A 42595-nucleotide genomic window follows, 5' to 3' on the forward strand; every position below is an offset into this window, starting at 1 on the left:
AGGCTTTTGACCTGTTAAAATCTGATGTTAGTGCAAGAAAATAGGATTGGGACATTCAAAAACCTTGCATTATTCTCCTCGTAGTACATAAACTGGTACAAAAAAAGAGGGCAACAAAGCCTGAAACGACCGACTCCTGACGACAGACTCCTGACTCCTAACCCCACCAACAAACTTTTTGCCGCAAACCCTAAGTAGAGGCGATAAAATACCAGTGGTTGCTTTAATATCACCTGAATAGTCGGTTTCTTGTGTCTTTCCCCCGACTATCGGCTGCTACCACTGGTTTGCTGTTGTTTGTTGTTGTAATCTGAGGAAATATAGTTCTTGCGTTCCCAAGCGCCTGAACTGCATTTGTCTCTCTAGTAAAAATTGTAACAGACAATACCCATTTTGTGTAAAAAAAAGTAAACAATTTGGTAAAAAATTATTTTTTGCGGTAATCCTCAACCCTCTGAGGACAGCCCCAGATTACCGTTTCCTGTTTGTAAACCACCATACCGGGTTTGGCACCCTTGGGTTTATAGACGTATTTGGGACGGGTATAGACGACGGGAACCTGTTCACTATGGCGAGCGCGGCTATAATAAGCGGCGTAATCGGCGGCAAATTGCAGATCGGCGGCTTCTGGAACTGTACCAGGGCTTAAACGCAGTAAAACGTGACTACCGGCGATTTCTTGACTATGAAACCAAATATCGTAATCGCTGGCACTACGGAAAGTTAGCCGATCATTTTGACGGTTATTTCTGCCAATCCATAATTCTATTCCAGAGGGAGTAATAAAGCGCATAGGTTCCGATTCTTTATTATTCGTCCGATTACGCTGGTAATTGCTTTCTAGATACTTCTGTTGAATTAATTCTTCTTGTATCTCGTCTAGAGCCTGTAAATCTTCGCCGCTGCTATAATTTTCTAGTTGACTTACACTTGATCGCACTTGTTCGAGATAATTAATTTCACTGACCACTTCCTCTAATAAAGGTTCCACCGCTAACCGCGCCCTTTTTAATTTCTGATGTTGTTTATAAAAATATTGGGCATTCTGTACGGGATTTCTTTCGGGATCGAGAGGAATAATAACAGGTTTTCCTGTCTGAAAATCCGCCAAACTAATGCTAGTCATTCCCTGCTGTACTTGCTGGAGATTGGCCATTAATAAATCCCCTTGCTCTTTATAGCGATCAGCATGAGCGGATTCTGCTAGTCTTGTTTGAAATCCCGCCGCTTTGGTTTGCAGTTTAGTCAGTAAATAGATGACTTTTTGATTTAATTTTTGCTGTAGTTGTCGAAAGCTTTCTTGATTAATTTGGTCGCTATAATAACGGTTTAATAATTCTTGGACATTTTTAGCCGCTGCCAGCATCTCCCCACCGATCACTGTATAACCTTCGCTTGTCCATCCGGGTTGAAAGGTTTTATTTTCAAGGATTTTTAACCATTCTTGCCAGACTGAAAAAAGCTTTTCCCAATCATTAGTATCTAACTGATCGGTGTTTAATTTCGGGTTAATCTTGGCTTTTTGCAACAGCGATCGAGCGATAACTGGACTAACCCCACGATAGGTACTAACTAACTGTTTTTCGATAGTTTTAGGGATTAAACTAACTCTGGCTTGCCAACTGCTCAAGGATTCTTCTAAACTGGGATCTGTGGCCAATAAAACGGGGGGTAGTTGATAGATTTGTCCCGTTTGTACGGTGCGAACACTAGACTGGGTAGCATTGACTTGATGGGCAACGGTGACAATTTGATTGTCAGCCGCAGTTAAAATCACATTGCTATATTTGCCGATAATTTCTATATACAAATGCCACAGCGCCGGATCATCGGGACGTTTGGCAAATTGCAGATCGATGACTCTTTCCCACGGGGCCACAAATGCTAATTTCGTCAGCGCAAAACCATTGAGTTGATGACGCAATTGATCGCTAAAAGTGAAGGTATCGGGGATTTTCGGCGGCGGATCACCAATATGCAGCCGCGCCCCTTGGGGATGCCAAGAAATAATTAACCATCCCTTGCAATCAAAGGTTCGTAAATAGAGGGCGATCGTTTGGCGATCAATTTGATACACTTGTTCTAGTCTCGCCGGTAGCCAAGTGGCTGCAATTTCGGCACAAGTGGCGCTGAGGGTGGTAAAGTCTACGGATTGCATTTTCAGTTATCAGTTATCAGCTGTAGGGTGGGTTAGGCGACGGTAACTGCTACAGTTTAGTATTGATTTTGTGTTCGCCGTAACCCACCAAATTATTGCTCCTTTTTTCTCGGTGCTTTAGGTTGGTGCGTTAGCGCAGCGTAACGCACCCTACTGGACTGTTTCAGCTAAAATAGGGCAATAGATTTCGGCTTAAAGTCTTAGATTATAGAATTTATAGCATTTTTCTAATACACCAAATTAGCTGAAACAAACCACTACTTTTTACTTTTGTAAAAGGGTTTTTTAACGACGGTAGCGGGGTAGGTGGTGCCGCGGATTTCCACTTCGATCGCCTGTCCGATCGAGGCGAAAGGTGTGGGAAGATAGGCTAAAGCGATCGCTGTGTTTAAAGTTGGTGATAAAGTGCCACTGGTAACTTTACCCACCGCTTCCCCGGCAAATACTACCGGATAATCGTGACGAGCGATATGTTTGCCGGACATCTGCAATCCCACCAAGAGGCGATTGACACCATTAAGTTTTTGGTCTTCAAGGACATCACGACCGATAAAATCGCCTTTTTCTGGCAGATGAACCAACCAATTTAAGCCAGCCTCTAGGGGACTCGTGCTATCGTCGATATCCTGTCCATAAAGGGCTAAAGCTGCCTCTAAACGCAGGGTATCCCGGGCCCCTAAACCGCAGGGAGTCACCCCTAAATTTAAGAATTCTGTCCAAAGTTGCTGTCCGATTTCAGGGGAGGCCATAATTTCAAAGCCATCTTCTCCCGTGTAACCGGTCCTAGCGATAAAAACTTTTTCCCCGAAAAGCTGGCTTTCCCAGTGATTAAATAGGCCAAAATCGCTTAATTTTTCCCCGATCAAGGGCTGTAAAATTGTCGCCGCCTTGGGTCCTTGCAGGGCGATTAAGACCCTTTCTCGCGATAAATCTTTTAATTTGACCCCCGACCCCTCTAAATTGCCTAAAATCCATTCTCGATCTTTATCGGTGGTTGAGGCATTAACAATTAATACGCCTTGGTTTTCGCTTTGGTAGTAAAAGATAATATCATCGATTATGCCACCGTCCGGGTTGAGTAAAACGCTATATTGTGCTTTTCCTGCCCTTAAACGGGCTAAATTAGAGGGAACTAGGGTTTGGAGAGATTGAACCAGATTATCGCCAGTTAAGATAAATTTGCCCATGTGGGAAATGTCAAACATCCCGACACCACTGCGGACAGCATTATGTTCGGTTTTTAGGCCGCTAAACTGTATCGGCATCTCCCAACCCGCAAAAGGGGTAAATTTGCTGGTTTGTTGGGCAATTAGCTCGTATAAGGGGGTACGAATAGCGGGGGAAGTTGCTTCTTGGTTAGCCACGGTGTTCTCGATCAAATGGTTTTCTGCCTAGAGTAGCATAGCAGTTATCAGTTATCAGTGACCAGTTATCAGTTATCAGTTATCAGTGACCAGTAAACAGTTATCAGTAACCAGTAAACAGTAAATAAGTAGGTAGGCGTTAAAAATTATCAGACACCACCGTTATCAAGGGGGGACTAAGGGTAGGGTTGATTCATGAATCAACCCTACTATGAATCAACCCTACTATGAATCAACCCTAGGACTAAGGGGGGATCGAACCTAAAATCCATTTTTAATTTAATTATAACCAGCTACTTAAGTAGTCATGCAAAATAAATTTCCTAGTGAAGACAGGCAAGAGGCAATAGGCAAGAGGCAAAAGCTTTATCGAAATGTGTAATTAATTTTGCTTAGGTACTTAGTAAACAGTAAACAGTGATAAATCATACTAAATCCGTTGAGTACAGGCTAGTTATGCGGAGAGGCAGTCATGCAAGAGGCACTCATGCAAAGGGGAATAAATAATCAGTTTTTAATAACCGGATTTAGGATCACTATCCACTGATAACTAATAACAAAGGCCGAAACTAAAACCTAATTTGTTAATCTAAAAGCTTTGATGTACTTAGTTTATAACCTTCTTGTTAGGTAGGAGAATTGCCAGATTCTTTCTTTTGCCTCTTGCCTTCAGAAGCTGATTACTGATTACTGTTCACTGATAACTGAAAAAGTTCCCCACTCCCCAATTCATCATTCATAATTTATAATTTATAATTCATAATTCATAATTCATAATTCATAATTGCCACTCCCTTAACCTTTCTCGCACTCTGTCAATGGGAATCGCGAAACCGCAACCCAATCTAACGGCATTTTCTAGGGGTTTAGGAGTAGAGGGATTGGCACAAAATAAACTCGCTTGGGAAATCACTCCCACCACTTGATTTTTATCGTTTAAAACTGGACTTCCCGACTGTCCAGAAACGACAAACATGGATAAACTTAAGGATTTTTCGTTATTATCATTAACCGTGCCTTTGCTGACAGTCCAATCTTTTTGATTAAAAGGATTACCGATCGAGATTACTGGTTGATTAGCGGCAATTGGTAGGGGTGCTAAAGCTAAAGGTTTTAAATCTGGGGGGGGATTTTTTACCTCCAATACTGCTAAATCGAGCCAGTCGTCAGCGGGGGTAGTGTGGAGAATTTTAGCTTTTGAACGCTTGCGAATTTTTCCCTGGGGTGGTTGGCTATAATACTCCACAAAAATGCGGGACCCTGCATCGATTTCTTGACGGTAATTCGTCACCACATGGCGGTTAGTCACGATCCAAGCTGTATCTTGATCTCGTTTTAATAACCAACCAGTGCCGATACCATTTTTATTTTTGCCGCGCACGACAATTTTAACAATTGAGCGTTTTAAATTCACCAGAGGATCACTCTTAACACTGGGAATTATCTCTGGCATTTTTAATAATTCGGGATTGTCGTGAATTAATCGCCCCCGTTGAATTTCCTGTAAAATAAATCTAGCTTCTGATAAATTGGGATCAATTTCTACGGCCTGCCGACACCAATTTAGACCCTCATCGATCTGACCGCTATTGATATAGGTATAACAAAGATTTTCGTAAATATTAGCATTCTTGGGGCTAATTTGCCGCGCCTGTTGAAAAACTGCCATGGCTGCCCCTAGTTTTCCCTGTTCCGCTAAAGCTTTGCCCAGATAATTATAAATATCCCCATCTTTAGGAGCGTAAATTAAAGCCTGTCGATATATTTGCTCTGCTTCCTGCCATTTTCCCTGTTTTCCTAGGGCTTCTCCTAATTTTTTGTAGATTTCACCCTGACTAGGTATCAATTCTAGAGCTTGCTCATAGGCATAACTGGCCTCTTGCCAGAGTTGCTGTTCACTGTAGGCCTTTCCCAGATAAAAATAGGCTTTTCCCTGACTAGGATCGAGAAAAACCGCTGCTTGCAGAGCTTTCGCCGCCTCATCCCAACGTTGTAAACTATAAAGGGCTTTTCCTAGCTGAAATTGCGCTTTAAAAGTTGGTTTAATCATAATTGCTTTTTGGTAGGCATCGATCGCCTCTGACCATTTTTCCTCTTGGGCGAAGATATCCCCCAAAGCCACTAAATAATTACTTTGGGAGGGTTCCATCGGTGGTTTATCATTAACGATAAAGCCACGATTATATGCTTCTAAGGCTTCAGAATAGCGTTTTTGACTTTGCAAGACCTGAGCGATTTTTATATGGGCTTGAACTGAATTTTCGTGGAAAGATAAAACGGTTCGGTAAGCAGACAGAGCCGATTCCTTCTCCCCCGCGGCCAAAAGTCGATCGCCTTGCCAAAGATAAGCCAAGGCAATCAGATAAAAAATAGCAAAGGGAGCAGCGGCGACTGAGGCAATAATCACCAATATTTGCCAGGATTTGCCAAAATGGCGGCGACCGATTTTAACATCTTTTCTTTTCATTTCTTGGTTAGGATAGACAACAGGCTAGAGGTGTTTCGATAATCGACCTAGACCAATTTAGATGCGCGGGCCGCTTACACATATTTTTCCCTTTCCTGTTGCCCTTTCCACAGTTCTGGCCCTCCTTCTTTCTAGGGTATGAAGGTAATTTTGTCCAACTACTTACCGATTACTGCTGCAAGCGCTGGGTAGGATTAACATAGCGTCACCGAAGGAATAGAAACGGAAACGTTCTTGGATAGCTGCTTGATACAATGCCAGTAGTCTTTCCCGTCCGACTAAGGCACTAACTAACATCATCAAACTAGACTTGGGTAGGTGAAAATTAGTGATCATGCCGTCGATAACTCGCCATTGATAACCCGGATAGACAAATAAATTGGTTTTTCCCTGAAAAGCGGTTAATTTCTGGCTCTTAGTTTCTTTGATTGCCCCTTCCAAAGCGCGGGCCACCGTCGTCCCCACGGCAATAACCCGGCCACCTTTGGCCTTTGTTTGGGCGATTTTTTGGGCAGTTTCGGCGGAAATATGCAAAAATTCTTGGTGCATTATGTGTTCTGCAATATTTTCCACTTCCACGGGACGAAAGGTTCCCACCCCCACATGAAGGGTGATATAGGCGGTATCTATACCCTTCTGGGCGAGCTTATGGAATAATTCGGGAGTAAAATGTAGTCCGGCCGTGGGAGCGGCCACAGAACCCTGTTTATCAGCGTAAACTGTTTGATAACGGTCTTCTTCTGCTTCCGATTCGGTGACGTAGGGGGGGAAAGGAATATGACCGTACTCTTCCAACATATCCCAAAAACTGCGCCCGGGATGAGGTTCAAATTCCAGCAGACGACCACCGGTATTCAGATCTCGGTCGATTATTTTCGCTAACCATAATTTTGCTTCGTCTTCCGTTCGCCCTGTTTTCGGATAAAAAAGGACTTCTGAACCGACTTTAAAGCGTTTTCCCGGTTTGACTAGGGATAACCAACGATGGTCATCCTGTTCTTCTAGTAGTAATATTTCTACGGGGGCACCCGTGGTTTTACGGCCAAATAAACGGGCCGGAATCACCCGGGTATCGTTGAAAACCAGCAAATCCCCCGACTCTAACCAAGTGGGTAAATCCCGAAAAATAGCCAAATTATGACTATTGGGAGAATCTACCACCAAAAGACGGGAACTGTCTCGGGGTTCTGCGGGATTTTGGGCAATTAACTCCGGAGGAAGGTGATAATCGTAGCTAGAGAGTAGTTGGTCAGGGGTCATCGTCATTGTCATCATAAAGATCTTCGCAAAAGTTGGGTAATCCTACCCAGGCGAACTTCACTAAATCGGGGATTTCTCCCCTTGGTATCGAGAACGGTCTATCGTCAGACTAGAGATATAACACTAATTGTGACTATTAGCCAATAGCCCGGCGGCCACTATGGACTATCTCTATTTTCTTGCTAATGCTAGTTTAACGCTACGAGTCACCGAATACCTGCGATCGATGACTCATCTGCCCTCCTCCGTCATGACGGTTATTCATCAGATTAACGGTTGGGTGGTCAAGATAAAGTTTAATCAAATGCTCACCCCTTGCCAACACGGTGATTTTCGCGCCTACATGAATGAGTTAGGGATTCCCTATCAACCGGAAATGCGTCTCCAGATGGTTTTTTGGAGTTTGGAAACGGGACAATCCCCCATTGATGTCATGCGTCGTTACCAGGTGGCGATCGTGTCCCATGGTACCCCGGATCAGCAAGATATAGAGGCTTTTCGGCAACAATTTACTAAGGGTTTAGGATACTGTCCGGAAACTCTGGCCTAGGGTTTATTTTCTTTCGGGATGCTCTTCGAGAGCAACTACAGGACTCAAATCGTTGATGTGAGCAATTAACTGATACAAGCGTCCGTAACTCTTGCCGTTAAAGTAAAAAACTAGACGGGGTAAATGGTGGCTGGAATCCCGACTCTCTCGTTCTAGAATTTGACTAGGTTCGATTTTCCCCTTAACTACGATATCGCCGAAGTTTTGGTTAATTTGTTCGATCTGTTCCCCGCTTAGTTCGTGGTTAAGACGAATAACAAAGGATTCTCCCACAAAACGGCTGGAGTGATACACCCGATAGAAGTGGCGAATTGTTTGACAAGCGTAGTCTAGATCGTTGGTAATTGTATAAAAATTCCGATCTTCGGCGGATATCAGTCCTCTTTTTTGCAGATTTTCACTAATTTGTTCTTGCCAAGTTTGCCAGTAGTCCCCATCCGGCTCATCAATCAATACTAGGGGTGCAGGTCCGTATTTACCCGTTTGACAGAGGGTAAGCGTCTCAAAGGCCTCATCTTGGGTGCCGAAACCGCCGGGGAATAAAGCTACTGCGTCACTTTCCCGCAGAAAAAATAGTTTTCTGGTAAAGAAATATTTAAAATCGATTAATTTGGCATCATTTATGATATAGGGATTAGCCCCCTGTTCAAAGGGTAGCTGAATATTTAATCCGAAGGAATTTTCCCGTCCGGCGCCTTCATTCCCTGCCTGCATGATGCCACCCCCAGCGCCAGTTAACACCATAAAACCGTATTGACTGATACAGCGCGCGAATTCTACTGCCAGACGGTATTCACTGCTGTCAGGTTTGATGCGTGCCGAGCCAAAAATGGTCAGTTTACGAATGTGACGGTAGGGGTAAAATACCTGAAATCCCTTTTCTAGATCTTCGATCGCATAGGTTAAAATTTTCCAATCGAGGCGATCGATTTCCTCCCCGGCAATTCTGACTATTGCTTCCAGAGATCTTTGAATCCATTTACTATCTTTCGACTGTGGCAAGCGTTGCAGCAATTTCAGCAAGTCTTCCCTTAATTGAGAATAGGAGTTGTCCATTGGGGGTTGGGTTTTAGGGTGTTGTGGGTTGGGGTGTTGGGGTTTTAGGGTTTTAGGGTTTTAGTTGAAATTCCCCACTTCCCCATTTCCCTGTCCATCTGATAGTTAACTATTCAAATACTTAAAGATCACTATTCAGGATTATTTATTGCTTGATTAATTTGGGTGATTTGGGTTTGAAAATATTGTTCACGATAACGGATAGCTTGGGCTAATTCCGCACCTTTTTGGAAAGCGAGTAAAGCTTGGGGATAATTTTTTCTCTTTAGATAAATTTGACCGATTTGATCGTAGGTATTCATTAAACCGTAGTAATTATAGCCTAATTCATGGACTTTAATTGATTCTTGATAGATTTGTAAAGCATAATCTACCTGTTGATAACTTTTATAAAGTTCTGCCAACTTATTTAAAGCTTCTCCTGCCGTGCCGTACTGTTGTAAAGCCAAAGCGAGAGAATAGGCTTCTTGAAAGTTTTGGCTGGCTTTATTTGCATCTTTTAAAGCTTGGTAATCCAAACCAATTTGAATTTTTAGAGCGGGGATTAACTGTATTTGCTGATTTCTGATCTGGGTTTCAGCTATTTCTTCTTTAATTTTTACTGCGTTAGCTGGTTGTAGAGATTCTCGATAAATTTCTGCTAATCTTTGCAGATAAATTCCTTGCTTGAGCGAGTCATTCCGTGCTTTAGCTACTGCTAATAATTCCTCATAGACTGGGGCTGCTTTTTGATAATCAAAACGGGATAAATGAATTTGACCAAGTTGATTTAAATTTGCTTCTACTGCCAGATTATCCCCAGATTTTCTGGCAGTAGCTAGGATTTTATCATAGATAATTATCGCCTCATTAAAAGCTCGTACCTGTTGATAGGATGTACCTAATAATGCTAATAGTTCCTCCTCCATTGTCTGGTTAGTTTCTGCGGTTTGTTGCAAAGATTTTAAACGAGCAGTAATTAATTTAACATCCTCAGTTCGATCTCGATTCCAAGCTGCTAACCCCACTTTTCCCAAAGATTTTACTTCTTCTTTTGCTCCTAAATAACGATTTAATTTAATCACTTCATACCAGATGGGAAAAGCTTCCTCATTTAATCCCGCATCGTATTTAGCTTGAGCTTCAGCATCGCGTTGATCGATGTATAATAACAGTTGACGATGCTCCAAGGGAGTTAAAGGGCGATCAATTGCGGGTAATAAAGGACTTTTTAGGGGAGTTTCGAGGGGATTGGGTGCAGGGGTTTCTGTTTGTGCTAGGAGAGGAAGGGAAGTACCGATCAAACAGAGCCATAAACTGAGAGAAAAACGTAGCATAATAGATTGATAAGAGCGTAGTAGAGGGTTATATTTTGTGATCGATCGATTCTATAAGAGACTGACTGCCGAAAATTACCGTTTCCCAATTTTGGGTTTAATTGCTAGTTTGATTGTAACCTTTAGTCTGGCTGCCTGTGGTGTCTCCCCGCAAGTTTTGGCAGAACAACGAATGTTTCCACCTCTCTCGGTCGAGTTTCTGGGAGAATATCAATTACCAGAAGCAGATTATCAAGGGACAAGGGTGGGGGGATTATCGGCAATTACCTATGATCGCGCCAATAACCGCTTTTATCTCCTCAGTGATGATCGTTCTCAGAAAGCTCCGGCCCGCTTTTATACGGCTAGTTTGCAGATAAATGATGAAAAAATCGAAAAAGTGAATTTAGAGGCGGTTACGTTCCTAAAAGATGGCAAGGGAGAAACGTTTAAAAAGGGATCGATCGACCCGGAAGGTATCGCTTTTTCGCCCCGACAAACTTTGTTTATTTCCAGTGAAGGTGCGGTTAAACAGGGAATTGCTCCTTTTGTGGCTGAATTTGATTTGCAGGGACAATTAAAGGAGTCTTTGTTAATTCCTAATCGCTTTTTACCAGATGATAGCAATCAAAAAGGAATACAGGATAATTTAGGGTTTGAATCCTTAACTTTAGGGATTACCAGCACTCTTAAAGATGATCCTTTTCGTTTGTTTACTGCCACAGAAAGCGCTTTAATTCAAGATAGTCCCACGGGAAAAAGAGCAGAAAATCTCAGAGTGCGACTTCTTCATTATGTTATTGATCCGATTGGTGCGCCGGTGTTAGTATCAGAACAATTGTATGTGTTAGATGAGCCACCCAGTGGTGCGAGATACTACGGTTTAACGGAATTATTAGCTTTAGAAAAAGAGGGTTATTTTCTCAGTTTAGAGCGAACTTTTGGTTTAGAAGGTTTTGGAGCGAAACTCTTTCAGGTAGTTAACGCAAGCGCCACCGATACCTCGAAAATCGCCAGAATACCGGGGGAATTAGAAGCTTTACAGGTGCAACCCTTGCGGAAAAAATTATTACTAGATTTAGGGACTTTGGGGATTGATTTAGATAATTTGGAAGGAATGACTCTCGGTCCAAGATTACCAGATGGTAGTCGCTCTTTGATTTTAATCAGTGATAATAACTTTAATCCCAATCAGGTCAATCAGTTTTTACTATTTCGACTCAAGGAAAAATAAACAAGAGATGGTTAATTGCCTCACCTATCCCCTTCTGGGAGAGGGGTTGGGGTGAGGACTACCAATAAAGAAAAATAGGATAAATAGCTGGTTTAAAGACAAAACGGCCGGTTAATAATCACTTTTTTCGATATCTTTGCGAATATCATTCAGGTCAATATAGCGATCGGTGGCGTTGCGTAATTCCCTAGCGATCATCCCTTCCGTAGAAACTACGGTAATATGAGTATTTTTAGAGCGCAATAGTTCGATCGCTCGTTCAAAATCGCCATCACCGCTAAATAAAATCACTCGATCGTATTGATCGACAGTATTAAACATATCGACGACAATTTCGATGTCTAAATTAGCTTTCTGGGAAAAACGACCGGAACTATCATCATAATATTCTTTCAAAATTTTCGTTCTCACCGTATAACCCAAACTAATTAAAGCATCGCGAAAACCTCTTTGATCTTGGGAATCTTTTAAACCCGTGTACCAAAAGGCATTAATTAACATAATATTCGGGTCGTTGGTGAAGTAATTTAACACCTTGCGCGGGTCAAAAAACCAACCATTTTTTTGTTGAGCATAAAACATATTATTGCCATCCACAAAAATCGAAAGGCGATCTTTCGGACGGGTGCCACCATTACAATGACAAAGACCGGCTTCTGTCATACAAAATACATACCTAATTTTTTATAGAGTTTAACTATAAAATTACCTTTTAGTAATTTTACGGGGGAAAACGACTATTCTTTGGGGAATAGCGGTGATTTGAGAGCAAAAGGATAGCAACTAAAATAAAAATTAGCTTTTTTGTCTAAGTAGGGAGACACAATTATTTGTAGGATGGGTTAGCGGTAGCGTAACCCATGCGGGCGTTGGGTTTCATGCTTCAACCCAACCTACGTTTATCTTATATTTAATTCCACCCACCCACTTAGGAGACAAACTAGATAATAGTTTCGGAATAATTAAAAGTGATAATAGAGGGATTGTACAGTAATTAGGTCATTTTGATAATCTTTCTCGATAGATGGGTATCAATAGGGCCGGTTAGATCAGGTAGGAACACCAATCACTCCAACCTCCAGAATATAGCTTAACATTGTCGTATCCGGCTAGGGTAAGGGAAAGGATATTGACACAGGCTGTCACTCCCGAACCACAGTAGAGGATAATTTCTCGATCGCCTTGCCGCTCTTGCCAACGTTGTTTTTGCTCGGCCAGGGGTTGGGAAAAACCCTGACTATCGGTGACTTCTAACCAGGGATAATTAAGCGCCCCCTCAATGTGGCCGGCGATCGGATCGATCGGTTCCCTTTCGCCCCGATAGCGATCGCTTTCCCTAGCATCAATTAACACCACTCCCGCTTGCTCTTTTTGCCTTTTTAGCTGCTCAATTGTGACTACCCAATCCTCTTGAACTTGGGGGAGAAAAGCGCCGGTTTTTGGCACAGGTATCTGATTAGAGACGGGATAACCGGCATTTAACCAATTTTGCCAACCACCATCGAGAATGCTGACTCGTTCATGGCCCAGATAACGTAATAACCACCAGAGACGACTGGCAAAGGCAAAACGGGAGGCATCGTAGGCGATCACATGGGTTTGACCGGAAATCACCCCTAAAGAGCTTAATTTAGCGGCTATTGTCTGCGGATTCGGTAAAGGATGACGTCCGCCATGACGGGCAACGGGAGCCGATAAATCGCGATCTAGGTGTAAATAGAAGGCATTTTCAATATGATTGGCTAAATACTCTTGATAACCGAGATCGGGATCGTTTAATTGAAAACGACAGTCAATAACCATCAGATCGGGGCGATCGAGATTGTTCACTAACCAACTAGGAGAAACGAGGGGCGCGATCGGATTCATGGCGGGAAAATTGTTTAATAATTAACAGACAGTTGCGCTGATCTTCATTGTGAGTATAACTGAGTTGATCGGCGATTTTTTGCAGGATCGGCAGTCCTTGCCCATGACCTGAGAAACTATGGTCAAGATGGGCATTTTTCTCGATAAAGCCCTCTAAATCGAAGACGGAACCCCGATCCCAGATGCGAAGTTCCATCTGGGATCGGGTAATCTCGATTTCGATCTCGATCGGGATTTCGGGAGGTAGGTGTCGGTGAGCGTGACGGACAGCATTGGTAAAACCTTCGGCAAGAGCAAGCTGACACTGGAGCCAGTCTTTTTGGGCAATGCCCGCCGGTTCAAGTTGCTCAAAATATTTTAAAACGGTATCTAAGGACTTGAGATCGCTATCTACCTGAAAAGAAATCTTCACCCCCGGCTTACCTCTGCAATGCCTTACGCTAGAAGTTATACCATTTTTCCCCAACTATGACTGATGTGTTGGATCGATTCTGGATTTAATTTTTGGTTGAGGGACAAGCAAAGTCATCTGTCAGGGGGTCAGGAGTAGGCAGTAAGATTGAGATAGTCGAGTCACAAAAAAAATGGTACGAATTCTAGTAATTGATGATGATGGAGTAATTCAAACGTTTTTGAGCCGCGCGTTGCAGAAGGAATACGAGGTTTTTATTGCCGGTGATGGGGAAGAAGGATTAAAGCAAGCGGGGCAACTGAACCCGGCGATGATTATTTGTGATTGGATGATGCCGGGGATCGATGGGTTGGAAGTTTGCCGGCAAATTAAGCTCAATCCCCAACTGTCAACGACTTTTTTTATCCTTTTAACTTCTTTGGGATCGGTGGAGGATCGGGTGAGGGGATTGGATGCGGGGGCAGATGATTTTTTATGTAAACCGATCGAGATTAATGAGTTAAGAGCGCGGGTGCGGGCGGGAATACGTTTGTATCAATTAAGTCATGATCTGCAAGCGCAAAAACAATTACTAGAAATGGAGTTAGCGGAGGCTGCGGAATATGTGCGATCGCTGTTACCAGAACCTTTCATTTCTCCAAAACTTGCTATCGATTTTCGCTTCCTTCCTTCTCGTCGATTGGGGGGCGATGGCTTTGATTATTATTGGTTAGATAAGGACCATTTGATGTTATATCTTTTAGATGTGGCTGGCCATGGTTTGCGAGCGGCTTTACCTTCCCTTTCGGTGATTAATTTACTCCGTTCCCGCAGTTTAAGTCAGGTGAATTACTATCAACCTAATCAGGTTTTACATGGGTTAAATCAAGTTTATCAAATCAGTCCTAAGAATGATAAATATTTTACTATCTGGTACGGAATTTATGATCGGAAACAACAACAGTTAACCTATGCCAGCGCCGGTCATCCCCCGGCAGTTCTCCTGACGCACAAACCTTTTGGCCAGATGATTGAAACCAGACTGAAAGCTCCCGGGTTTCCCATCGGAATGTTTCCGGAAGCGGAATATATTAATCAGGTTAAATGCCTGAATTTACCCAGTAGCCTTTATCTTTTTAGTGATGGAATTTACGAGATCGATTGTGTTGATGGTAGGATGTGGGGACTGGAGAACTTTATTCAATCTTTACGAAATTATCACGGTAATTCGGCTAAAAATCTCGATAATTTTATTGAAAAAATTCAAGCTTTACAATTTGATGGCAATTTTAGGGATGATCTTTCGATTATGCAGGTGGATTTTCGTTAAGTACCTAAGTAAAATTAATTACACATTTCGATAAAGCTTTTGCCTATCCCAACCAATAAATTAATTTTTGCACGACTACTTAATTAACTTCCGAGGATTTTTTGTTCTAATTCTTCTCGGTTATTAAAAATTTCAAAAACTCGATCCATATCAGTCAATTCAAATAACATTTTTATCTGCTCATTAATCGAGCAGATTAATAGTTTACCCCCCGCAGAACGCACAGTTTTTAAGGATAAAACTAGCGCCCCTAAACCAGAACTATCCATAAAGGTGACATTCTGGAAATCAACGATAATAACCTCTGAACCTCCCTGCACGGCTTCGGCAATTTCTTGGCGAAATTGGCCGGCTTGGTTGCCATCTAAAATACCCGATGGTTGAATAACTTTGATGGAAGAACTCATAAAAAAAAGGAAAAATTAAATGTTTTCTACCTGCTCACTCATAACTGCTCGCTGAAATCTGCTGACCGCAGCTAATCTTTAACTATTTTTAACATATTAAGGCCAAGAAAAGCGCAAAATTAAAAATAGGAATTTTTGAAACTGCATGGAAAGTTACGATGTCATCCTCATCGGTGCGGGGCATAATGGTTTAGTTTGTGCCGCCTATCTCCTCAAAGCCGGTTATCGCGTCCTCCTTCTGGAACAGCGTAGCGTACCGGGAGGAGCGGCTACCACAGAAGCGGTTATCCCAGATCTAGCCCCCGATTTTAAGTTTAATCTCTGTGCGATCGATCACGAATTTATTTTTTTGGGACCGGTAATTGAGGAATTGGAGCTAAAACGCCACGGATTAGAGTATTTATTCTTCGATCCTACCGTTTTCTGTCCCCATCCCTCCGGCCAATATTTTCTTTCCTATCGCTCTCTGGAAAAAACTCACGCCGCAATTGCCCAGTTTTGTCCGCGAGATGCCGATCGTTACCTTCAGTTTATCGACTATTGGGGACAGTTGATGAATGCGATCGGGCCTTGGTTTAACGCTCCGCCCCAAGATTTGCTCAGAATCGCCCGCAATTATAACTCTAGTGCCTTAGCTAGTGTCTGGAAAGCGATCGGCTCGAAAAAGAAACTGCTCGACTTCATCCGCACGATGATTACTTCCCCCGAAGATGTCCTCAATGAGTGGTTTGAGAGCGAATTTGTCAAAGCACCCCTGGCTCGTCTAGCGGCAGAAATTGGCGCTCCTCCCTCCCAAAAAGGTATTACCTCCGGGATGATGATGATGGCGATGCGTCACTCCCCCGGGGTGGCTCGCCCTCGTGGTGGTACGGGCGCACTAACCGAGGCTCTGGTGAAATGTGTTGTCAGTCTCGGTGGGGTAATTTTAACCGAGCAGAAAGTTAAACAGATTCTAATTGAGGAAGGACAAGCGATCGGGGTTAGGGTGGACTCTGGACAGGAATATCTGGCAAAAGCAGCTGTTATCTCTAATATTGACGCTAGACGAGTCTTTTTACAGTTAGTCGCCCCCGCCGATGTGGATGCCGCTGATCCGGAATTGCGAGAAAGGGTAGAACGGCGAATTGTCAATAACAATGAAACAATTCTTAAAATTGATTGCGCCCTCGCCGAAGCGCCAAGGTTTGAGGCTTACGATCACAAAGAGGAGTATTTACAGGGAACGATTCTCATCGCCGATTCCGTGCGTCACGTTGAACAGGCCCACGCTTTAACGATTTTGGGGCAGATTCCCGACGAAAATCCCTCGATGTACCTAGATGTCCCCACTATTCTCGATCCCTCCATGGCTCCCCAAGGCAAGCATACCCTCTGGATCGAATTTTTTGCCCCCTATCAGATTGCCGGGGCCGAGGGAACGGGATTAAACGGCACGGGATGGACGGAAGAATTAAAAAATTGCGTGGCCGATCGAGTTCTTGATAAACTGGCCGATTATGCCCCGAATCTCAAATCCGCCATTATTGCTCGTCGGGTGGAAAGTCCGGCCGAATTAGCTAATCGTTTGGGTTCCTATAAGGGTAATTACTATCATCTTGATATGACCTTAGATCAGATGATTTTCCTGCGTCCTTTGCCAGAAATAGCTAACTACAAAACCCCCATTAAAAACCTTTATTTAACTGGGGCAGGAACTCACCCCGGCGGCTCAATTTCGGGGATGCCGGGGCGCAATTGCGCTCAGGTTTTCCTGCGGGATCAAAGCACTTTTCTGCAAAGATTATTTAACTAAATCCCGTCCTCCCCAAAATACCGATCCCTCGTGGGGTGACAGAGAGCCTGAAAAGGAGACGGGGTGCGTGGTGTAGGAGGTGGGGGGTAGGTAAAAATTTTTGACTTACCCTTACAGGTCAAAACGATCGATGATTGAGAAAAGAAGGTGATTGTTTTTCTTGATAAAAGTCATCCCGGACAAGATTCAGATCAAAAGCGATCGCTTTTGCTGTTTTAATAGATTTGAGGTTGAAAATTATCGGGAATATCGAGTTCAAACACTTGGTCATGAATCCGAGCCACATAAAACCCTTCTTGCAGAATTTTTTCGCGTAATCCTGGGGATACATGAACCGCCGCTAATATGCCATAGAGTTTTTTATCTTTGTGTTCAGGGAAAAAGCTGCGAAACCGTTGCAAAATACTTTTTAATTGTGTAATAGATTCCTCTCTAGCATGACTTTTAACCTCGACGATATAGGCAGTATTTAACTCACCATTAGTATAGGCAAGGACATCAATTTCTAGGTGTTGTCCATCTTCGCTGGCTCGCACACTGGGACTAACAACTTTCATGCCGAACCGTTGTCTGAGAATCGTTTCCATTGAAGGGAGAGCAAGTCCTTCGGTAAAGCTGCCGAATTTTGCCCCGAGTCCCCCAATTTGCTGACCTAATTCTTTGAGTTGTTTGTCAGTTTTCTGCTGTTGTCGGTCAGTTTCCTTGATTTGTTGGGCGTTTTCCTTCTGTTGTTGACTAACTTCCTTCAATAGTAGGTCAGTCTCCTTCAGTTGTTTGTCAGTTTCTTTTTGAGCAGCAGTCAATTCGGCTTGAGCAGTCGCTAATTCGGCTAAGATTCGCCATACGTCTTCTGATGTAGTTGCCATAGATGATTTTTTCCCGATGTCACCTATTAACTATGTTATCGGATTTCTGTGCTTGTCGAAGACACTGGGGAGCAGACTGCTGATTTAATTGGATAAGGCGGAGGCTAATTCATAGAACAAGAATCACCGCCACCAGCGACTAACATCCCTAATACTTTGATACACTTCTCTTCAGGCAACCTCCCCCCCAAAATGAAGGATTAAAGGGACTAAGTTGGGAATAGAATTAACAATTATCTTCATTCTCTTTGATTTTTTGACTAATTCATGACTGGTTCGCTGAACGCTGGAAAATGCTAACGTTGATGGGTTATTCATTTGACAGATCATAGAGTTCTAAGCCTTGAATAAAACAAAAATCTCTCAAATTCAATGTATATAGCTTAATATTCTGCACTAATGCTGTTGAGGCAATGATAGCGTCAGGGATGTTGAGTTTGTGACTGAGGGAGTAGGTTTCCATTAAGTTAATAAATTGATTGGATATTGCGACATCTACAGGAAAGGTATGTAGCAATCCGAGATGTCTTTTGATTTTGTTTAGTTCATTTTTATTGATTGCTCCATAATATAATTCGGCTTGAGTAATGGAACTAATGGCTAGTTGATTTAGTCCAATATGGCGAAGCTCTTCGATAATTCTATGGTTGTTTTTATAGAATTAAATGAGGATATTGGTGTCACATAAAATCATCGGTTTTCTTCTCGCCATGCTGCTTCACGGATAGATTTAGGGGTAATATCCCTGTCTTCCCACAATCCTGCTAGGGCAAAAAAATCTTGCTCGTTATCAGATAATGTTGTTTGATCTTCGATGATTTCTACGGAGTCAACAAAATCTAAAGCAGTTAAAATTTTAGAGAGTGTTTCTGCTTTTTCTTGGTCACGAATGTGTACGATTAGTTGTTTCATGGTAGTTTATTTTGCATTGATTTGGTATTAATGATCATTGTCTAATTCTGTTTTTAGCCAATTAAGAATCGGAGAACTAATACGAATTCCATAATCAACTAACTGTTGTGATAAATATAAAATTTCTTGTTTAGATAGATAACCTGCATAAAAACCAACCAAGAGAATTCCTAATGTTCCTTTGACGGGTAATTCCATAGCTTTGGCAACTCTTCTTGCTAATTTCTCATCTATAATTACCCAGTCTGGTTTGATTGAAATTGCCAAGAGAATAACTTCTAATTCTCCTCGATCTAATCCTAGTAATAGCGGTTCAAGAGGAGATGATGATGCAACTTCTTGAGCTTGAATCCAATTGGCATTTTTGAGTTCTTTTGCCCCCGGTTTATTATCTCCAGCGATGACAATTTCTTGATAAACTGCCCAAGAAATAATCACTTCATTAAATAGCTGATTAAGAAGATCTAATTGATTAATCAAAGATAAGGCGATGATCGGTGTAGAATTAACAATTATCTTCATTCTCTTGGATTTTTTGGGCTAATTTACGGCTGGTTTGTATTTCTGATTCCCATTCTTCTGCTGTGTAATCAATAATGGAAAAACCATACTCAGAGAGAAGTGTATAAAATGTATATTTATCGCATCCTAATACTTGTGCGCCGATTCCTGCTGAAATTTTTCCTTCTTGATAAAGATGCCCTAATGTATAAATTATGACTTTACGAGAGAATGCTTCTTTTTCTTCTCTGGCAGCAATGAGGAGTTCTTCGGGAAATGTTACATTAATGCTCATGAGTGTTTAAAAATAATTTGTTTTTCTTGATTTTAGCAGGAATAATATCGCTAATTAATTGATGGTTGATAATTAAGATTCTCTATATTGTTCTCTTTAGTTGTTTATAAATTTCATCATCGTTTCGTTTGTCAATCAGCAAGATTTCTAGTGTTTGCTCCTCAACACGATAAACGATTCGATATTCACCAATATCGGCTCTATGATAAGAGTATCCTTTTAACTTTAGAGAATCTTGGGGATAGGGATTTGTTCTCAGTTCGGTTATTTTTGTGGCTACTTGTTTGGCGTGTTTATCTGGCAGTTTTTTTAAGCGTTTAGTTGCCTGTCGAGATAGGTTAATCTTAAGCATTTAAAATTTCTGACAGTAAAGCCTCACTTTCTGTTGTTCCGATAAAACCTTCTTGATGAGCTTTTTCTGCCTGTAAAGCCAAAAGTTGATTTTCTAACTCGGAAAATCTCTCAAATTCCTCGATTGACAGCACGACTGCAACATTACGTCCCTTTTTTGCTATCTTTACTGGTTCTCTTCGAGCCAAGTCTAACAGTTCGCCAAAGCGATTTTTTGCTTCTGAGGCTCCTAATGTTTTCATAACTAACCTTTATAGAAACTAGCCATTATGACCATTTTAGCTATTATAGCAATTATTGACAGGAGAATCACCGCCACCAGCGACTAACATCCCTAATACTTTGATACACTTCTCTTAAAGCGACCTCCCCCCCAAAATGAAGGATTAAAGGGACTAAGTTGGGAATAGTTTCGAGGAATTTAGGACGAGTGAGAGTACCCAAAGCCTGAAGGACATCTTGCCAGAAAGATAAGTCAACATTAGCAGGGGTTAAGGTGGCGGTTAAGGCTTTTAATACGTCTGCACGGTAGGATTGATTCCCAATCCCTCTGGCAACTTCTAAGGCTTCGGGTAACAAACTTTCCGGTAAATAGGGAGCTAACCCGGTCAATGCCTCTGCACGGTCTTTTTCATCCCCAATCCCTCTGGCAATTTCTAAGGCTTCGGGTAACAAACTGACCGGTAAACTGACCGGTAAATGGAGAGCTAACCCGGTCAATGCCTTTGCACGGTAGTTTTCATTCCCAATCCCTCTGGCAACTTCTAAGGCTTCGGGTAACACTTCCGGTAAATGGCGAGATAACTGGGTCAATGCCTTTGCACGGTAGTTTTCATTCCCAATCCCTCTGGCAGCTTCTAAGGCTTCGGGTAACACTTCCGGTAAATGGGGAGCTAACCCGGTCAATGCCTCTGCACGGTCTTTTTCATCCCCAATCCCTCTGGCAGCTTCTAAGGCTTCGGGTAACACTTCCGGTAAATGGCGAGCTAACCTGGTCAATGCCCCTGCACGGGGGTATTCATTCCCAATCCCTCTGGCAATTTCTAAGGCTTCGGGTAACAAACTTTCCGGTAAATGGGGAGCTAACCCGGTCAATGCCCCTGCACGGGGGTATTCATGCCCAATCCCTCTGGCAACTTTTAAGGCTTCGGGTAACAAACTGACCGGTAAATGGGGAGCTAACCCTGTCAACGCCTCTGCACGGAAGGATTCATACCCAATCCCTCTGGCAACTTTTAAGGCTTCGGGTAACAAACTTCTAGGTAAACGGACAGCCAAGTCTGCTAATACTATACTAGCAGCCAAGAAGTCATCATCATCAATCGCTTCGGCAAGTTCCAAGACTTCGGGTAACACTTCAGGTAAATAGGGAGCTAACCCCGTCAAGGCTTCTGCACGAGAAAATTTATCGTCAATGACTCTGGCAAGTTCTAAGGCTTCCGGTAACACTTCTGGTAAATGGAGACCTAACCCGGTCAATGCCTTTGTACGGGTGGATTCAGACCTAATCTCTTTGGCAACTTCTAAAGCTTCGGGTAACAAACTTTCTGGGAAATGGGGAGCTAAATCTATCCATGCCTTTATACGTTTATCTTCATCCCCAATCCCTCTGGCAACCGCTAAAGCTTCAGGTAACACTTCAGGTAAACGGGAAACGAACCTTGTCAATGCTATTGCACGATAGTATTCATCCCCAATCCCTCTGGCAACTTCTAAGGCTTCGGGTAACAAACTTTCCGGTAAATAGGGAGCTAACCCGGTCAATGCCCTTGCACGGTAGTATTCATCCCCAATCCCTCTGGCAATTTCTAAGGCTTCGGGTAACACTTCCGGTAAATAGGGAGCTAACCCGGTCAATGCCCTTGCACGGTTGTATTCATGCCCAATCCCTCTGGCAACTTCTAAGGCTTCCCTTAAGAGATTTTCCGGTAAATAGGGAGCTAACCCTGTCAATGCCTCTGCACGGCGGGATTCATCCCTAATAGCTCTGGCAATTTCTAAGGCTTCGGGTAACACTTCCGGTAAATAGGGAGCTAACCCTGTCAATGCCCTTGCACGGTCGAATTCATCCCCAATCCCTCTGGCAACCGCTAAAGCTTCGGGTAACACTTCAGGTAAACGGGAAACGAACCTTGTCAATGCCCATGCACGGTCTGTTTCCTTGCCTATCCCTCTGGCAACTTCTAAGGCTTCGGGTAACACTTCAGGTAAATGAGGAACTAACTCAGTCAATGCCCATGCACGGTCAGATTTATCCCCAATCCCTCTGGCAATTTCTAAGGCTTCGGATAACAAAGTAGAAGTAAGATAGGGACTAATTGCTGTTAATCCTTCTGCTTGCTTCTCAGAATCTGGATTTTGCCGTACATAAGCCAAACCCTGAGCAGGTGTCCAGATTTCATGCTGAATCAGTGCAGCCATCAATTCTGGTTTAATATTCCCCGCCAAACTATTAAGAGAAGTGGTGATTAAAGCATAACGCACCTGTAACCCAAGAGACTCACTCTTGTTCTCAATAAAATGCTCCTCCGCCAATTGCCACGCCCGGGAAACATCCTTAATAAAAATTGCCGTTTTCCCTTCCCTTTCACATTGACTATACCAACCATTATGACCTTCTGCCGTTTCTTCCCTCAGTAATAGATGAATCTGGGCTATCTGTCCTGCCTTTTCTAAATGCCAGAGCAATTGATTATAAATATAGCCATCATCCTCTAAACTGTGCCAGTTTGATCCCCCTAAATCCCCCTTACTAAGGGGGACTTCCACCTCTTTTCCCCCCTTTTCAAGGGGGGTTAGGGGGGATATCTTAATTTGTTTTTGATACCGTTGTAAAAGCTGTTGATGTGCCTCAGCCATTGATAACCCTAACCCCGGTAATCGATAATCCGTTTCAGGATGAGGAGACGCTAGGATCAGATTTCGGGCTAAATCATGTAACAAATCATGGACCCGATAACTCGTTAATAGTTCACTAGAAACCCCCGTTAATAATAAAGCTTTACCCCGTAAATATCTTAAAGTTTGTCTCGCTTCTCTCACCTGACAATCCCATAAAGTCGCCGCCATTTTTTCGGTAATGGTAACATCATCGGGTAACACCCCTAACCAGCTAAATTGTCTCAATCTTTGCCCATTTAACCGCTTTAAACTGAGATTAAAGCAAGCAATTAAACTATAATGTTTTCGTTTTTCTTCATTGGCAGTATCTCCAGCTTCCAAGCGGTCTAAAATTTCTAAATGAGCGATTTCTGCTCGTAAATCTTCGATTAATTCAGCCCAAGGAATCCCATCTTCAATTTGTGCCGCCGTTAACTCCAAAGCTAAGGGTAAATAACCGACAATTTTGGCTAATATTTTGGCTTGTTTCTGATCTGCTAAATTTAATTCATGCTTTAAATAACCCGTTAATAAGGCTAAAGATTGGCTTTCCGTCATCACATCCAAATCATAACGAATTGCCCCTTTAACGGGAACTTCTCTAGTGGTTACTAATAATTTACATTGATTTACTGCTACTCTAAAAGGATCAATATCTTCTACATTCCAGAGATCATCTACTACTAATAAAGCCTTTTTATCTGCCAATAAAGTCCTCAAGTGTAAGGATGCCGCATCAATACCCGTCGGCTTAAAATTATAATCTCCTAAAGCTTGAATCCAGCCATGAAGAAAGGATAAAATGTCTGGTTGTTGTCCTAAAGTTGCCCAGAAAATGCCATCAGGAAAAAAAACTTGAACCTCTTTTTCTTGTGCTAATGCCGCCGCTAAAGTGGATTTACCAATCCCTCCTAATCCATAAATCGCACTAATAACTAATGTTCCAGTTTTTTCCGTTGTTGCTGACAATAAAAGTTGTTTTAACTCAATACTAACCTCTGGACGTTCGACAAAATAACTCGGTTTAGGAGGAGCTTGATTGCGATAGGAAGAAGATTTTAAAGAAGCGGATATAACGGGTTTAGGTTCAGGATCAATATCATGGTTTTCTAATATCTCACACCATTCAGGATTGTCATAAACCCTGGCCAAAGATTCAGCTTCTAAAGATGCTGGACGATCTCTAATTGGCTGTTTAGATTGTACCCCAATCACTAACCCATAACAAACAATTGCTGATCCCGATGTTCCCTGCCAAGGTGACTGATCTTCTGCTAATCTTTCTAATTGTTCATCGGTGGGTTGTATGTCTTGACTATCTTTAATATTTAATAACAAACGGTGATGAGGAACAAGATTAGCTACATCAATAGTTCCCTCAATATGTAACCCTGTGGCGTATTTTATATTATCTTCAGCATACCGTAAAAATAAAGGAAAGCCCAAACAGTCAAATTTAACTTTTTTTGTGGTATTAGCATCAGGTAACACCCCAAAAACTACAGGATCACAAGTTTCGATAGTTTCTGGTAATTCTACTAAGGCTATATCGATATTATCGGGAGCTTTCCAAATTACTTTAGCGTCTATATCTTGCTTATCAGAATAGTTTGATGCTGATCTAAATCGTACTTTACAGTCGTTACTATTATCAAATAGATGCCGACAAGTCAAGAGTAAACGTCCCCCAATTCGATAGGCAGTGCCGTATTTAGGGGCAACAATTTCTAAAGCGCGATCGGGTTGGAATTGGGGCATAACTTATCGGATTGATGTAACCTATTCTTCTGGGATGGCGATGGGTTACGCTTCGCTAACCCATCCTACAAATTAACTGCTTTGGGGGCAAGCATTGCGTCCCTAGGGGTATAAAATTCTAATCGGGAATATCATCACTTGCTGTCAATACAGGTTTTCCATCTTTCCCAATGGGTTTAAGGGGAATTTTAATTCTATGGGTTATCGTATCTTTATTGGTGACACCCCCACCCATTTCTACTACCCAAAATTTCAGCCCACCTTTGCCTTCTTTCGACTGCTCAACCACAAATTGAACCTCTAATTCAATGTCACCCACTTCAAAGCGAATCTGCTCACCCTCAGAGGCTAAAATAGATTTACTCAGTTCAACCCGCAATGCTTCTAAGGTTTCTCGAAGTCCAACTTTATTGATGTCCATAATTCTCTAGTTATTTTTGAAGGATGCAAACCAAAACCCTTTCAATTCTATCGTTTTTCTGAAACTTTAGGGCAGAGAGATTGCCTTTATCCAATTGATATAATAGCCCAACCCGATCGCTAAGGTAAGCGCGGGTTGGGAAAAGACATCGACCTAATATTATCTCAAGACTAAAATGACAAATTGAATTAGTATCGAGTTATTTTGCCAATACAAGGTGTCAAGATCAAACTAAGGAGCTAAACGTTGCCTTTGCCAACTGCCATCTTCTTGACGATAATAACAGAGACGATCGTGGAGACGACTGGGGCGACCTTGCCAGAACTCGATTAAACTAGGAATTAGGCGAAATCCGCCCCAATGAGGAGGACGGGGAACTTCACGACCCGCATATTCTTCTTTTAGTTCTGCTAGGCGTTTTTCGAGGATATCTCGCCCGGAAATCACTTCACTTTGATTGGAGGCCCAGGCCCCTAAACGAGATTCCCAGGGACGGACAAAAAAGTAGTTATCCGATTCCTCCTCGCTGATTTTTTCTACAGTTCCCTCGATCCTAATTTGCCGTTGCAATTCTCCCCACCAAAACACTAGGGCTGCATTGGGATTGGCGATTAATTCCTGTCCTTTGGCGCTTTGGTAGTTGGTAAAGAGAACAAAACCGCGAGGATCGAAGTCTTTTAACAGTACCATGCGGGCCCGGGGTTTACCCTCCGGGGAAATAGTGGCTAAAGTCATAGCGTTGGGTTCCAATCTTCCCGAAGATACCGCCCGTTCTAGCCATTGTTTAAATACAATGAAAGGATCGGCAGATGTTTCTGACTCTAGCAATTCTTCGAGATTGTAGTCCAAGCGCAGGTCAGCGATCGATATGTCCATGGTTTTGCTTGCTAAATTTTATCCTTTGAGATCCTACAAGATTCTACAATCATGACTATCACCTCGGCCAGTGATGCGATCGCCTCTCTTTTAGAAATGGCGGAACAGGGAGAAATTGACCCCTGGGATGTGCAGGTTATCGATGTGATCGATCGCTTTTTGGCAGAATTGGGGTTATTAAATGATCTAGATTTAGCCATGGCCCAGGCTAATTTACCCCAATCGGGACAGGCTTTTTTATGGGCTTCCATGTTAGTTTTATTTAAGGCTGATACCCTAGAAAGATTGTCTTTAGACCAGCAAGAAGAAAGTCTGATTGATGAGGAAATTAGCGATTTAGAACGGGAACTAAGAACTTTACCCCGTTATCTAGAAAATCATATTCGCCGTCGTACTGCTGCCCCACCACCGCGAAAAAGACGGGTAACTTTGCAGGAGTTAATCACTCAATTACAACAGATTGCCCTAGAGATTGAAGCTTTACCGAAACTGCCTGTAGTTGTCCCGAAACCCCGGCCCCAATCCCGACGGGAAGCGGTACAAATTATCACGGAATTGGCCCACCAAGAAAACCTGACGGAATTGGCAGCGGAACTGGACTTTTTTTTGCAGAGAAAGTTTTTTCAATTAGAGAAAAATGAGATAGAGTTTGAGTATTTATTAGATTTATGGCAAGCGGAAAAGCCTTCTAGTCACTCGGCAACACAGGAAAAGGTGGCGATTTTTTGGGCTTTACTTTTACTGGCTTCTCAATCAAAAGTGGAGTTAAAACAGGAGGATTTTTATCAGGATTTAACTATTGCTTTAATTAGGGTTTGCTGAAAAAGTTTTTTCTAGAGGCAGGGTGTGCGGTGTCGGGTGTGGGGTTTTAAGCTAAGAGGCATTACAGCTTATTGACTCCTATCTCCCTGACTTCTTTAAACATTTCTTTTTTTCTCAAACCATGTTTGTAATAATTCCCCCGATTCCTTGGCTAAAATTCCCGCGATTACCGGTAAACGATGGTTAGAAAAAGGACTATCAATAAAATTAGCCACAGTGCGGATAACTCCTGTTTTGGGATCGTCAGCACCGTACACTAATAATCCTAATCTAGCCTGAATAATTGCCCCAGCACACATGGGACAGGGTTCGAGGGTGACGTAGAGGGTACAATCATTTAAGTGCCAATTGCCTAACACTTGACTAGCGGCACGAATCGCCAGAATTTCGGCGTGAGCGGTGGGATCATGGTGTTTTTCCTTGCAATTAGCTTCTTGAGCGATTAAATGTCCCTCTTTATCCACGATAACCGCTCCCACCGGCACATCACCCCGATCCCCCGCAGTTGCCGCTAAATTTAAAGCTAACTGCATCCATTGCCGATGTTTCTCATAGGCTTTTTCATCAATAGACTTTAGATAGTCCCACATTTAGCCAGTAAATTATCTAATTTTTTCTGACCATCCAAAGCATACAAATCATCACAACCACCGATATGTTCATTATTAATAAAAATCTGTGGTACACTGCGTTTACCGTTGGACCGTTCGGCCATGGCTTGACGAGCGCTTTCATCCCCATCAATCTTGTATTCGGTGTATTTTACCCCTTTCCAACCCAGCAACCATTTGGCCCGAATACAGTAGGGACAAGTTGCCCAGGTATAAATTTCCACATTGGCCTTGATATTCTCGTTATAACGCCCAAAAAGCGAGTTAAATAGATTTAGCATCTTGTGACTACAGAAATATTTATCTCTATTTTATGGATTCTGCTACCAAAAAAGCCCGATTACGCAAACAACTAATTGCCCAAAGACGATCGCTTCCTAAGCATATTTGGCAAGAAAATAGTCAGCAACTTTGCAAAAATTTACAATCTTTACCCCTCTTTCACCACGCTAAAACCATTCTCGCTTACTTCAGTTATCGTCAAGAGCCGGATTTAAGTTCCTTATTTTGCCAACACCATCGCTGGGGTTTTCCTCGTTGTGACGGAGATAGCCTGACTTGGCACTGTTGGACTGCCGACGATCCCCTAGAATTAAATCGTTATGGCATCTATGAACCAACAGCGATCGCTCCTCTCATTTTACCAGCCGAAGTGGACTTACTATTAATTCCCGCCGTCGCTTGCGATCGCCAAGGTTATCGCTTAGGTTACGGGGGAGGTTATTTTGATCGTCTCTTACATTCCCCCGAATGGCAAGCTATCCCCTCGATCGGGATTGTCTTTGACTTTGCCTATCTCGATACCCTTCCCCTCGATACTTGGGACCAAAAATTACAGGCAATCTGTACCGAATCGAGAACCGAAATTTTTTAAGTAGGTAGGTATTAAAAACTTTCAGATCCCCCCGCCTATCGGCACCCCCCTTATCAAGGGGGGCAGGGGGGATCGAACCTCAAACCCATTTTTAATTTAATTATAACCAGCTACTTAACAATTATTTCCTTTTGTGTGATCGGTTTAACTTATATGGGAGCGATCAATCTTTGTGTCCTTTGTGTCTTTGTGGTTCGTTCTGGTCGTTCGCTGGCACTGTATCTTAGAATACATTTTACCCACCGACTACTCATATATTAAGTTTTATTGAATCCGATCGACCCTTAAGATAGCTTTGCTAGGATGAAATTCACATCAGGAGATGTTTATAGTAATCACCGGAAAAAGTCAACAGGGAAGCAATGAAACACTTTCACGAACCATGGATTCAAGAATGGTGTCAAGAAAACGGCTGGACAGAGCTATTTCTCGAACGCTACAGTAATTATTGGGCATTCCCTCCCAATGCCGTGATGCCAGAACCAATTCCCACCAAAGTGTTACAAAAAATTAAGCGCCAAAAAGGTCTATCCCCTGCCGAAAAACTTTGGTTAGGAATGGCGATCGGATTGACTGTGACAGCCTTAATTCTCTGTATCACCCTCGCTTGTCCTATGCCTATAGTTCTCGCTTTCGCTTTTGATGCTGTCACCGCAGCGCGATTGGAAGTGGAATATTAACCGGGCAAAAATTGGGCAGCAAAAACCTAAACAGGGGGAGATTTTTGCGAAAGTCTTCCCCTTTGCCACGTTTTTCCAGACAGGGACGATCGATCTGTTCAACGAAACAGGGTAAAATCGGGCGATAATTTAAGAAAGTAGATTCATCGGCTTTTTAGCCGTCAGGAGTCAGTATTTAGGAGTCAGGAGATTATTTTTATTTATTCTCCCCACTTCCTTCTCCCCACTTCCCTCTCCCCCCACTCCCCAATTGAGCATCTCATTTATGCAAGTGAGTAATTATACTTATCCCTAAAACTGTTTTCTAGCAAGGCTTTCAAAATAGCTTGACATAAAAACCTGATTTAGGGGTTACAAAGGTGAGATGCTCCCCTCCCCAATTCATAATTCATAATTCATAATTCATAATTCATAATTCCCATGTCCGAATCTCGTCGCTTACAGTTTACCCCCGATCTGGAAATTTGTCGTATTTTGAACGGAATGTGGCAGGTTTCAGGCGCCCATGGTTCGATCGCACCCCAAAAAGCGATCCCTAGTATGTTCTCCTATCTAGATGCCGGTTTCACCACTTGGGATCTGGCCGATCATTACGGTCCGGCCGAAGATTTTATCGGTGAATTTCGTCGTCAATTAGTCGCCCAAAGGGGCATTGATGCCTTAAATAATCTGCAAGCTTTCACTAAATGGGTTCCCCGTCCGGGTAAAATGACTAAGGAAATAGTCGAAAAGAATATCGCTATTTCCCTACGTCGCATGGATGTGGATAGTCTCGATTTATTGCAGTTTCACTGGTGGAATTATTGCGATAAAAATTATCTAGATGCCTTATATTTTTTAGGAGAATTACAACAGGAAGGCAAAATTAAACACCTGGCCTTGACTAATTTCGACACGGAACATTTAAAAATTATTCTCAGCGCTGGGATTAAAATAGTCTCCAATCAAGTCCAGTTTTCCCTGATTGATCGCCGTCCCCTCGTTAAAATGGCGCAATTTTGCCAAGAACATAACATCTATCTACTCGCCTATGGTACTCTAGCAGGAGGCTTATTAGGGGCAAAATATCTCGGTCATCCTGAACCCAATGCCATGAGTCTCAATACCGCTAGTTTACGGAAATATAAAAACATGATCGATGCTTGGGGAAACTGGCAATTATTCCAAGAATTATTAACCGTTCTTAAAGCGATCGCTGATTCCTATCATGTCACCATTCCTAATGTGGCAGTGCGTTACGTTCTCGAACAAAAAGCCGTAGCCGGGGCAATTATCGGGGTGCGTTTGGGTGTTGCCGAACATATCCAAGAAAATGCCCGTATTTTCGATTTTCAATTATCTCCCCAAGACTATCAAAAAATTGATCATGTCTTGCAAAAATCCCGGGATTTATTGCAGTTAATCGGTGATTGCGGTGATGAGTACCGTCGTTAACTGAAAAGGTGAATAGTTCTATCCCTATTCAATCCCTATCTAGAGGAAAAGTTGTCGGCTCTACCGAAACTGTCATGTAAAACTATCAACAACTCATGCTTGTAAAGCTTGTATACTAAGACTTTAAGTTTTTGTTAGATTGATATTTATCAACTTTAGAGCATTGCTGGGCAGAGAGGGAGCTTGAGGAATTTTATACAGTGTAAGTTCGGAAGAACCAAGTTGTCTATAAGTAGGTAGGTGTTAAAAATTCTCAGCTTTCCCCCCTTATTAAGGGGGGACTAAGGGGGGATCGGCACCCTCCTTGTTAAGGACTGATAACTGATAACTGATAACTGATAACTGATAACTGATAACTGATAACTGATAACTGATAACTGATAACTGATAACTGAAAAGAGGCTAATGATGAGATTTGAACAACCAATACCCGATGATCCCGCTAATCAATGGCGCTATCAATTAGATCAATTCGTGCAAGAAAATCAACAGGAATTAGCCGGTTTAATGTGGGGGTTACTCTCGGAATGGGGAGAAGATGCTCAAGAAATCTTGGGCATTGATCTTAAACCTCAGCCCCATTTTGTCTGTTGTTCTAGGGAGGCTCTAGAGAAATTAAATCGCAAGGTTAATTGTAAAATTCAAGAGATGCTTGGGATTATCTATCGCTATAATCCCAGCGAAGAAGTGGCTATAGTCGCTATCGGTGATGGTCAGGTAAAATTGATTTATTTTCAACCCGATCTTTCCCCTCCTGAATGTTTTGATCGCCTCGAAGTCAATCTTGATACCCTTATTCAACAGTTAGAGGCCAAAATGCTGGCGGAAATCCAATCTTTCCCAATTTGATGCTGATTGCCAGCGCAAAAAGTTGGCAGGTTGTCCCACCGATAAACCCGCTAATCCGATCGCTTTTCTGGGGGATTCTGTCCCTAGAAGAATCGCCGTTTCTAAATCACATATTCCCCAGTTGACTAAATTGGCTACTCCTTGTAATAAGGGTAACGTTGTTCCCGCTAAAGTACCGTCAAAAAGTCTTGCTGTTCCCTGTTTAACTTCAATTTCTCTCTCGTCCCAAGGATAGACACCATCCCCTAAACCGATCGGCGCTAAAGCATCACTAACTAAGAAAATTCCTTGATCATAATTACTGGCTTTTAGTAATAATTCTATCATGGTTGGATGGATGTGTTGACCATCGGCAATTAACCCACAATACACCTCACAATTGATAATTGCTTCCCCTAATAACCCTGGTTGACGATGGTGTAAAGGAGGCATGGCGTTAAAGGCATGAGTAACCATTTTTGCCCCCTGTAAAAAGGCTTTTTTGGCTATTTCTTGATTCGCTTGCGAATGTCCTAAGCTGATGGTAATCCCTCGATCGCTTAGGTATTTAATCACCGTACCGCTACTATCTAATTCCGGGGCTAGGGTGATAATTTTTACGATCGATAAGTAGTCCCCAAAGAGTTTATCTACTGTTTCTATACTTGGGTTTAAAAGATATTGTCCCGGATGCGCCCCCCTTTTTTCATAGTTTAAAAATGGTCCCTCTAAATGTACTCCCAAAACCTGGGCGCTCGATCGATTTTCCTGTTGCTGTTTTTCGATATATTTGGCAATTACTGAGAGGGATTTTTGAAATTTCTCCACGGAGGTGGTGACTAGGGTGGGAAGATAACCATCAATGCCTTGATTCCCCAGATAATCGCTAATCTTATCTAATTTTTCTAGATCTGTTATTTCTAAGTCGGGAAATGCTAATCCTAACCCTCCGTTGATCTGTAAATCTACTCCTCCCAACGATAGCCAATCCCCTTCCATATCGATGATCTTTTCCCCTCTTGTCTTTCCCCCCATCTCCGTGATCCTCTCAATCTTTCCAGCAGCATTTATCTCTATTTGTTGTCGCTCCTGATGGGCGGGAATTCTAGCGTTAATTAGGGTTATCATAGCAGCAGAAATCTAATTTTTTTTTATTATAATCTCAAAAAAAAACTTTTTTTTTCATGATGCTTGACAAGGGGGCATTTTTTTGATATGCTTTTTTATATAATGGGAATCTTTGCGTTTAGATAAAAGTGCCTACATCCGATTATATAAAAACTGATCATAAAAAAATAATACCATAACCTGACCGCTCCCTGCCCAGAGATTGCCAAAATACTTTACAAAACAATTACAGCCTTTCTCTGGCGGTTCTTAGGGGGGAGTGACTGTCAGAAGGAAAGGCTTGTCCTATAATAAAATCAAGACCTTATAAAAACTACCTTTTTAGCGATAAAAGAGTAGCAATGTCAGTATTGTCGGCGATGAGGGAGGGGTGTGTGTTTTTTAGAAAAATAGGGGAACAGACTCAAGAACCGCGTCGTATTATTATCGGAGATGTCCATGGCAGTTTTCAGGCACTTTTGCGACTATTAAACCGAGTTGCCCCCGATAGTGAGGATGAGGTTTATTTTCTGGGGGATTTAATAGATCGAGGAGAGCAGAGCTTGGAAGTGGTGGATTTTGTCATCAAAAATAACTACCAATGTCTCCTAGGAAATCATGAATATATGCTCTTAAAAGCTCTGGCAGGAAAAGAAGTTTCTGAAAGATGGTTAAACGGTTGGATCGAGAGTGGCGGGGCGGCGACACTACTAAGTTATAATAACAATATACCCGCCGAGCATATCAATTGGTTCCAATCCCTACCCGCTTATTTAGACCTAGGAGATATTTGGTTAGTTCATGCGGGAGTACACCCAGAATATCCCCTTGAACAGCAAACAAACGAGGAGTTTTGTTGGATTAGAAACGAGTTTCATACCATGACCCAACCCTATTTCAAGGATAAACTAATTATCACAGGTCATACTTTAACCTTTACCTTTCCAGGTGTCAAACCAGGGCAACTAGCTTGCGGCAGCGGTTGGCTAGACATTGAAACTGGGGTTTATCATCCGCAAAGTGGTTGGTTAACTGCTTTAGATTGGACAAATCAATTAGTTTATCAAGTGCAGGCTCAAAATAAAAATTGTCGCACGATCCCTTTAAAAAAAGCAGTGGTTAATCTAGATATTGACAAGATTTCTCGTTACTCCTCCAGGGAAAGCTCATCTAAATCGCTGAATCTTTAATGTTGATCGGCAAAGAGAAGCAATAAAATCGTAAGGATCGGTTAAAATAGCTGATAATCTGATTAATACCCTTTTCTAATGACCCTTGAACTCTTATACCAGGCCTTCATCGAAACAATTCAACATCCTGACCCTGAGATAAATCTAGCTCGGGCAGCTCTACAAATAGCCAATTTTGAATATCCGCGCCTCAAGATTGATCACTATTTAAATAGGATAAACTTAATGGCTGAGGAGGTAAAAAAACGCTTACCCGATAGATTATATCCTTTAAAAATAGTCAAGGTTATCAATCAATATTTGTTTGAAGATTTACAATTTACCGGTAATACCCAAGAATACTATGACCCCCGCAATAGCTACTTAAATGACGTAATCGATCGCCGCACGGGTATTCCGCTCACTCTCTCGATTATCTATTTAGAGATTGCCAAACAGATCGATTTTCCCATGGTAGGAATTGGTATGCCGGGGCATTTTATTATCCGTCCCGATTTCGAGGAGGTAGAAATCTTTGTCGATCCCTTTCACGGTGGTGAAATCTTATTTAAACAGGACTGTCAAGAAAGATTAAGTCAAGTGTATCAACAGCCAGTTAAATTAGAAGAACATTTTCTCAATATTGCCACCAATCAGCAAATTTTATTACGTTTGCTGACTAATTTAAAATATATTTACCTGAATCGTCAACAATGGTCTCAGACAATTCGGACACTAGATCTGCTACTTTTGCTCATTCCTAATCATCCCCTAGAGCTACGCGATCGAGGTTTAGTTTACTATCAAATTGGACAACTCAGCCAAGCGCAACAGGATTTAGGCTTCTATCTTGCCCTCCTACCCAACGCCCAAGATGCGGAATCCATTCGACAATTATTGCAAAAAATTAACTCTTAAGTCATCCGTCGTCAGGAGATTATTTTTATTTGTCCTCCCCACATCCCAATTCATAATTCATAATTCCCCCACACCCCACCAACAAACTTTTTCAGCAAACCCTAACTAAAATGACTATTAGCCCTTCCCTAACCACAAAAAAACTCAAAATCGGTCAACTACGAAAAGTCCATCATATCGCTTTCAACGTCAAAGATATGGAGGCTTCTCGTCATTTTTATGGGGAAATATTAGGCTTAGAGGAATTAGTGGGGGAAAAAATTCCCACCACCTTAAAAGAATTAGTTGCCCAGGGAAAAGTGGCCAATTTTATCACCCCCGATGGTACAGTAATTGACCTATTTTGGGAACCAGATTTAAACCCTCCCGACGACAATCCTGAAATCGCTTTTACCCGTGCCAACCATTTAGCCTTCGATATTGCCCCCGAAGGCTTCGATTTTGCCCTAGAAGTGCTACAAAGTCAGGGAATTATTATTGCTAGTGGACCCGTGACCCGGCCCACTGGCAGGGGGGTTTACTTCTATGATCCCGATGGCTTTATCGTCGAAATTCGCTGTGATCCTGCATCTTAACGACTCAGAGGACGAAAATTGCCACGAAAAACCAGAAAAGTTAGGGTAATCGCTAATATAATCGCCGTTACCGCAATTAGAGGCAGAGAAATCTGTTTAACAGCGATCGCCAAGAAAGCCCAGATAAACACCCCGATAAAAGCCCGATCTTTTCGGTTTAAACCGACTAAAATCGCGATTATTGCCCCGATAACCAGAATTATTACCGTCCAGATTTGGTCAGTTAGACCCCATCGCTGCCAGTCGATCCAATCTAGCAGCGAAGCGACGTTAACAATCGTGGCCACGGTAATCCAAGCGAAATAGATACTAATAGGAGCATTAACTAATAAACCCTGTTTACGATTGACAATAAAGCGATTAATTTCTAAGCGGAGATAAAGCCGGATGAGAGGAATTAAAATGCCTAGCATTGCCAGTAAAGACAGGGTAAAAAAACGCAATTGAAAGAGAATTACCCAGAGAATCTGACAAGCACTAGCGATGGCTAATTCGTAGCCTAACCGACGCAAACGCGGTTCAGTTTTATTGAAAGCCAAAGCTTGGTAAATTCCCAGACTAATTAAACCCAGATAAATTAATCCCCAGATCGCAAAAGCATAATTAGCGGGAACAATTAAGACATCTTGAAAAACTGTATTCGAGATAGCCCCGATATTTTCGCCCTTGAGAGGGAAAATATTAGCGAAAATATTGGTAATAAAAGCCCCTAGAATAGCAAATAAATTTAGTTCTTGTCGGAGACGATCTCGATCAAAATTCATAGGTCAATCAAAGACAGAAAACATCATTTCACCCTGGGCGGCCAATTGCCCATCGACTCTTGCTTCCCCTTGCATTTTAGCAATTTTATTCATCTTGAAGGATAATAATTCCACCGTCATGATCAATTGATCCCCCGGCACCACGGGACGACGAAAACGGGTTTTATCAATGCCTGCGAAGGCAAAAAATTTCCCTTTCATCCCGGGTAATTGGGTTAAAATCACTCCCCCCACTTGGGCCATAGATTCAACAATTAACACCCCCGGCATCAAGGGACGACTGGGAATATGACCGGGAAAAAAAGGCTCGTTGATCGTGACATTTTTGAGGCCAACGGCTTTTTTACCTGGTACATAGTCAATAATCCGATCGACTAGGGCAAAGGGATAACGATGGGGCAGTAGTTGGCGAATTTCCTCGACGGTGAAGGTAGTTTTTATGACTGGTTCCAACTCGGTTAAGGCTTCGGTAACGATGGTCATGCAAGTCAAAAATTACAAGTGAGATCAGACATTATCTCACAATCAGTTATCAGTTATCAGTTATCAGTTATCAGTGATCACTGATCAGATGAACGTAGGTTGGGTTGAAGCATGAAACCCAACGCCAGCATAGTTTACGCTACCGCTAACCCATCCTACAAATAATTGTGCCTCCCTACTTAGCTTAACCAATTAGGTTTTAGATTCGATCCTTGTTATCAGTTATCAGTTCACTGTTCACTGTTGACTGGAAATGGCTGACAGCCTTTTTAATTGGGCATTTCAGTTAGACGAGCATTTTGATAATAATGGCTGAGAATGCGGTCATAGGTCACCCCTTGGTCGGCGAGGGAAAAAGCGCCCCATTGACTTAAACCGATCCCATGACCGAAACCGCGACCATTAATGGCAAAAGTACCGTTATTAGCTGAAATCGTGAATAGGGTACTACGCAGCTCGAGGAATCGCCGTAATTGGGTATCAGAGATTAATTTAGAGCCTTGATCGCCCACTACACGCATTCTAATCACCCGTCCGTGGGGAGTGATCCTTTCGGGAGATAGCGATCGCACGCGACCGACACCACCGATTAAACGGCCTAATTCCCTGGCGCTAAAGTTTTTTGACCATTGGAATACCGGGGCGACTTGATCGTAATCGACGACACCGCGCAGGTAGGGTAAGGGGGAATTCCAAACATCCTCGACATTTTCCGTATGACCCCCGGAGGAGGAGTGAAACACCGCTAAAATCGGTTTGCCGTTGAAGCTCATAATTTGTCCGGCGGTGGCATTAACTGCCTCGTGGGTGCTAGTAAACTCGCTTTCTAGACCCTTATAAACTTGGGTGCGGGTGGTAGTATCTAGATCGTAGATGCGATTACCAGAAGTATTCATTTGGTAGAGAGCATAGGTGCGCGCCGCCACAGATTGGGCTTTTAAGGCCTCTTGCGGCCAGGAGGGAATCGCCTCCGCACCGACGACACTATAGAGATATTCCTCTAAATCGACTAAATTTAGGGCTGTCACCCCAGAACCTTGCCGAATGATCCTTGTGCGTCCTCGATACCAGCGATCATTAATCCAGACGTAACCATCATTCTCCGGTTCGATGATCAATTGACTGGCCTGCCAATCGGCCAAACCCACCGCTTTTCCTCTGGGATTAGCATTGAGGGCATTCATGGCGGTCAATTCTCCTAAGACTCTGCCGGCCCCATCTTTCACCACAGCATCGGTGGAACTGCCCACGGAGACGGCACTAACACCTTTACTGATGGCAATGCGTAATTCGACAGCAGCTTGGACTGGAGCGATAATCAAAGCCCAAAAAACTAGGACGAGCCAACTATGAGCAGGCAGGCGCTGCAGGTAACTACCCAGCAGCCTTGCTGTGTGTTTATTGGTCATGGGGGTCGGACTCCTCACACAATCGATCGATAATCAATTTTACCCGGACTGGGATTTTTTGGCTACTCTGGTTCGGAAAAATTTTTCCCCTGTCACTTTTTCCCGATTGTCTGACAATTTTTCTCTCCTAGGGACCCTGAATGGGCAAATTGCCTTATTTTGTCCGATTAACCAGGATTTATTCGAGTCATAAAAATCACCAAAAATAAGACCTCTTGTAAAAATCAAAAATTGTTGTTAGGGTTAGGAGTCAGGAGTCAGGAGTCAGTAGTCAGGAGAATTAAGAATGAATAATAATCAATTAAACGGTCTATAGCGTTTCTGATTCACAAGAGGTACATTCCCGATCCTGAACAGCTTAATCAGCAAAGGTTTGAGTGTGCCGCACAGATGCGAGAACCGCTATATTTACAGATTTTATGTAATTTAATCCTTGTTTTTGCCTTTTTTGAACCCTCAAAAATTAATTATGCAAGAGGTTTATACTTAATTGACTTAAGACAACTAAATAATTGTTTAATCGGTAATTCTTGAGGAAATCTAAAATCATAACCCAACCGGCAAAAAGGGTGAGAGAATAAAAACATAGTTCAGAGAGTAGAGGCTGTCAAGACAAGCTTTCCCGTCGTAAAATCCATAATTACTGCCCGTTGAAGGCTGATAACTAACTTTCAAAAAAGTGGCATTCAATTTAGTAGAAAAAATCGCAACAATCTGTCAATCTACTGAAAAAAGAGAGAAACCTTATGTTTTGTGAACAATGCGAACAAACCGCTAGTGGTAATGGTTGTCATCAGTGGGGGGCCTGTGGAAAAAGTCCCGAAGTCAACGCTGTTCAAGACTTATTAGTTTATTGTCTGCGGGGATTAGCATCGGTGGTTTTAAAAGCCAAAGAAGCGGCGATATCTACTCGCGAAGCTGATATTTTTACCTGTGAGGCGCTTTTCGCCACCATGACCAATGTTAACTTTGATCAACGGCGTTTTACTGATTATATTCAGCGTTGTTTAGAGATGCGGGAAAATTTAAAAGCACAATTGAGATCGCTGGACTGGTCTGCACTTGCTAACTATCAGCCTAATTTTAATGAGAGTCTAGTCAGCCAAGGTCAAGAAGTATCCTTAGAACTAATTGAAAAATTGCAAGACCTCGATATTTTTTCCCTAAAGTTAACCGCTATCTACGGAGTTAAAGGTCTGGCTTCCTATACTTTTCACGCTCAGGAATTAGGTCAAGAGGATGACTCAGTTTATCAGGTTATCCAAGAGACTTTAGCGGCAATTGATCGGGGGGATTTAAACCTGAATGATTGGGTGGCAATCTGTCTAAAAGTCGGGGCGGCAAACCTGCGGGCTATGGAATTATTAGATCAAGGTCATACGGAAACCTACGGTCATCCCATACCGACAAATGTTCCCTTAAATCCGCGTTTAGGTAAAGCCATTTTAGTCTCCGGCCATGATATTAAACAATTAGCGGCTTTACTGGCACAAACTGCCAATACTGGGATAACAGTCTATACCCACGGAGAATTATTACCCGCCCACGGTTATCCAAAACTCAAAGAAAAATATCCCCATCTCTACGGTCATTATGGCACCGCCTGGCAAAATCAAACTAAAGAATTTGCTAAGTTTCCGGGGGCAATAGTTTTAACTACTAATTGTCTCATGCCCCCCCACGAAAACTATGAAAGTAAACTCTTTACCCTCGGACCTGTGGGTTATGCCCATATTAACCGCTTAGAAACAGTTGACGGTGCGATCGATTTTAGTCCCGTGATTGCTAAAGCGCAGTCATTGCCCGGATTTACTGAAACAAGCGAACCTCGGCAGGTAATGGTGGGATTTGCCCACAATACCGTTCTCAGTGTCGCTGATACGGTGGTTGATGCCCTTAAACAGGGTAAAATCCGTCACTTCTTCCTAGTTGGGGGCTGCGATGGGGCAAAACCCGATCGCAATTACTACACCGAATTCGTGGAACAAGTCCCCGAAGATTGCATCGTTTTAACCCTTGCCTGTGGAAAATTCCGCTTTTTCGACAAACAATTAGGTAGCATCGAAGGATTACCCCGGCTAATGGACCTGGGACAATGTAACGATGCCTATAGTGCCATCAAAATCGCCCTAGGATTAGCCAACGCTTTTAACGTCAGCGTCAATGAGATTCCCCTCTCCCTAATTATCTCTTGGTACGAACAAAAAGCGATCGCTGTACTGCTCACCCTGCTACATCTAGGGATGCAAAATATCCGTCTGGGACCAACTTTACCGGCATTTATCTCCCCCAACGTCCTCAAATTCCTCGCCGATACCTATCACCTGCAGCCGATTACTACCCCCGCAAAAGACTTAGCCGATTGTCTAGGTTAAAACTTTCTGTAAAAATCCTACCCTTGGCCACAAACCGTGGCCTATGGAAGGAGAGGGATATTATCCTCAAGGAGAAGAATTTTTATGTCCGTAATCACTTTAAGTATTGATGGTAAAGATGTAGCGATCGAAGCGGGTTCGAGAGTTCTGGCGGCAGCTAGTCAGGTAGGAATAAAAATTCCCGCTCTCTGTCATCTCGATGGGGTTTCCGAAGTGGCCGCCTGTCGCTTATGTTTAGTAGAAATTGAAGGTATTAATAAATTATTACCCGCCTGTGTAACGGAGGTGGCGGAAGGAATGGTGGTTCATACCGACACCCCAAAACTGAAAGAATATCGCCGCATGACAGTGGAATTATTATTCGCTGAAGGCAATCACGTTTGTGCGGTTTGTGTGGCTAATGGTAACTGTGAATTACAAGATTTAGCCATCGAAGTGGGTATGGACCATAGTCGTTTTCCCTACCGTTTTCCCAAGCGAGAAGTGGATATTTCCCATCCTCTTTTTGGTATCGATCACAATCGTTGTGTTCTCTGTACCCGTTGTGTGCGAGTCTGTGATGAAATTGAAGGGGCGCACGTTTGGGATCTGGCTTATCGCGGCGAAAAAGATAAAATTATCGCGGGAATGGATCAGCCTTGGGGCAGCGTTTCTGCCTGTACTTCCTGCGGCAAATGTGTTGCCGCTTGTCCAACCGGGGCAATATTCCGCAAGGGTTCCGCCGTTTCTGAAAAAGAGGAAGATCGCTCGAAGTTGGAATTTTTAGTTAACGCCAGGACTCAACACCAATGGACGCGTTAGCGAAAAATGGTAGATTCTCAAAACGCTCGTTGGGGACATCTAGGTATTTATGCCAAGTATCTGCGGGCGGAAATGGCTCTGTATGACGAGATTATGGCGATGAATGAAGATATTCGCTTGATTTCCGATTACTGCGGTATTTCTGCTCGGGAAACTCAACGAGCAAAGGACTACGCTTTCGGTAGCGGTGTCAGTCAGTATGAATTTTGGCCTAGTATTGATATGGCAAAGGCGTGGTTGAGGATGGCGCGAGGACAGGGAACGGCGATTGATCGTGTCTTTTTAGAACACGAAATCTTAGAATCGGATTTAGTGATTAATCAGGGTATGAATCAGCCTTCTGCTCACGAAATCGCTCAAGCTCAATATGGTTGGTCTGTCCTACTGCGTCAAGGGAATCAATAATGTTATGAATGATACAAATCTCGAACAGATCTTTCTGCAAGCCTTGGATCGCTGTCTATCCCTGCTGGATTATCAATCTCAACCAACCAATTTAGCTTGGTCCGCGATCGAACTTTTCGCCGAAGTTGGGCGATTTCCCCAGATGCTTCGCCAATTCTGTGATCAATACCGAGAGCGTGTGGCGGCGGCAGATCGGGCGATCAAAGATTACGCCAGTAGTGTGGATAATTGGACAGTCAAGGGGACTATTTTCGGGGCGCAGGATCAATGTAATATCTTGCATTTTTTTCTCAATGTCCACACGAAAAATTTTAAGTTTTTTAGAGGTGAAAATTGGACACCACAGCTGATCTGTGAATTTTTGCAAGAATGGAAGGGGATCGATCTTTTTTCTTTAATTGCAGATAATCAGGAACTTGTCGAGACAGGCAAAAACCCGCCCCTCGGTAAACAGCCGCTTTTCTATTAGCTAGTAATCACTATTGCCAAAACCTAACAAACAAGGAATTAAAATTATGTCTAAAATTCGCTTCGCTACTGTCTGGTTAGCTGGTTGTTCGGGATGCCATATGTCCTTCCTCGATTTGGATGAATGGCTGTTAGAATTAGCCGAAAAAGTTGACGTGGTTTATAGTCCTGTCGGCTGCGATCTGAAAACCTATCCGGAAAATGTCGATGTCTGTTTAGTGGAAGGAGCGATCGCTAATCAGGATAATTTAGAACTAATTCATCTAGTCCGTCAAAATACCAAAACCGTCGTTTCTTTTGGTGATTGCGCCGTGACTGCTAACGTTCCCGCTATGCGAAATATGTTAGGAACTGCCGATCCCGTGCTAAAAAGAGCTTATTTAGAGTTAGGAGATAACACACCTCAACTACCAGAAGAACCCGGTATCGTTCCCGAATTATTAGATCAAGTGCTGCCCGTCCATCAAGTCATTCCCATCGATATTTTTATGCCGGGTTGTCCCCCCGATGCGGACAGAATTCGCGAGACATTGATTCCGATTTTAAAAGGGGAATTACCGGTGATGGCAGGACGAGAAATGATTAAATTTGGTTAATTGAATCAGTTATCAGTTATCAGTTATCAGTTATCAGTTATCAGTTATCAGTTATCAGTTATCAGTTATAAGTTATAAGTTATAAGTTATAACTTATAAGTTATAAGTTATAAGTTATCAGTTATCAGTTATCAGTTATCAGTTATCAGTTATCAGTTATCAGTTATCAGTTATCAGTTATCAGTTATCAGTTATCAGTTATCAGTTATCAGTTATCAGTTATCAGTTATCAGTTATCAGTTA

The 42595-nt window shown here is 42.6% G+C and carries 43 protein-coding genes; 17 read left to right on the top strand and 26 right to left on the bottom strand.

Translation table 11 applies throughout. The features are described 5' to 3' along the window. Positions 1 to 427 precede the first annotated feature (427 nt). The 4 genes from ACE1AQ_RS19350 to queA form a co-directional block, all read right to left on the bottom strand. Complete coding sequence (locus ACE1AQ_RS19350; RefSeq protein ID WP_106909394.1) at positions 428 to 2158, bottom strand: NFACT family protein; 1731 nt, start codon at positions 2156 to 2158, stop codon at positions 428 to 430. Between the two features lie 257 nt (positions 2159 to 2415). Then, entirely contained in the window at positions 2416 to 3522 is a 1107-nt protein-coding gene (gcvT, locus tag ACE1AQ_RS19355) for a glycine cleavage system aminomethyltransferase GcvT (RefSeq protein ID WP_008203658.1), read from the bottom strand. A gap of 778 nt (positions 3523 to 4300) precedes the next feature. Continuing rightward, positions 4301 to 5989, bottom strand: coding sequence for a serine protease (locus tag ACE1AQ_RS19360; protein ID WP_008203660.1), 1689 nt, complete (start codon positions 5987 to 5989; stop codon positions 4301 to 4303). 162 nt (positions 5990 to 6151) lie between these two features. Continuing rightward, positions 6152 to 7249, bottom strand: coding sequence for a tRNA preQ1(34) S-adenosylmethionine ribosyltransferase-isomerase QueA (gene queA / locus ACE1AQ_RS19365; protein WP_110544035.1), 1098 nt, complete (start codon positions 7247 to 7249; stop codon positions 6152 to 6154). Positions 7250 to 7409: 160 nt separating this feature from the next. Here queA and ACE1AQ_RS19370 point away from each other — a divergent pair, with 160 nt between their 5' ends. Continuing rightward, entirely contained in the window at positions 7410 to 7799 is a 390-nt protein-coding gene (locus ACE1AQ_RS19370) for a hypothetical protein (RefSeq protein ID WP_106909396.1), read from the top strand. A 3-nt stretch (positions 7800 to 7802) separates the two neighbouring features. Here ACE1AQ_RS19370 and ACE1AQ_RS19375 read toward each other — a convergent pair whose 3' ends face one another. Together ACE1AQ_RS19375 and ACE1AQ_RS19380 are read right to left on the bottom strand one after the other, a co-directional pair. Continuing rightward, complete coding sequence (locus ACE1AQ_RS19375; RefSeq protein WP_110544032.1) at positions 7803 to 8855, bottom strand: LOG family protein; 1053 nt, start codon at positions 8853 to 8855, stop codon at positions 7803 to 7805. Between the two features lie 131 nt (positions 8856 to 8986). Next, positions 8987 to 10171 carry a lipopolysaccharide assembly protein LapB gene (locus tag ACE1AQ_RS19380; RefSeq protein WP_008203666.1) on the bottom strand — a complete coding sequence of 395 codons (1185 nt, stop codon included), beginning with the start codon at positions 10169 to 10171 and terminating at the stop codon, positions 8987 to 8989. Between the two features lie 37 nt (positions 10172 to 10208). On the opposite strand from ACE1AQ_RS19380, the gene ACE1AQ_RS19385 reads away from it, so the two are divergent. Beyond that, positions 10209 to 11384 (top strand): esterase-like activity of phytase family protein, encoded by a 1176-nt coding sequence (locus tag ACE1AQ_RS19385; protein WP_110544030.1) that lies wholly within the window; start codon positions 10209 to 10211, stop codon positions 11382 to 11384. Positions 11385 to 11495: 111 nt separating this feature from the next. Here ACE1AQ_RS19385 and ACE1AQ_RS19390 read toward each other — a convergent pair whose 3' ends face one another. The 3 genes from ACE1AQ_RS19390 to ACE1AQ_RS19400 all read right to left on the bottom strand — a co-directional run bounded on the left by ACE1AQ_RS19390 (position 11496) and on the right by ACE1AQ_RS19400 (position 13665). Then, positions 11496 to 12047, bottom strand: coding sequence for an NYN domain-containing protein (locus tag ACE1AQ_RS19390; RefSeq protein ID WP_002751943.1), 552 nt, complete (start codon positions 12045 to 12047; stop codon positions 11496 to 11498). Positions 12048 to 12428: 381 nt separating this feature from the next. Beyond that, positions 12429 to 13253: a sulfurtransferase gene (locus ACE1AQ_RS19395; RefSeq protein WP_008203670.1), complete on the bottom strand. Its 825-nt coding sequence runs from the start codon at positions 13251 to 13253 to the stop codon at positions 12429 to 12431. Then, entirely contained in the window at positions 13222 to 13665 is a 444-nt protein-coding gene (locus ACE1AQ_RS19400) for an ATP-binding protein (RefSeq protein ID WP_008203672.1), read from the bottom strand. Before ACE1AQ_RS19400 ends, ACE1AQ_RS19395 begins: the two co-directional genes overlap by 32 nt. Positions 13666 to 13837: 172 nt before the next feature. Here ACE1AQ_RS19400 and ACE1AQ_RS19405 point away from each other — a divergent pair, with 172 nt between their 5' ends. Then, positions 13838 to 14974, top strand: coding sequence for a PP2C family protein-serine/threonine phosphatase (locus ACE1AQ_RS19405; RefSeq protein WP_110544028.1), 1137 nt, complete (start codon positions 13838 to 13840; stop codon positions 14972 to 14974). 83 nt (positions 14975 to 15057) lie between these two features. Here ACE1AQ_RS19405 and ACE1AQ_RS19410 read toward each other — a convergent pair whose 3' ends face one another. Further along, a complete protein-coding gene (locus ACE1AQ_RS19410) occupies positions 15058 to 15381 on the bottom strand; it encodes an STAS domain-containing protein (RefSeq protein WP_110544026.1) in 324 nt (107 codons plus the stop codon). 145 nt (positions 15382 to 15526) lie between these two features. On the opposite strand from ACE1AQ_RS19410, the gene crtO reads away from it, so the two are divergent. Next, on the top strand, positions 15527 to 17173 hold the full coding sequence (gene crtO, locus ACE1AQ_RS19415; RefSeq protein WP_110544023.1) for a beta-carotene ketolase CrtO: 1647 nt from the start codon (positions 15527 to 15529) through the stop codon (positions 17171 to 17173). Between the two features lie 215 nt (positions 17174 to 17388). Here crtO and ACE1AQ_RS19420 read toward each other — a convergent pair whose 3' ends face one another. The 10 genes from ACE1AQ_RS19420 to pdxH form a co-directional block, all read right to left on the bottom strand. Further along, entirely contained in the window at positions 17389 to 18039 is a 651-nt protein-coding gene (locus ACE1AQ_RS19420; protein ID WP_108937216.1) for a DUF3782 domain-containing protein, read from the bottom strand. Between the two features lie 310 nt (positions 18040 to 18349). Beyond that, positions 18350 to 18679, bottom strand: a complete 330-nt coding sequence (locus ACE1AQ_RS19425; RefSeq protein ID WP_306438774.1) for a type II toxin-antitoxin system VapC family toxin — start codon at positions 18677 to 18679, stop codon at positions 18350 to 18352. 50 nt (positions 18680 to 18729) lie between these two features. Continuing rightward, entirely contained in the window at positions 18730 to 18951 is a 222-nt protein-coding gene (locus ACE1AQ_RS19430; protein WP_002780145.1) for a hypothetical protein, read from the bottom strand. A gap of 27 nt (positions 18952 to 18978) precedes the next feature. Then, positions 18979 to 19473: a DUF3368 domain-containing protein gene (locus ACE1AQ_RS19435; RefSeq protein ID WP_374809044.1), complete on the bottom strand. Its 495-nt coding sequence runs from the start codon at positions 19471 to 19473 to the stop codon at positions 18979 to 18981. Next, a complete protein-coding gene (locus tag ACE1AQ_RS19440) occupies positions 19457 to 19747 on the bottom strand; it encodes a UPF0175 family protein (RefSeq protein WP_008203693.1) in 291 nt (96 codons plus the stop codon). The genes ACE1AQ_RS19435 and ACE1AQ_RS19440 overlap by 17 nt, the downstream gene beginning before the upstream one ends. Positions 19748 to 19829: 82 nt before the next feature. After that, positions 19830 to 20099 carry a type II toxin-antitoxin system RelE/ParE family toxin gene (locus ACE1AQ_RS19445; protein ID WP_002739840.1) on the bottom strand — a complete coding sequence of 90 codons (270 nt, stop codon included), beginning with the start codon at positions 20097 to 20099 and terminating at the stop codon, positions 19830 to 19832. Continuing rightward, positions 20092 to 20340, bottom strand: coding sequence for a type II toxin-antitoxin system Phd/YefM family antitoxin (locus tag ACE1AQ_RS19450; protein WP_002739617.1), 249 nt, complete (start codon positions 20338 to 20340; stop codon positions 20092 to 20094). The genes ACE1AQ_RS19445 and ACE1AQ_RS19450 overlap by 8 nt, the downstream gene beginning before the upstream one ends. Before the next feature lie 67 nt (positions 20341 to 20407). Further along, positions 20408 to 24736, bottom strand: coding sequence for an NB-ARC domain-containing protein (locus tag ACE1AQ_RS19455; RefSeq protein WP_374809047.1), 4329 nt, complete (start codon positions 24734 to 24736; stop codon positions 20408 to 20410). A gap of 118 nt (positions 24737 to 24854) precedes the next feature. Next, entirely contained in the window at positions 24855 to 25157 is a 303-nt protein-coding gene (locus ACE1AQ_RS19460; protein ID WP_110544014.1) for a trypco2 family protein, read from the bottom strand. A gap of 231 nt (positions 25158 to 25388) precedes the next feature. Next, the gene (gene pdxH, locus ACE1AQ_RS19465) at positions 25389 to 26033 is read right to left on the bottom strand and encodes a pyridoxamine 5'-phosphate oxidase (protein ID WP_002787824.1); all 645 of its coding nucleotides are present in this window, start codon (positions 26031 to 26033) and stop codon (positions 25389 to 25391) included. 51 nt (positions 26034 to 26084) lie between these two features. Between pdxH and ACE1AQ_RS19470 the strand changes: the two genes are divergently transcribed. Next, entirely contained in the window at positions 26085 to 26855 is a 771-nt protein-coding gene (locus tag ACE1AQ_RS19470; RefSeq protein ID WP_008203710.1) for a segregation/condensation protein A, read from the top strand. 95 nt (positions 26856 to 26950) lie between these two features. On the opposite strand, the gene tadA is transcribed toward ACE1AQ_RS19470, so the two are convergent. Together tadA and grxC are read right to left on the bottom strand one after the other, a co-directional pair. Beyond that, positions 26951 to 27445, bottom strand: coding sequence for a tRNA adenosine(34) deaminase TadA (gene tadA / locus ACE1AQ_RS19475; protein ID WP_008203712.1), 495 nt, complete (start codon positions 27443 to 27445; stop codon positions 26951 to 26953). Beyond that, positions 27430 to 27747 (bottom strand): glutaredoxin 3, encoded by a 318-nt coding sequence (gene grxC, locus ACE1AQ_RS19480; protein ID WP_002751734.1) that lies wholly within the window; start codon positions 27745 to 27747, stop codon positions 27430 to 27432. Before grxC ends, tadA begins: the two co-directional genes overlap by 16 nt. Positions 27748 to 27779: 32 nt before the next feature. On the opposite strand from grxC, the gene ACE1AQ_RS19485 reads away from it, so the two are divergent. The 4 genes from ACE1AQ_RS19485 (at position 27780) to ACE1AQ_RS19500 (ending at position 31303) form a co-directional block, all read left to right on the top strand. After that, complete coding sequence (locus ACE1AQ_RS19485) at positions 27780 to 28340, top strand: 5-formyltetrahydrofolate cyclo-ligase (RefSeq protein ID WP_008203716.1); 561 nt, start codon at positions 27780 to 27782, stop codon at positions 28338 to 28340. A gap of 362 nt (positions 28341 to 28702) precedes the next feature. Continuing rightward, complete coding sequence (locus ACE1AQ_RS19490; protein WP_008203728.1) at positions 28703 to 29020, top strand: hypothetical protein; 318 nt, start codon at positions 28703 to 28705, stop codon at positions 29018 to 29020. Between the two features lie 420 nt (positions 29021 to 29440). Then, a complete protein-coding gene (locus tag ACE1AQ_RS19495) occupies positions 29441 to 30454 on the top strand; it encodes an aldo/keto reductase (protein WP_110544011.1) in 1014 nt (337 codons plus the stop codon). Positions 30455 to 30862: 408 nt separating this feature from the next. After that, a complete protein-coding gene (locus ACE1AQ_RS19500; RefSeq protein WP_110544008.1) occupies positions 30863 to 31303 on the top strand; it encodes a hypothetical protein in 441 nt (146 codons plus the stop codon). Here the strand turns inward: ACE1AQ_RS19500 and nagA are convergent. Continuing rightward, on the bottom strand, positions 31259 to 32410 hold the full coding sequence (gene nagA / locus ACE1AQ_RS19505; protein WP_008203734.1) for an N-acetylglucosamine-6-phosphate deacetylase: 1152 nt from the start codon (positions 32408 to 32410) through the stop codon (positions 31259 to 31261). The two genes, ACE1AQ_RS19500 and nagA, sit on opposite strands and share 45 nt — an antisense overlap. A 374-nt stretch (positions 32411 to 32784) precedes the next feature. Here nagA and ACE1AQ_RS19510 point away from each other — a divergent pair, with 374 nt between their 5' ends. The 3 genes from ACE1AQ_RS19510 to ACE1AQ_RS19520 all read left to right on the top strand — a co-directional run bounded on the left by ACE1AQ_RS19510 (position 32785) and on the right by ACE1AQ_RS19520 (position 35051). Continuing rightward, complete coding sequence (locus ACE1AQ_RS19510) at positions 32785 to 33579, top strand: metallophosphoesterase family protein (RefSeq protein ID WP_106910026.1); 795 nt, start codon at positions 32785 to 32787, stop codon at positions 33577 to 33579. Between the two features lie 78 nt (positions 33580 to 33657). After that, on the top strand, positions 33658 to 34476 hold the full coding sequence (locus ACE1AQ_RS19515) for a SirB1 family protein (protein ID WP_008203739.1): 819 nt from the start codon (positions 33658 to 33660) through the stop codon (positions 34474 to 34476). Positions 34477 to 34586: 110 nt separating this feature from the next. Beyond that, positions 34587 to 35051 (top strand): VOC family protein, encoded by a 465-nt coding sequence (locus tag ACE1AQ_RS19520; RefSeq protein WP_008203741.1) that lies wholly within the window; start codon positions 34587 to 34589, stop codon positions 35049 to 35051. Here ACE1AQ_RS19520 and ACE1AQ_RS19525 read toward each other — a convergent pair. The 3 genes from ACE1AQ_RS19525 to ACE1AQ_RS19535 form a co-directional block, all read right to left on the bottom strand. Then, the gene (locus ACE1AQ_RS19525; protein WP_008203744.1) at positions 35048 to 35815 is read right to left on the bottom strand and encodes a tryptophan-rich sensory protein; all 768 of its coding nucleotides are present in this window, start codon (positions 35813 to 35815) and stop codon (positions 35048 to 35050) included. The two genes, ACE1AQ_RS19520 and ACE1AQ_RS19525, sit on opposite strands and share 4 nt — an antisense overlap. A 3-nt stretch (positions 35816 to 35818) precedes the next feature. Then, the gene (gene fabZ, locus ACE1AQ_RS19530; RefSeq protein ID WP_002734156.1) at positions 35819 to 36298 is read right to left on the bottom strand and encodes a 3-hydroxyacyl-ACP dehydratase FabZ; all 480 of its coding nucleotides are present in this window, start codon (positions 36296 to 36298) and stop codon (positions 35819 to 35821) included. A 269-nt stretch (positions 36299 to 36567) separates the two neighbouring features. Next, complete coding sequence (locus ACE1AQ_RS19535; RefSeq protein WP_008203747.1) at positions 36568 to 37707, bottom strand: SpoIID/LytB domain-containing protein; 1140 nt, start codon at positions 37705 to 37707, stop codon at positions 36568 to 36570. Positions 37708 to 38453: 746 nt separating this feature from the next. On the opposite strand from ACE1AQ_RS19535, the gene hcp reads away from it, so the two are divergent. The 5 genes from hcp to ACE1AQ_RS19560 all read left to right on the top strand — a co-directional run bounded on the left by hcp (position 38454) and on the right by ACE1AQ_RS19560 (position 42352). Then, positions 38454 to 40082: a hydroxylamine reductase gene (hcp, locus tag ACE1AQ_RS19540; protein ID WP_008203751.1), complete on the top strand. Its 1629-nt coding sequence runs from the start codon at positions 38454 to 38456 to the stop codon at positions 40080 to 40082. 84 nt (positions 40083 to 40166) lie between these two features. Further along, positions 40167 to 40883 (top strand): bidirectional hydrogenase complex protein HoxU, encoded by a 717-nt coding sequence (gene hoxU / locus ACE1AQ_RS19545; RefSeq protein WP_002760545.1) that lies wholly within the window; start codon positions 40167 to 40169, stop codon positions 40881 to 40883. A 6-nt stretch (positions 40884 to 40889) separates the two neighbouring features. Next, positions 40890 to 41288: a hypothetical protein gene (locus ACE1AQ_RS19550; protein ID WP_110546051.1), complete on the top strand. Its 399-nt coding sequence runs from the start codon at positions 40890 to 40892 to the stop codon at positions 41286 to 41288. Positions 41289 to 41292: 4 nt separating this feature from the next. Continuing rightward, positions 41293 to 41757, top strand: a complete 465-nt coding sequence (locus ACE1AQ_RS19555) for a hypothetical protein (RefSeq protein ID WP_232306211.1) — start codon at positions 41293 to 41295, stop codon at positions 41755 to 41757. A gap of 46 nt (positions 41758 to 41803) precedes the next feature. Then, complete coding sequence (locus ACE1AQ_RS19560) at positions 41804 to 42352, top strand: oxidoreductase (protein ID WP_002740992.1); 549 nt, start codon at positions 41804 to 41806, stop codon at positions 42350 to 42352. The last annotated feature ends 243 nt before the right edge of the window (positions 42353 to 42595 follow it).

Source organism: Microcystis sp. BLCC-F209, assembly GCF_041928595.1.
Taxonomy (GTDB): Bacteria; Cyanobacteriota; Cyanobacteriia; order Cyanobacteriales; family Microcystaceae; genus Microcystis.

What these genes read in the sequence shown, in the direction of transcription:
- ACE1AQ_RS19490 (WP_008203728.1), top strand. Translation starts at nt 28,703, where the DNA reads ATGAAACACTTTCACGAACCATGGATTCAAGAATGGTGTCAAGAAAAC.
- ACE1AQ_RS19525 (WP_008203744.1), bottom strand. Translation starts at nt 35,815, where the DNA reads ATGAATTTTGATCGAGATCGTCTCCGACAAGAACTAAATTTATTTGCT.
- ACE1AQ_RS19375 (WP_110544032.1), bottom strand. Translation starts at nt 8,855, where the DNA reads ATGGACAACTCCTATTCTCAATTAAGGGAAGACTTGCTGAAATTGCTG.
- ACE1AQ_RS19435 (WP_374809044.1), bottom strand. Translation starts at nt 19,473, where the DNA reads ATGAAGATAATTGTTAATTCTACACCGATCATCGCCTTATCTTTGATT.
- ACE1AQ_RS19455 (WP_374809047.1), bottom strand. Translation starts at nt 24,736, where the DNA reads ATGCCCCAATTCCAACCCGATCGCGCTTTAGAAATTGTTGCCCCTAAA.
- ACE1AQ_RS19500 (WP_110544008.1), top strand. Translation starts at nt 30,863, where the DNA reads ATGAGATTTGAACAACCAATACCCGATGATCCCGCTAATCAATGGCGC.
- hcp (WP_008203751.1), top strand. Translation starts at nt 38,454, where the DNA reads ATGTTTTGTGAACAATGCGAACAAACCGCTAGTGGTAATGGTTGTCAT.
- ACE1AQ_RS19350 (WP_106909394.1), bottom strand. Translation starts at nt 2,158, where the DNA reads ATGCAATCCGTAGACTTTACCACCCTCAGCGCCACTTGTGCCGAAATT.
- ACE1AQ_RS19360 (WP_008203660.1), bottom strand. Translation starts at nt 5,989, where the DNA reads ATGAAAAGAAAAGATGTTAAAATCGGTCGCCGCCATTTTGGCAAATCC.
- ACE1AQ_RS19445 (WP_002739840.1), bottom strand. Translation starts at nt 20,099, where the DNA reads ATGCTTAAGATTAACCTATCTCGACAGGCAACTAAACGCTTAAAAAAA.
- ACE1AQ_RS19380 (WP_008203666.1), bottom strand. Translation starts at nt 10,171, where the DNA reads ATGCTACGTTTTTCTCTCAGTTTATGGCTCTGTTTGATCGGTACTTCC.
- crtO (WP_110544023.1), top strand. Translation starts at nt 15,527, where the DNA reads ATGGAAAGTTACGATGTCATCCTCATCGGTGCGGGGCATAATGGTTTA.
- ACE1AQ_RS19460 (WP_110544014.1), bottom strand. Translation starts at nt 25,157, where the DNA reads ATGGACATCAATAAAGTTGGACTTCGAGAAACCTTAGAAGCATTGCGG.
- ACE1AQ_RS19515 (WP_008203739.1), top strand. Translation starts at nt 33,658, where the DNA reads ATGACCCTTGAACTCTTATACCAGGCCTTCATCGAAACAATTCAACAT.
- ACE1AQ_RS19535 (WP_008203747.1), bottom strand. Translation starts at nt 37,707, where the DNA reads ATGACCAATAAACACACAGCAAGGCTGCTGGGTAGTTACCTGCAGCGC.
- ACE1AQ_RS19550 (WP_110546051.1), top strand. Translation starts at nt 40,890, where the DNA reads ATGGTAGATTCTCAAAACGCTCGTTGGGGACATCTAGGTATTTATGCC.
- ACE1AQ_RS19420 (WP_108937216.1), bottom strand. Translation starts at nt 18,039, where the DNA reads ATGGCAACTACATCAGAAGACGTATGGCGAATCTTAGCCGAATTAGCG.
- ACE1AQ_RS19405 (WP_110544028.1), top strand. Translation starts at nt 13,838, where the DNA reads ATGGTACGAATTCTAGTAATTGATGATGATGGAGTAATTCAAACGTTT.
- pdxH (WP_002787824.1), bottom strand. Translation starts at nt 26,033, where the DNA reads ATGGACATATCGATCGCTGACCTGCGCTTGGACTACAATCTCGAAGAA.
- ACE1AQ_RS19440 (WP_008203693.1), bottom strand. Translation starts at nt 19,747, where the DNA reads ATGAGCATTAATGTAACATTTCCCGAAGAACTCCTCATTGCTGCCAGA.
- grxC (WP_002751734.1), bottom strand. Translation starts at nt 27,747, where the DNA reads ATGCTAAATCTATTTAACTCGCTTTTTGGGCGTTATAACGAGAATATC.
- ACE1AQ_RS19495 (WP_110544011.1), top strand. Translation starts at nt 29,441, where the DNA reads ATGTCCGAATCTCGTCGCTTACAGTTTACCCCCGATCTGGAAATTTGT.
- ACE1AQ_RS19560 (WP_002740992.1), top strand. Translation starts at nt 41,804, where the DNA reads ATGTCTAAAATTCGCTTCGCTACTGTCTGGTTAGCTGGTTGTTCGGGA.
- ACE1AQ_RS19395 (WP_008203670.1), bottom strand. Translation starts at nt 13,253, where the DNA reads ATGAATCCGATCGCGCCCCTCGTTTCTCCTAGTTGGTTAGTGAACAAT.
- nagA (WP_008203734.1), bottom strand. Translation starts at nt 32,410, where the DNA reads ATGATAACCCTAATTAACGCTAGAATTCCCGCCCATCAGGAGCGACAA.
- ACE1AQ_RS19520 (WP_008203741.1), top strand. Translation starts at nt 34,587, where the DNA reads ATGACTATTAGCCCTTCCCTAACCACAAAAAAACTCAAAATCGGTCAA.
- ACE1AQ_RS19390 (WP_002751943.1), bottom strand. Translation starts at nt 12,047, where the DNA reads ATGACAGAAGCCGGTCTTTGTCATTGTAATGGTGGCACCCGTCCGAAA.
- ACE1AQ_RS19555 (WP_232306211.1), top strand. Translation starts at nt 41,293, where the DNA reads ATGAATGATACAAATCTCGAACAGATCTTTCTGCAAGCCTTGGATCGC.
- ACE1AQ_RS19470 (WP_008203710.1), top strand. Translation starts at nt 26,085, where the DNA reads ATGACTATCACCTCGGCCAGTGATGCGATCGCCTCTCTTTTAGAAATG.
- ACE1AQ_RS19370 (WP_106909396.1), top strand. Translation starts at nt 7,410, where the DNA reads ATGGACTATCTCTATTTTCTTGCTAATGCTAGTTTAACGCTACGAGTC.
- tadA (WP_008203712.1), bottom strand. Translation starts at nt 27,445, where the DNA reads ATGTGGGACTATCTAAAGTCTATTGATGAAAAAGCCTATGAGAAACAT.
- ACE1AQ_RS19485 (WP_008203716.1), top strand. Translation starts at nt 27,780, where the DNA reads ATGGATTCTGCTACCAAAAAAGCCCGATTACGCAAACAACTAATTGCC.
- hoxU (WP_002760545.1), top strand. Translation starts at nt 40,167, where the DNA reads ATGTCCGTAATCACTTTAAGTATTGATGGTAAAGATGTAGCGATCGAA.
- queA (WP_110544035.1), bottom strand. Translation starts at nt 7,249, where the DNA reads ATGACCCCTGACCAACTACTCTCTAGCTACGATTATCACCTTCCTCCG.
- ACE1AQ_RS19410 (WP_110544026.1), bottom strand. Translation starts at nt 15,381, where the DNA reads ATGAGTTCTTCCATCAAAGTTATTCAACCATCGGGTATTTTAGATGGC.
- fabZ (WP_002734156.1), bottom strand. Translation starts at nt 36,298, where the DNA reads ATGACCATCGTTACCGAAGCCTTAACCGAGTTGGAACCAGTCATAAAA.
- ACE1AQ_RS19430 (WP_002780145.1), bottom strand. Translation starts at nt 18,951, where the DNA reads ATGAAACAACTAATCGTACACATTCGTGACCAAGAAAAAGCAGAAACA.
- ACE1AQ_RS19450 (WP_002739617.1), bottom strand. Translation starts at nt 20,340, where the DNA reads ATGAAAACATTAGGAGCCTCAGAAGCAAAAAATCGCTTTGGCGAACTG.